Below are 48,300 nucleotides of genomic sequence, written 5' to 3'. Positions count from 1 at the left end.
AGTTATGTCCCAGCCTCCTTTCATTTTAACTTGATTTCTTTTACCTTTTGCCTCAATTCCTCTAGCAGCCATCCTGCGCAGACACCTGACAAAATCGGAGAATTCATCCGCATTATATATCTCATCCCCATATTGTATAACTCTCGATTTTATGAACTCCCTTTTGCGTAAAAAAACAATCTACCTTTTTAACTCAGCAAAGCACTCATACGGAAAGTTCCCTCAAAATTGTATTCCTAAAATTTCTTTCAATACTTCCCTTTGAGTTCCCATCAGTTATTCGGTTTTGTTCTTCTCAATACAAAAGGGTTCCCTCTGTTTAGGCAGACATATATGTGGAATAGTCAAATAAGGTGCTTTTTTATCAAAAACTCAGGAGGTGTCAGGAATGAATGCAGCTCAGCTGCTGATTAAATGCCTTGAAAACGAAGGGGTTGAATATATCTTCGGGGTTCCCGGTGAGGAGAACCTGGACATTATGGATGCCCTTCTCGATTCAAGCATCGAGTTTATTGTGACAAGACATGAGACAAATGCCGCATTTATGGCGGGGACATACGGCAGGCTTACAGGAAAACCAGGAGTCTGCCTGGCCACTCTCGGACCGGGTGCAACAAACCTGCTGACAGGTGTTGCCAATGCTAATATGGACCACTGCCCACTTATTGCGATTACAGGCCAGGCAGGATTGGATAGGCAGCACAAAATTTCCCATCAATATTATGATTTGGTTTCTGTTTTTGAACCGGTAACAAAATGGAATACCCAGGTGAAGACAGCAGATATCATCCCGGAGGTTGTCAGAAAAGCATTTCGGGTAGCGACAACGGAAAAGCCTGGCGCCACACATATTGATTTGCCAGAAGATATTGCCGCCATGGAGGTGGAGGCATCCCCGCTCAAGGTTATGAATCACTCTTTATCAGAAGCGAGTGAACGGGTGATCCAGGAAGCCGCAAAGCTAATGGAAGACGCTAAACATCCTCTCATCCTGGCTGGCATGGGCGTTGAAAGAGGACAAGCCTCGGACAGCCTGCGTGCATTAGTGGAAAAAACCCAGATTCCTGTTGTCCATACCTTCATGGGAAAGGGTGCCCTATCGTGGAGAAATGAATTAAGCCTGCTGACCGCCGGTTTAAGCAGCCATGATTATATTACCTGCGGATTCCGGGAAGCAGACCTCATTATTACCATTGGCTTTGATATGGCTGAATATCCTCCAAAAAATTGGAATCCCGGCGGGCAAACACCGATTTTGCATATTGATACCATTGAGGCTGAAACGGATGCAAACTATCCGGTGAAACACCATGTGATCGGCGATATCAAAGAAAACTTACAAGAGTTGAACCATGCACTCTCCCCTGCCGAACGTGATAACAAATGGGTTGCCAATGTAAGAAGCAAAGCACTCAGCGAATTAGAGTCATTTGAAAATGACGCAGGCTTCCCTGTTAAGCCGCAAAAAATGATATCTGACCTGAGAGAAGTCCTAAATGATGACGACATCGTCATATCGGATGTTGGGGCACACAAAATGTGGATGGCCCGAATGTATCATACCTATGAACCCCATACATGCCTCATTTCAAACGGACTTGCTTCCATGGGTATAGCTGTTCCTGGAGCCATTGCCGCCAAAATGGCCCATCCTGATAAAAACGTCGTGGCCGTTTGCGGAGACGGTGCCTTCCAAATGTCGAGCGCAGAACTTGAAACGGCCAAAAGACTCGACCTTCCCATTGTGATTCTTTTATGGAGAGATGAAGGCTACGGTTTGATTGAATGGAAACAGTTAAATGAGTTTAACCGGTCATCCCATGTTAAGTTCGGAAATCCTGATTTTATCCAGCTTGCAAAATCATATGGATTTGAGGCAATCGAGATTCAAGACACAAACGAATTGAAATCCTCTCTGGAAAAAGCAGTTGGCATGAATAAGCCAGTCCTGATTGATTGTCCGGTAGACTATAGCGAAAATATGAAACTCACAGAGAAACTAGGTAAAATTCTCTGTTAGCAAAGGAGGAGCAGATGATGATCATAGGCTCAATTATCAATGGAAAAGAGAGAAATGAAACCCACCGTGACACACTTGAGGTCCGGAACCCCTACAATCAGGAGCTTGTAGCCGAAATAGCTCTAGCAGTTAAAGATGACATGGAAGAAGCCATAAATAATAGTGTGAAAACCTTTGAAACCACTATGAAGAAAATGCCCGCTTTTGAAAAGGCTGATCTATTGCGGAACGCCGCTGATATTCTGGAGGAGAAAACGGAGGAATTTGCGGCCATCATTGTCCAGGAGGCCGGAAAACCGATCAAGCATAGCCGGGCTGAAGTTAAACGGTCTATTCAGATTCTCCGTTTTGCATCAGAGCTTTCTAAAAATATCACTGGTGAAGTCCTTCCTATGGATGCTGCCCTTCGCGGAGAAAACAGAATGGGAATGGTTAAGCACACGCCAATCGGCCCAGTAGGTGCGATCACCCCCTTTAACTTTCCTTTAAATTTATCTCTTCATAAAATAGCACCTGCTATAGCAGCCGGCAATACGGTTATTTTTAAACCGGCTGAAAAAACACCGGTCTCCGCTTATATGCTTGTAAAACTCTTTGAAGAAGCCGGGCTGCCAGATGGCGTGTTGAATCTTGTCCTTGGTACAGGAGAAACAGTGGGAGCCCACCTTACCACCCATAAACTGGTCCCCAAGATTACCTTTACAGGAAGCCTTGCAGTTGGAAAAATGATTCGGGATACGGCCGGCCTAAAAAAGGTAACGATGGAGCTAGGTTCAAATTCACCCAATATTATTTTCGAAGATGCCGATCTTGATAACGCTGTTGATAAGCTTTTGATGGCGGCCTTTGGCTTTTCAGGCCAGGTCTGTGTTTCTGCACAGAGAATCTATGTCCATCAAAGCCTTTACGAGCCCTTTCTTGAAAAATTCATTAAAGCTACAAACAGGCTTAAGATTGGCGACCCGCGTGAGGAAAGCACCGATATTGGGCCGATGATTGATGAAGGTGCCGCTTCCAAGACAAAAGCCTGGATCGACGAAGCCCGGGATCATGGTGCAAAAATTGAGACAGGCGGGGAACAAGATGGAACCGTTGTGTCACCGACGATCCTCACAAATGTGAATCGTGATATGAAGGTTGTTTCAGATGAGGCATTTGCTCCCCTGGTTTCGGTTATGCCTTTTGAAACCGAAGAGGAAGCAATCCAGCGTACCAATAATTCCGTATACGGATTACAAGCCGGTGTGTTCACGAAGGATATTGACCGTGCTATCCGTGTAGCGGACAGCCTGGAAATGGGCGGCGTCTGGATCAATGAAGCTTCAAGCTACAGGCAGGACAACTACCCTTACGGCGGTGTAAAAGAAAGCGGCATCGGCCGCGAAGGCGTAAAATATGCAATCAGAGAAATGACAGAAATGAAATTCATTGGAATTAATTTGAAAGGTTAATGCTGATAAAATGGACAAATCCTCAAGGGTTTGTTCATTTTTCTTTCAAATAGGGTTCTCCTAAATTCAAAGCTATGTTTTCATCAGAGTTTGATCCTCTTTGAAAACTCTCATAAAGGTTTATTCGCAAAATCCAGGATTTGTTCGCAAGTTTGCCCATTTTATTCGCATAATTTTACGGTTTGTTCGCTAATTTTCATCATTTCTTCGTTAAAATTCATGTTTTATTCGCTGAGTTCACAATGGCGCAAAATAAGGGATGACCCGCAAAATTTGCGGACATCCCTTCTCTTATCTCACTATATTCTGCAGCCACGGCAAAACCACTTCGTACGCTTTAAAGCCAAGATAAATGCCAACAATGCCCATGATTCCAGGAAGAGCTGGCGGCGCAGGAATCGGCAGCTTCATAAAAGCAAATATAAATCCAACCAGAAATCCTGTAAGTATTGATAATAGAACGATTTTCATGATATCCTCCTTATTTTTGCTTACTATGCTTTACCCCTCTGACCCGCAGACTAACGGGCAGTAAGTCCCTTTAAATTTAAGGTTGCCTGCATGGTTCAACTAACACTCAGAATATCACTGAGTGAAGTTTCACTCTACTATAAACCTACACATATGCTCTTAGCTTCCCCTTTTTCGGCAAAAACATGAAAAAAGCCGGCACTTGAAGGTGCCAGCCTACTTTTAGCTATTACATTTTCTCCGGAGCAGATACTCCGATCAATGCCAGTGCATTTTTCAATGTTGTTTGTACCGCTTTAATTAATGCCAAACGGGCTTTTGTTCTTTCCGGATTTTCAGCATCCAATACTTTTTCAGCATTGTAGAAGCTATGGAAAGTGGAAGCCAGCTCAAAAATATAGTTCGTAATTCTGTGCGGCATACGCTTTTGCGCTGCTTCAGCCACAGCCTGCGGGAATTCGCCGATCTTCTTAAGAACGTCCATTTCCTTTTCCGCTTGGATAAGAGAGAAATCTGCGTTATTGTCTGCAGTCATGCCCTGCTCTTCACCCTGGCGCAGGATACTGGAGATACGGGCGTGTGCGTACTGCGCATAATAAACAGGATTTTCATTTGACTGGGATACAGCCAAATCAAGGTCGAAATCCAGGTGCGTATCTGCACTTCTCATTGCGAAGAAGTAGCGTGTCGCGTCCAGTCCTACCTCTTCCACTAGATCGCGCATGGTTACGGCTTTACCTGTACGTTTGCTCATCTTCATCTTTTCACCGTTTTTATACAAATGAACAAGCTGGATGATTTCCACTTCTAGCGCTTCACGGTCATAGCCCAGTGCCTGGATCGCTGCTTTCATACGCGGAATATAGCCGTGATGGTCAGCACCCCAAATGTTGATCAGCTTTTCAAAGCCTCTTTCAAGCTTGTCCTTATGGTAAGCAATATCCGGAGTCAGATACGTATAAGAACCGTCATTTTTAATGAGTACGCGGTCTTTATCATCGCCGAAAGTAGTCGAGCGGAACCATGTAGCGCCGTCCTCTTCATAAATATGACCGTTATCCTTTAACGCCTTTAAAGCAGTGTCGATTTTCCCGTTGTTATAAAGAGATGTTTCGGAATACCAGACATCAAATGGCACTCGGAAATCCTCCAAGTCCTGCTTAAGCTTGGCCATCTCATATTTCAAACCATATTCACGGAAAAAGTCAAAGCGCTCTTTTTCATCTGCATTTACATATTTATCGCCGTATTCTTCCGCAAGCTTTTTGCCGATGCCGATAATATCTTCACCATGGTAGCCGTCAGCAGGCATTTCTTTTTCCATGCCAAGAGCCTGGAAGTAACGCGCTTCAACAGACAGAGCCAGATTGTTTATCTGATTTCCTGCATCGTTAATATAGTATTCACGGGAAACATCATAGCCGGCTTTATCTAAAATATTGCATAGGGAGTCCCCGACTGCCGCACCGCGGGCATGTCCCAAATGCAAATCGCCAGTCGGGTTCGCTGAAACAAACTCCACCTGGATTTTTTGGCTGTTGCCGACTGTCGTTTCGCCGTACTTAGCCCCTGCTTCAAGTACAGCCGGTATCAGGTCAGTCAAATAAGAATTATACATGTAGAAATTGATAAAGCCAGGGCCTGCAATTTCAATTTTTTCAATCGAAGCCTTTGAGCTGTCAAAATTAGCGATAAGATCCTCCGCAATCATTCTCGGCGCCTTTTTGGCCACACGAGCCAATTGCATCGCCATATTGGTAGAATAATCGCCATGAGCCTTTTCCTTCGGGATTTCAAGAATAACATCCGGAATTTGCTCTTCCGCCGCCAAACCCGCCTTCACGACGGCATCCTTAATTTCCTGCTTAAGTTTGCTTTGTACCTGCTCAACTATGTTCATTGTTCTCCTCCTCAAACGTTATCGCCAAATGGTATGTACCTGCCTGGGATCCTTGCATTTTTAAATCGTATAAAATATCGATTGAGCCTTCACCTGATTTCTCATCATATTGATGAACCATCCTTTTGGTCATTGTGCCCATCTCAAACACTCCATAAGGCGTCTGGTAGCTGCCCCGGAGCTTTTTATTCATCTTGAACGGCAGCCTCATCTTCACGGCGCCGCTTCGTAAAATCAGCCCATCTGTGTCGGACAATTTTATAATCGTTTTTACCGTTCCCTCTTCCATCTCTTCATCATACTGAAGAAAACGGGAAGCATCTTTTATATAGTATCGGCCAAAAGCAGTCAATTCAAAAGTATCTTTACTGCCTCCGCTGCGAATATCCGTCTTCACTTTAATCTTCACAGGCATTTGTTCCGCTGAGCGACTGGACAACGGCAACACATCCTTTTCATCTTGTCTATAACTATATAAGTATAAATACTCCACAGGGAAAGTGCAAGGGTACCAGGTACCACCCGAATTTTGTCGAAAAAAAAGGATGAAACGTCAGGTTTCGTCCTTTTTACTTTGCTCAAGCTGGCGGGAAATTTCCCTTAGTATTTGATTTTTTTCCTTCAGTGTTTTAATCAGGCTCACCGCAAACCAAATGCCGAAGACCAGGACAGCGATATAAAATAAAAAAGGGATAATAGCAAAGAGCGGAAAAAGTGATCCTGCATCCATCATTTATATTCAACCTCCTTCTTCGTCCATTTTCCGTTTAAAAATAAGCTCATAAAAAGCAGGAGTGCCGTAACCTCTTGCCTGGAGCAAATATCTGAACGAGCTCCCATCCCTCTTTTCATGCTCCCGGACAATCTTGTGATAATCCCTTGCTGGCGCCAGCTTAAAACTGGATAATTCTACTTTAACAAATGTATGTTCATACATCGTTATCACCCCTTTTCCTTTCATACGGCGACAAAAAGGAAAAAGTTTCAACAACACAAAAAACGGAGACAGAGTCCCCGTTCTCAAATTATTTTTTAACCCATCCAAGTATCATTTCACGCATCATCTTGCTCGCTGTATTGGCTGTTTGTTCAGATGGATCATAGATTGGCGCAACCTCTACAAGATCAGCACCGACAACTTTTACATCTGAATGCGCAATTTCATGGATGGAAAGAAGCAATTCTCTTGATGTGATGCCGCCTGCGTCCACTGTACCTGTTCCAGGCGCGTGTGCAGGGTCTAAAACATCAATATCGATTGTCACGTAAACCGGACGGCCTGCAAGCTTAGGAAGGATATCTTTCAGCGGCTTATGCACTTCAAATTTGGAAATGTGCATGCCGACTTCCTTTGCCCATTGGAATTCCTCTTTCATTCCCGAACGGATTCCAAAAGAATAGACATTGCCTGGTCCGATCAGATCAGCGGCTTTTCGGATTGGCGTAGAGTGGGATAATGGCTCCCCTTCATAATGCTCCCGCAGATCCGTATGGGCATCCATATGGATAATCGCTAAATCCGGGTACTTTTTGTACATCGCCTTAATGACAGGCCAGGAAACCAAATGCTCTCCGCCCATGCCAAGAGGAAATTTATCTTCAGCCAGCAGCTGATCGATAAACTCTTCAATCATATCAATGCTTTTTTGCGGATTTCCGAAAGGCAGCGGAATGTCTCCAGCATCATAGTATTTTACCTCTTCCAGCTCGCGGTCAAGATAAGGGCTGTACTCTTCCAGTCCAATAGACACTTCACGAATGCGGGCAGGGCCGAAACGTGAACCCGGACGGTAGCTTACTGTCCAGTCCATCGGCATTCCATAAATGACCGCTTCACTCTCTTCATAACTCGGATGGCTTTTAATGAACACATTGCCTGAATAGGCTTCATCGAAACGAACCAAGGTCATCCCTCGCTTTAAAAATATTGGGGGACTAGCCCCCGTTTCAGCTTACTTCACTAAATCCTGTACGAACTTAGGCAATACAAACGCAGCTTTGTGCAATTCTTTTGTATAGTATTTTGTTTCAATGTCATGGAAACGCTCTTCGCTAACTTCCAGCGGATCATATTTTTTAGAACCAATTGTAAATGCCCACATGCCGCTTGGGTACGTTGGGATATTAGCAGTGTACAAACGAGTAATTGGGAAAATCTCTTTTACATCGCGCTGTACGTTGCGGATCAAGTCTGCTTTGAACCAAGGGTTGTCAGACTGTGCTACAAAGATACCGTCTTCTTTAAGAGCTTTGGAGATTCCAGCATAAAACCCTTTTGTGAATAGGTTTACTGCCGGGCCAACCGGCTCCGTAGAATCAACCATGATGACGTCGTATTCATTTTCACTTTCAGCTATGTGCATAAAACCGTCGCCTACCTGTACATCAACGCGAGGATCATCCAGTTTGCCTGCAATCTCAGGAAGGTACTTTTTAGAGTACTCGATTACCTTTCCATCAATATCAACAAGAGTCGCTTTCTTTACACTTGGATGCTTAAGCACTTCACGGATAACACCGCCATCACCGCCGCCAACAACAAGTACGTTCTCAGGGTTTGGATGCGTGAACAGAGGAATATGTGCAACCATCTCATGGTAAACAAACTCATCCTTGATTGAAGTCATAACCATATCATCAAGAAGAAGCATATTGCCCCACTCTTCTGTTTCAACCATATCAAGCTTTTGAAAATCTGTCTGCTCTGTATGTAAAGTACGCTTCACCTTCATCGTAATTCCAAAATTCTCAGTTTGTTTCTCTGTGAACCAAAGTCCCATTTTTTAATCATTCCTTCCATAAAAAAATGAATTATCAGTTATATGAGCAGCAAAAAGCATTATCATCTTTTATACTTCCCTAACATGCAAATTACAAACACAGAAAAAGTATAGTTGAATCTAGCAAAATTGCAAGAAAAATTTCGCTAATTAGTAGAGAAAGATGTTTAAAACTTCCCTGTTTTTTCAATACTGAGGATATGTACTTATAATTGCTTTGTTTTTAATTAAGAAAGAACTTGGGGGGTGACTTCATTGGAGATTATAACGGATCAGCGTTTTCGAAAAACGATTAAATATTTGCGCGCTATACTCATTATTAGCTTAATAGGCATGGCTCTAACAGTCGTTATGATTGGGGGGATCCTGGTCTATGCAAAAATATTGGGCCCGCCGCCGCTCGCCGTTCCGCAATCCACTTTATTTTTTGCAGAGGATGGAACGGTAATTGGGGAAAGCCATAACGGTCAAAAGCGCTATTGGGCACCTCTTGAAGATATAAGCCCCCATCTAATTGATGCGACTGTTTCGATTGAGGATAAGAATTTTTTCGACCACAATGGGTTCGATTATAAAAGAATCGCCGGCGCAGCTCTGGCTGATATCAAAGCGATGGCAAAGGTACAGGGTGCGAGCACCATCAGCCAGCAATATGCCCGCAATCTTTTTCTTGAACACGAAAAAACCTGGAAGCGGAAAATACTTGAGGCATTCTATACCATCAGGCTTGAGATGAACTACACCAAGAAGGAGATCCTCGAAGGCTATTTAAATACGATATATTACGGAAATGGCGCTTATGGGGCTCAGGCAGCCAGCCACTTTTATTTTGGAAAGGACGCAATTGATCTTACCCTGGCTGAGGCTGCGATTTTATCCGGAATTCCTAAGGGTCCTGGCATTTACTCGCCATTTGCATCAGCTGAAAAAGCAAACATGCGGCAAAAGGTTATTCTGCAAACGATGGTTAAAAACGGAATAATCAGCCAGAAAGAAGCTGATAAAGCTGTTGCTGAAGAACTGAAACTTGTCGGTGAGCACCTTCACCCTAAATCAAAAACGGCGCCCTATTTCCAGGACGCTGTCCGCAACGCGCTAAAAACACAGCTGAAGCTGGATGACCGGACGATTGAATTGGGAGGATTAAAGGTATACACCACTCTGGATCTGAAGGAACAAGAAATTGCGGAGGAAACAGTTGGTAAGCTTATGTCAAAAGACTCGGAGATTCAAGTTGGTTTTGTGGCCATGAATCCAAAAAACGGCTATGTTAAAGCAATGGTCGGAGGAAGGAATTATGAGGAAAGCCCCTTTAACAGGGCAGTCCAGGCTGTCCGGCAGCCAGGATCAACGATAAAGCCGCTGTTGTATTATGCGGCCCTGGAGCAGGGTTTTACCCCTTCAACTCCGATTCGAAGCGAACAGACAACCTTCCGCTTTGAAGATGGCACACCCGATTATACACCGCATAATTTTAACAGCAAATATGCGGATGATAATATAACAATGGCGCAGGCACTTGCCTTATCAGACAACGTCTATGCAGTAAAAACTCACTTGTTTTTAGGAGAGGAGACTCTCGTCAATACAGCCAAGAAATTTGGTATTACGTCGAAAATGGCAAAGGTTCCTTCCCTTGCACTTGGAACTTCCGGGGTAAGGGTCATTGAGCTGGCAAACGCATACAGCATGTTTGCCAATGGCGGAAAAAAGGTATCCCCAGTCATGATTAAGCGCGTTGAAAACCATAAGGGCGAAGTCATCTATCAGCAGGAGCCCTTCCAAATGAAGGTTCTGCGGCCGGATCTTGCTTTTGTGATGACCCATATGATGACCGGAATCTTTGATCCGAAGCTAAATGGATATGCCCGCGTAACAGGGAGCACGGTGATTAACGACATGACACGCCCATACGCCGGAAAGTCGGGATCAACCGAAACAGACAGCTGGATGGCCGGCTTCACCCCCCAGCTAGTGACGGCTGTATGGACTGGCTACGACAAAGGCCAAATGATTACGAACACAGTTGAAAAAACATATGCCAAGAACATATGGATCCGGTTTATGGAGGAAGCCCATAAAGGAAAGCCTTCAAAAGCCTTTAAAGCGCCAAAGGGCACAGTTGGCGTCTATGTTGACCCTGCCAATGGAAAAATTGCTGCAGATAACTGCCCGGTCAAGCGCCTGACCTATTTCGCCGAAGGCACAGAACCGACGGAATACTGTACAGACCATTTAAACCACAAACAAGAGAAAGCACCTGAACAATCTGATAAGAAGCCGAAGACACCTTGGTATAAGAAATTATTCCAATGGGCTTCGTGATTATGATTACTGCTTTGATGCCCGATCTTAGAATGAGATCGGGCATTTTTGATTTTTAATCAATCTTCCTGTTGAGCTTGAGAAAATTAGACCTTTCGTTTATTCCCTGGCCTTCCCGCTGAGCTCGCGCGCAAGATTTACTGCTTTGCGTTCATTCTCGACTGTATACGCTTTGGCCGGCCACTATCGTCTCGTTTAGTTCCTTTCAGCTGGCTTCCCCTCCGAGTTCCGGCACTAATCACCACATTAGTTCCACTCATCAGGCTTTTCCTTCGACTACTGGCAGTACTCATTAGTTCCACTCAGCCCGACTTTTCCCTAAAATTAGTCACTAACCTCTTCAAAATTGAAAAACCCCGGGGTCCGAATCCCGGGGTTTTTCGTGTCCTAGTGCTATATTGTGCCTTCACACTGTTAAATAGTTTACTTTTTTTATGGGAATTGTACAAGTAGTTAGAAAACCACGTCAACAAACTGTCACAAATTCGTCACAAATTTAAGCTTTTTCTCTAATTCGCTTGTAAATCTGATTTTAGTTGCTCCGCCGATCTTTCCCACATGCCAGCGTCATGGTTCTTTAAAAATTCTACCAGCACTCCCTTGGACTTCTCATCCATGTGGTTAACGATAATCTGTCTTTTAATAGATTTATCCATTCGGTTAACATGCTCTGGAAGCGATTTGTAACCTCTGCGGATTTCTCTGTCAACCGTCATTTCGCATGCTGTCACACCTGCATAATAGGGGCCGCCCTCTTTTCGGTCAATGGTTACCCAAATCAGCCAGTAGGGCTTTCCGTTAGGGACCTCCTCCTTATTTGGAAGGAACTTGATTCCCTTTTCAACCGGGCTTCTGGCATGCATCGCGCCAACTTCAATTGAAGCCTCGCCTTCATCTACATTAATGATCACCGGCGTCACATTATCAAGACTGAGGGTACCGACACCGAAGCCTCCATGCCCATCAGTAGGGTCGTTTTTTATAATATTAAAATCAACTTTCTTCTTCTTTTTTTCTTCCATGTTTAAATCCTCCTAAGCAAGTTTAATCTCAAAGTTTTAACTCATTATGTCATAAATAGTTCGTAGAAAAAATCATTTAATCCGCTCGCCAGCACCGGCAAAACGGTGTTGAAAATTGGCTGTATCGTGTATTGGTCCAGCGGCGTAATCACTAGAATGAGGAAAATAACAGAGCCGTACGCTTCAAATTGGGTAATCTTCGGGCGAATATGGGCGGGAGCCAGATCCTTGATAATCCTATAGCCATCAAGCGGCGGGAACGGCAAAAGATTAAATACAAACAGCACTAAATTTAACTGGATAAAAATATTTAAAAAGTCCGCAACAAATGATGGAAACGATGCCGCTAACCCTGTTCCAGCCAGCATATACCAGATAAAAAAGCCGAGAACAGCCATCACCAGATTGGACAGCGGTCCTGCAATTGAGACTGATATGCCCGCCAGCTTTGGTTTCTTAAAAAAGAATCGATTAACCGGAACGGGCCTGGCCCAGCCAAAACCAGCAATAAAAATCAGGATAGTCCCGATTGGATCCAAATGCTGCATGGGATTCAATGTTAATCTGCCCTGTTTCTGTGCGGTCGGATCTCCGAATTTGTAGGCAACATAAGCATGGGCAAACTCATGGACCGTAAAGGCAATCATCAACGTTACAGCAACATAGGGAATCTCCCTGAGAGAAAACGCCAGAAATTGTTCCAAAAGCCAAAACTCCCTCTCCTGCCGGCAAAATGATGGCACTCATCAGCCAAGCAGCTTTTATATATTTTTATTTTTTGCCAAGATCTACTACATACTATGTACGAAAAGCCCCTGCTATTTCTTATTACCTAAAAGTATACATGAACACCGCACCAAAGGGAAAGAACGTGCAGTCAGGCTTGCACATTGCGAAAAAATATGGAAAACTACAATCAGTAAAATAAGAGGAGGTAATACAAAATGCCATACGTAACAGTAAAAATGCTGGAAGGCCGTTCCGAGGAACAAAAAAAGGCGCTTGTAGAAAAAGTAACAGATGCAGTGAACGAAACAACTGGTGCTTCCAAGGATAAAATTGTCGTATTTATCGAGGAAATGTCCAAAAACCACTATGCAATTGGCGGCAAGCGTTTCAGCGACGAATAAATTCTGGATTATTTTATTAAAAAGGCAGTTTCCCATTGAAAAATATTCTTTTTCAGTGGGAACTGCCCTTTTTTATGAAAATTATTAAGTTTAAATAGATTTCTCTGCGTATAGCTACCATTTATCTGCACATAGAAATTTTTCTCTGCGTATAGATCTGATTTCTCTGCACATAAGATTTTTTCTCTGCGTATAGGTCTCTTAACCACAAAAAAGCCAGGCATTTAATGCTGCCCAGCTTTTTCTCTTAAGCTTTCAATATATTGATAGGCCTGCTCCACTTCTTCGTCTGTGTAGCGCTGTTTGCTTTTTAGTGTAAAAACCTTTTCTTTAACTTCTTCTTTTGGAAGGTCATTAAAATAAAGGACAGTTGAGACAAGCTCAAGGAATCTTGCATTTTGGCCGTTCATATCCATTAGGCAGTTCTGCAGGCTAGGCATTTCCACTTCATTAACAGTCAAGAATTCCTTGCCTGTTTCTGTGAGTGTATACCGATACTGGTAGTAGCCGCCTTTTTTCTCTTTCACTTCGTTTAAAAACCCCATATTGCAAAGCTCTTCGACCCTTAAAGTGAGCTCTTCGGAATAAGGGCCATAAAAGTGAAATTGGAATCTTTCCTGAAAAGGAAATGCGATGTTCTTGGCGATATAAATCATTTTCTGCAGCTTTTTCCGTCCCACAATTTCTTCAGAGACTGCAATGGCATGCATTAATTTGGCGTGATCCTTTAACAAAGCTCTTCATCTCCTACTCCGTTTTTTCCCGTATCTATAGAAAATCAAATGGACTTTATGCAGTCTTAATCGATTTCCAGCAGCATTCTGATTTGTTTTTTTATATTCGGCTTTTTGCTGTCGTCTGAAATAAAGTCAGCCGGAAAATACAGCTTATGGTCTGTTCTGCGTTTACCCGAAATGGCATCAACGATCTCCGATTCACGGGAAAGCTCGCGGATATCCCCATTTTTCAGCAGCAAATGAATGGGCAATCTTTCTTCTTCCTCACCTGGCCGGTAAAAGTCATAAGGCAAGTCTGATGACGAATCAACAACCAGATAATATTCCGGGTCAATGCCTGCTTTTTTAAATAAAGCGGACAACTCAGCCAGCTTCTTATACTCTTTTGCAGGATCAAATTCCACATATTTATATAGATTCCGGTCCATAAAGCGGCAGCAGAGATCTCTCAGGACGGGATCCTCTTCCTCCTGCCACATCTGGAAATAATAAAGAATAATAGCTTCATCAAGCTTTATATAATCTTCAAGTGTGATCTCACCGCTGAATAATGAATAAAAATGGATGGGATCGTATTTAAACGTATAATTTTGTCCGTGCAAATCTTTGGCACGATGCAGAATTTTGGTCAGGATAACCTCTGCACTGCGGGTAACCGGGTGGAAATACACCTGCCAATACATCTGGTACCGGCTCATAATATAATCTTCCACTGCATGCATTCCGCTCTGCTTAATCACTACCTGGTCCTCACGCGGCCTCATGACACGCAAGATCCGCTCCATATCAAAATGGCCGTAGCTGACACCGGTAAAATAAGCATCTCTTTGCAGATAATCCATTCGGTCTGCGTCAATCTGGCTTGAAATCAGGCTGACGACCAGCTTATTTTTGGAGGTTTTGGCAATCACCTCTGCTACCTTTTCAGGAAAATCGGAACTCACCTTTGTAAGCACCTGATTAACCTCGGTATCACCAAGAATAATTGCTCTTGTATAATGCTCATGGTCGAGGTCAAATACTTTTTCGAAGGAATGTGAAAACGGGCCATGCCCCAAATCGTGGAGAAGTGCCGCGCATAATGAGAGGAGGCGTTCTTCTTCATTCCATTCCGGCCTGCCGATAAACACATCATCAGCTATTCGCCGTACAATCTCGTAAACTCCGAGCGAGTGGTTAAAACGGCTATGCTCAGCACCATGGAAGGTTAAGTAGGTTGTTCCAAGCTGTTTAATTCTTCTAAGGCGCTGAAACTCCTTTGTTCCTATCAAATCCCAAATGACTCTGTCCCTGACGTGTATGTAACGGTGGACGGGATCTTTAAATACCTTTTCCTCGCTTAACTTTTCCGCCGAATATGCCATCTTTTCCCTCCGCTTATGTCTGTGTTCCGCTCCGAGCGCGATCGGCCCGATATCTTAAAGCCCGCTGGGATGCGGGTTAAGCAGACGCTGCCACAGGCGTGGCGTCGTTAGTCTGCATTCCTTTATGAGCGCTCTCCGCTTTTATAACCTGTTATTATTATATCCCGATTACTATCCCAATTCATCACAAAATTCCCCGTTATTCATAGCCATTCGACAGGAACCGCATGACAGCAATCATCTATGCCCAAAAATATTTTTCGACTTTTTCAAAAATAACAATAAGCTGTCCATTCTATCTCTTTACCAAATGGGAGCCCAAGATAAACTTGGGCAAAAATAAAAATCACCTAAGGACAAAAGTCAAAAGGCGATTTATTTTTTCAGCTTCTTATTAATTTTCTCCATCAATTCCTCTTCCGTTAATGCGGCAAGGGGACGGTTATTGACGAAAGCAAATGTCTTTTTTCGGCCTGGTCCGCAATAGGACTGGCAGCCGATATCAATTTTAGCGTCAGGATCTATTTCTTTCAAACGCGGTATAAGTGTTTTTAGGTTTACTGCCTGACAATCGTCGCAAACACGAAATTCGTTTGCCATTCTATTACAACCCTTTCTGCGGTCTAACTTTTATTTTAAATAATAGCTCTGTCAAACTTAATTGTTGATTTCCGCTGCAGGCACCTGCAGGCTAGCTTTTCCCGCTGGACACGTTGCTAAAGCACCCCCGAATTAACAAGCCGAAGGAAATGCAAATGCATTTTCGAGAATCTCGCGCTTTCCGCCCAATCTGCTCGATGCTAATTAAAAACAGCCTCTATAGCAGGAAATTTCCTTATTAAAGCATGTCCGATGCACGGTATTTCTATTCAAGTAAGGACTGAATAGCAAACACCCTGCCTAACTGCTACAGGCTATTTTAAATCTTATCCGGCAGCTTTGCAAGCTGTAATCATTAACTTGGGTGGTGTATCTTACTAATCTTCATAAAACCGCCATACGTATCTAGCGAAAACTAATTTTTCAAAAAATCTACTATCCTTTTAATCACCTTTGTATAAAATCTGACAAGTTTGTCCATCCTTTAACTAAGGCAAGAACAAAATGTTAAAGAAATAGGGAGTTGAGGATGAATGAAAGTACGTCAGGACGCATGGACAGACGAAAATGATTTATTGCTAGCTGAAACAGTATTAAGGCATGTCAGGGAAGGCAGTACACAATTAAATGCTTTTGAAGAGGTTGGAGATAAGCTGAACCGCACTTCTGCAGCTTGCGGATTCCGCTGGAACGCGGTTGTAAGGCATCAATACGAAAAAGCGCTTCAGCTTGCAAAGAAACAGCGCAAGCAAAGACAAAGAATGCTAGGCAAAGAACAGGGAGGCAAGAAGAAACTCTTATACTCTCCGCCAGTGCCTACTATGCAGGAAGTTGAAGCAGCACCCGTTGTGTCAAATACAATAGTGCCGCCATCCCCTGCAGACTTTTATGAAGAGCGGACAGAGAATGAAACAGCCGAAAGAACAGAAGCCGTATCATCCTATACATCCACTTACTCGGAACCAGCTTATACGGCTCCTGCCCAATTGGATTTGGATAGCGTCATTTCATATTTGCAAACATTAAATCACTCTGGCATTCAGCTTGATATACTAAAAAATGAGAATGAAAGATTGAAGCGCGAAAACGCAGATCTTAGAAGCCGTAACCAGGAGCTGGAAAGCAAGATCAGCGAGCTGGAGGAAAATACAGTAACCATTCAGGAAGATTACGAGACACTTATGAAAATCATGAACAGAGCGCGCAATTTTGTTCTATTTGACGAAGAAGACAGACCGGCCTCCAAGTTTAAAATGGACCGAAATGGCAATTTGGAGAGAGTAGCTGAATAGAAAAGCGGAAGCGCCTTGCCCACCCCCGACAAGCACAAGACGAGCCTTCCGGAAAGGCGTCCTTTGCCTTTTTGGGAGGATTGGATTGTGACCTCGAGGGGGTAGGCGCTGGAGCTAGACAAATATCAACGTTCACATTTTTCCTTATTTTATAGAAAAAGCTTCCGGTCTTCAGGAGAAGGAGAAAATGGCAGCAATGCCCCATTTAGAAAAGCCGTTAACCACTGTGGTTTACGGCTTTTCTTTATTCACCCAATACCTTCTCGTTCCGTTCTGTGACCCGATGATAATAAGCTTCAAATAAACTCGCTTCATCCTCTGTCAGCTGACCTGCATAAAGGCGGCCTGATTTACTTTTTAAAGCCTGCAAAAAGCGCAGCATCACATCCTGGACGGTTAGCTCTGTATCAAGCAATTCTGATAGAGAAGCCATAACAGCCGGCTGGATTTCAGGATATTGAAATTTTGTTTGTTCGCCCCTTCTGGAAAGAGCATAGAATTCCCCAATCAAATTCGCCCGCTCACTGCCGCTGCCATTCACCCCAAGGTAAATTTGCACCGCTACCCCATTGCGGAGACGCCTTTGTGATATGCCGGCAAACTTTTGCCCGCCTATACTTAAATCATAGCTTCCCGGGCAGTAGGACCCAACAATCTCTTTGGCTTCTATCTCTTTATTAAAATCGGAAAACATCTCTTTTATCAGCATCCACATCGCGTCATATCCCCGGTTAATATCTATGCCTTTTTCGTTTTCCGGAAAAATCAGCGATATATTCAGGACACCTTCGTCCAGGACTACAGCCAGCCCGCCAGAATTCCGGACGATAACCTGATAGCCCTGGCTTTTTAAAAAGTCAATTCCCTCAGGTAAACAAGGAAGCCTGGTATCCTGAATGCCGAGCACTATGGTATTATGGTGGACCCATGTCCTCGCAGTCGCGGGCGCCGCACCAGACCCGACAGAAGCACAAAGCGTATCATCCATCCCGAATGAGTGCAGGGCATTTAAATGGACAGCCAATGCAGACTGGTCAATGACTCTCCACTCCTCCTGCTTCAGTAAATCTTGTGCCAAATTCATCTACTTTGATCCCCTTTTCCCGATATTCCTAGTCAAAAACACGCTTATCGGCTCTGAATTATCTATTTTAGGGCCGTCTTTACAAGCTTGACAGCCAGAATTCCACCTTTAACGGCCAATTCAGCCAATGTATCGGCCAAATCTATCACTTTATCGGCCAAAAATACGATTTTAACGGCCAAAACCTGCAGTTAATCGGCCAATGTCTCATAACAGACTTATTATAGCAAAAAAGCCAGTCGCAAGGGACCGGCTTCAAGTATGGCGTTATTGATTTAGAGCCTGGGCTGCAGTGATTAGTGCGAGCTTATATACGTCTTCCTCGTTGCATCCGCGGGATAGGTCATTGACCGGACGGTTTAAGCCTTGCAGAATGGGTCCAACAGCTTCAAAGTTTCCAAGACGCTGGGCAATTTTATAACCGATATTGCCCGCTTCAAGGCTTGGGAAGATAAATACATTTGCATCCCCCTGGATCGGTGAATCCGGAGCCTTTTTCTCTGCAACAGATGGAACGAATGCCGCATCGAATTGGAATTCTCCGTCAATGATCAATAATGGGTCGCGCACTTTCGCTGCCTCAAGTGCGCCTGCAACCTTTTCTGTTTCCGGAGACTTGGCTGATCCTTTAGTGGAAAAGCTCAGCATGGCTACACGTGGTTCAATATCGAACATTCTTGCAGTCTTTGCACTTTCAATCGCAATTTCAGCCAAGTCCTGGCTGTCAGGTGAAATATTGATCGCACAATCTGCGAAAACATATTTTTCATCCTCGCGTACCATGATAAATACACCGGAAGTTTTGCGGACGCCTTCTTTTGTTTTAATAATTTGAAGGGCCGGGCGCACCGTGTCTGCCGTAGAATGTGCCGCACCGCTCACAAGGCCGTCTGCTTTATTGGCATACACAAGCATTGTGCCGAAGTAATTTTCATCAAGAAGAATTCTCCGTGCATCTTCTTCTGTTGCTTTGCCTTTACGTCTCTCAACAAATGCCGCTACAAGCTCATCCATCATCAAAAAGCTGTTTGGATCGTAAATTTCTGCGGATTCAAGGGAAATGTCCATATCCTTTGCTTTTGCTTCGATCTCTGCAATATTTCCAACCAGGATAGGGGTGATAATTTTTTCAGCAGCCAATCTACCTGCTGCCGCTAAAATACGCTCATCCTGCCCCTCCGGAAAAACGATTTTTAAATTTTGTCCTGAAACTTTTTCTTTTAAAACCGAGAATAAATCACTCATGTAAATTCCTCCTAAGGCATCTGATTTCCGTTCATTTAATAGAACTTACCCTATATACTCCCTTAGAATACTCTTCATGCCCAGAATTTCAAGGAGTTCAGTCACTGTTAGCGTTTTCAGTTGAAATGTTTTTGTTTTCGGTAAATTTCCAATAATAAGTAACCTTCAGATGCAGCCTGTTTTATATTCATACCTTGTTTTAAGATAACCATATTAGCCTTTTTGTAAACGGCATTTTTGAGTACCAGGTACCTATACCAATTGATCGAAGTGGTATAGGTACCTGGTACTCGATTAATTCCAACATTTCAAGTTTTATACACATGTTAAATGGAGAAACTATGTTATAGTAGTGATGAGAATTTTTAGTACATATTAGGAGTGATCGTAATGAGTGAAGCAGCAGTAACGCTTGACGGCTGGTATTGTTTACATGACTTCCGTACAGTTGACTGGACTACTTGGAAAATGCTTTCAAGCGATGAGCGCCAAGCAGCCATCCATGAATTCATGGCCCTAGTGGACAAATGGAATACTACACAGAGCGAGAAAAATGGCAGCCATGCCCTTTATACAATTGTTGGGCAAAAAGCAGATTTTATGATGATGATTTTAAGGCCTACAATGGAAGAACTGAATAAAATTGAAAACGAATTCAACAAAACAAAATTAGCTGAATTTACAATTCCAGCTCATTCTTATGTTTCTGTTGTTGAATTGAGCAATTACCTGCCTGCAGGTGAAGACCCTTATCAAAATCCGCAAATTTTGGCACGCCTTTATCCTGAACTGCCAAAAGCTAAACATGTTTGCTTCTATCCAATGGACAAGCGTCGTCAGGGTAATGACAACTGGTATATGCTTCCGATGGAGGAACGACGCAATATGATGCGCAGCCATGGTATGATCGGCCGCCAATATGCAGGAAAGGTAAAGCAGATCATCACCGGTTCTGTCGGCTTTGATGATTACGAATGGGGCGTAACCCTATTCTCTGATGATGTTCTTCAATTCAAAAAGCTCGTTTATGAAATGCGCTTTGATGAAGTAAGTGCCCGCTACGGAGAATTCGGCGCTTTCTTCGTAGGAAATATCCTTAAAGAAGATAAAGTAGGAAAGTTTCTGCATGTAAACTAATATGGGCTCTCAGAACTCTCAGCTTAGGCTGGGAGTTTTTTCTTTTCTCAAGTCATAAAAAAACATGCCCCTACATACTAATGAAATAGTGAGTTTCTAATATAACTTCATATGCAATTCTCTTTCCCGCAGCATCAAGGCTCCGCAAAAAGAGAGGTGAAGTGATGGGAGTTATCCCTTACACCGAGGAAGATGTTAAGCTTCTGGCCCGGCTCATGCGTCCTGAAGCTGAGGAAGATGTGGGGGTTAACCGTGTCCGGGTGATTGTATAGACTTCAAGGATATCCGGTCAATCAGAAGGATGGTCTTCCAGAGTCCAGGCGGGTTTTTAGCCACACAAAAAGGCTACTTCTATCAAGGTGCGCGGTAAAGTGAGCTTGATTTGGCCCGCAAAGTCATAAACGGACAGCGCCACCACCCTGCAAGCATCGCGTTATGGTTTTTCCGCCCTCAGGCAGATGCCCGGTCCAATGGTTTAACCAATGGAATCCGGCCGGTTTAAGCTTATTACTTTATAAACCAACCCCGGAGGACTGTCCGACTGTTTATTAGCAAAATGAAATCTCTTTTGCTTCATTACTTAGCTTAAGATGGCTGATTTTAATTTTTAGGAGGGAAAAAATTGAGTCAATCTAATTACGGTCAATACCCTTATTATGGTTACCAGCAGCCCTACACAGGGGGTGCCCCTAAGGCACAGCCCTATCAGCAGGCACAGCCGCAATTTCAGCAAATGCCGCCTGCCGGAACCGTTGCAGGCGTGAGTGCAGGCGCTGCACCAGGTCCTCAGATTCCCGGCATGCTTCCGCTTGAACAGTCCTACGTTGAAAACATTCTGCGTTTGAACAAAGGAAAGCTTGCTACTGTGTATACAACCTTTGAAAACAATACAGAGTGGAATGCAAAGATATTTAAAGGCATCATCGAAGCTGCAGGGAGGGACCATTTAATCCTCAGTGATCCGCAAACAGGCACACGTTACCTCATTCTAATGATTTATCTGGATTATGTAACTTTTGATGAAGAAATTGAATACGAATATCCTTTCGGCGGAGGGGCTGGAATGACCCAATACTCGCCAAGATAAAAGAAAAGGAGCTTTGACCCTATGTCAAAGCTCCTTTTCTTATTATAAGGCTCTCTTTTCGTATAGATTGTTGTTTTTGCTTAGAATTCTGCCCGTTGATTTCAGCACGAGGCACTTAGCGAACCACGGGGCTTCCGGAAGCCTCCTCGACGCTCTGCGTCTGCGGGGTCTCCCTTGGAACGCTAGTCCCGTAGGACGTTGAATAAGCTTCTTCGAAGGGACACCGCACGAAGAAAATGCGGCAGCATTTTCAAGGATCTCGCGCATTCCGCTCCAATCAACTCAGTGATTAAAATTTGATAGCAACAAACTTTGCGAAAAAACGTATTATAAATACTTAACTGCAGCAATGATCAGCAGTACCCACGCCGCTAAAAAGGCTACTCCGCCTAACGGGGTAATCGCTCCCAGCACGCTGATTTTTGTCAGTGTTAATACATATAAGCTTCCGGAAAAAAGGATAATGCCAATAAGCATCAGCCACCCTGACCATGATAGCAAGGCAGTCGCCGGCAGTTTTCCAAGCAGGACGCCGATAATCAGCAAGCCGGTTGCATGGAACATTTGATAGGTTACACCTGTCTTCCATGTTTCCAAATACTTTGGCTCCACTCTGCCCTCAAGCCCATGAGCTCCAAATGCTCCCAAAGCAACTGATAAAAAAGCATTAATGGCTCCAATAATAATAAATAACTTCATGTTCCCCTACACCTCTTATCCCATTTTAAAAGTCAAACAGTGAATCACCGTTTGCTTCATCATTCATTTTCATTTTCTTTGGCAGCAAATTCGCAGGCTGTGCAGCCGGTGCACTGTATGTATGGCTGACAGAAGCAGCAACAGAAGTGCTTCCTGTATCCGATTCTTCCAACACGATCTCGCACAAAGACTTGATCGCCTGTACCCTTTCCCTGATACGTGCTTCAGACGAGCTGTTTTTTGCTTCAAGCAATTCCTTTTCCATTTTACCCAAAAGTTTTTGAACAGAGATATTCAAACACTTCACCTCTTTCTGCGAAAAGCGATTATTCTGCTTTCCTATTGCCATTATAGCTATCTAGGCCATCTTCTATCTCCTGAGGCCAATTTAAAGTTTATCAGTTTTTCTTTTCGAAACGCAAACAGGGATGACCAGATGCCCTAAAAACTTCGATGGAGGGCATCAGTCTCGTTTTGAATTGGAAAGCCCTGCATCCCTTTGGATGGTTCCGATCCCAAGTGACATAAAAGTATTTGCATTTAAAACAATCTACTCGCTGTGAACTCATCTGTTTTTTTCATCCCTTTTTCATATCCAGCGGAAGGCAGGAGATATTTCGAGCACATTCTTTTATTCTCTCAAAATAAATGTATGTTTCACGTGAAACATGACGAATCAAATCACCGATCAGGAATCTTCCAATCGATTGGTTCCTCTCCCTGTTCCCTTAGAAGTTCATTCACTTTTGAGAATGGCCTGCTGCCAAAAAAGCCTTTACGGGCCGAAAACGGGCTAGGATGTGGAGAGGTCAAGATCAAATGCTTGGAATCATCAATGAGCTTTCCCTTTTCCTGTGCTGGTTTTCCCCATAATAGAAAGATAACAGGCTTTTCCCTCTCGTTCAGCTTTTGGATGACCCGATCGGTAAACAGCTCCCATCCTTTCCCCTTATGTGAATGAGCCTTTCCTTTTCGGACTGTCAGAACTGTATTTAATAGAAGCACACCTTCTTTAGCCCATTTTAATAGGTAGCCATTGTTGGGTATATCGCAGCCCAAATCAGCCTGCATCTCTTTAAAAATGTTTTTTAAGGACGGCGGAATCTTCACATCCGGTTTCACCGAAAAGCTTAATCCGTGCGCCTGGCCAGGCCCATGATAGGGATCCTGTCCAAGGATAACAGCCTTCACATCCTCGTAGGATGTATAATGGAGAGCATTAAATATATCCTCCTGCTTCGGGTAAACGATATGCTCCTCATATTCTTTCTTTAAAAACGCCCGCAGCTGCAAATAGTAAGGCTTCTGGAACTCTTCACCAAGAACTTTCTGCCAGTCATTATTTAAAATATCTTTCGTTATAAGGATCCCCTCCCCATTTCATCTGAAAGGCTCGTGCCTCTATTTTTATATACCCCGATAGCACCCACATAAATAGTAACCTGTCACATTACTTAATCTATCATTCTTTTACCCATGTTTAAAATATAGCAGAGCGGATAAATATAAAATATAACGGGCAGGATTAAGCCCTTCAAATATACAGTCTAAATCTTATGAGTCTAAATCTTATGAGGAGGATGTTAAATATGTATAAAATCGAAGTCGTAGAGAATGGTGTACAAGCAACAGACACAATCGGAATGCTGGAGAGTCAAGGATTTAATAAAGATAACATCTATATTTTCGCCCATGACAAGGATCGTTCCGAGCACCTTTCAGATGCTACTGATACAGGTGATGTTGGCATGAAGGAGCAAGGATTATTCGATTCTGTCGGCAACGTATTTAAAAAGCGCGGCGATGAGCTTCGTTCCAAGTTCGAATCTGTCGGCTTAACAGAAACAGAAGCTGAACAGTACGAAAAGGTACTGGATGAAGGCAAACTGGTAATTGTAGGTACAGACGAAGTTAAATAAAAAACAGGCCTTAAACCCTCAGCAAATATAAAAACGAGCCCGGACTATTCTCTAATAGTCCGGGCTCGTTTTTTGTTTTTATCCCATTAGTCGCTGATAAATCGATTTTGCCTGTGTTAAATCCTTTGTTCCATGAATAAGGGCACGTCCGTCCTTAAAAATGACGAGGCGCTGTTCTTCCATATCAGCTGACAGCAAATATGGATTGCCTTTTACCTGATAGCCAAGTGATTTCAATTGCTGAGCCAGTTCACTCAACTGGATTTCCTGCTCTTTTGGCGGGCGGATTTGTACCGTATCCCTTCCGCATAGAACAGTAGACTTCATCATGTTTTCTGTCTGCAAATAGGGATAGGTTCTCTCTTTACCGCATGATAAACAGCCTTCATCCTTCGCCTTTGATACCTTCATGCTCGTATACTGGTTCCGCCACAAATCAAAACTCACCATCGCGGTTCTGATCGCATCCCAATCCTCTGCCAAAATCTTCAGTGCCTCTGCAACTTGATGGGCAATGACCATTTGCACAGCTGGCGCAATGATTCCGCCCGTGTCACAGGTCATTCCCTGGATCGGTATCTTTTTTAAAAGGCAATTCAGGCAAGGAGTCCTGCCAGGAATAATGGTCAAACTCATACCAAAGCTGCCGACACAGGCTCCGTATATCCAGGGAATCTCATATTTTTGCGAGATATCATTAATTGCCATTCTGGTTTCAAAATTATCAGTGGAATCCAGGATAAGATCTACTCCCTCAACAAGCTCTTCCAGCTTTTCAGGAGTAGCATCCCCGATCACCGGGCGTATCTCCACATCCGAGTTAATAAGCCTTAAGCGCTTCTCCGCCGCAGCCGCTTTTGGAAGTTTTTCAGCTACATCCCTTTCTGTATAAAGCTGCTGACGCTGCAGATTGCTCGCTTCCACATAATCCCGGTCAATGATCGTCAATTTGCCGATTCCCGCCCGTGTCAACATTTCCGCATTGCCCGACCCCAGAGCACCAGCTCCGACTATCAGCACATGCTTGGAGCAGATTCTTTCCTGCCCCTCTTTTCCGATCGGCGGAAACAAGGTCTGCCGTGAATACCTTTCAGACATGGCTGCATCCCCTTCCTATCAAGCTTACCTCACCCTCCGCTTACAGGAGGTATAAATGCGACCGTATCTCCATCCTGGATCACTTCATCATCTGAAGCAAATTCTTCATTCACTGCTGCCATGACAGTGTCCAATTTCACCGTGTATTCTTCCGACAGCAATTGCTTCAGTTCCGCAATCGTTTTTCCGCTTGCATCCATGGTCACTGACTCTTCCCCAACACGATCCCGTAAATGGGCAAAAAACATAATTTTATTCATTTAAATCCTTCGCCTCCGGTTTCCCTTCTGGATATGCAACTGTTTCCAGCTGATTTCCGATCCATTCTTCTCCGTCTTCCCAATGTTCCTTTTTCCAAATCGGCACGATCTCTTTGATTCTTTCGATGGCATATCGGTTTGCTTCATAGGCATCCGCACGATGGGGAGTGGAGACCGCTATGACAACCGCAACATCTGTGATGTCCAGCTTGCCTGTACGGTGTGTGATAGCCACTTCTGCCCCATCCCAGCGCTCTTTGATTTCTTTTCCGATTTGCTCAAGCTTTTTAACTGCCATTGCTTCATACGCTTCATAAATTAAATAAAGCGTTTTTTTGCCATGTGTCAGCTCGCGGACGGTCCCAATAAAGGTTGTAATGGCCCCTGCTTCCCGCTGCACCACTTTATCTATCACACTTTGGATATCAATTGGCTCTTTTGAAATCTCAAAATTCATTGAATCACCTCATTATTCTATAGGAAAGCTCTTACAATCTAAAATCAGCATTTGCTCCATTTTGACATATATGCTGCCGGAAGTGAAATGACTGCCTTCCATTTATACTAATTAGAATCCATGCCCTCTCCAGCTGCCATTTTCAATGCCATTTGGTACTCATCCGGGCTGTTCATATTAAAGAAATGGGCTTCTTCACTTAAAAACCCCATCCTCTTAAGTTCTTTATCCTTCATAATCGAAGCATTTATCTTATGCAAAAACTCACGAATCCTCAGTCTGTTGTCCCTCAAAGCTTGTTCTGCCGCTTCCTTCGTTTCCTTTCGATAAGCTGCAAAAAGCGGATGAAGCCGGGATTCGATTTCAGGCACCGCTGCCTGTTGGCTTTCTAGTTCTTTGAGTAGAATCTTCCCAAGCTCTGCAGATATGAATGGCATATCACATGCAACAATGAGGTTCTTTTGCGTACCGGATGCGGTCAAGCCTGCATGGATACCTGCAAGCGGGCCCTTTTCATTCCATTGGTCACTAACCATCGGAAGCCCAAGAAACTGGTACTCTTCATGATTGTTGGCCACGACAATCATGTCTGATGATATAGAAGCCAATTGATTTGCTATGCGTTCAATCACCGTTTTGCCGCCTATTTTTAAAAGGGCTTTATTCTCGCCCATTCGGCTTGAATGCCCTCCTGCTAAAATAATACCCGTTATACTCATTATTCTCACCTGACTTTTGCGTTATGAAGCCCTATAGCCCCTTATAAATCCATTCTATCCTTATCATTTTATTTTACCATCTATTCCAGCTTGTTTCTTCGATCAAGGTCTGCCCGGTTACATGAGTATGGCAGAATTGTGTCGTCACAAATTGTTCAAACTGCCGGAGATGGATAATTAACCAAATCTTAATAATTCGCTCCTATACTAAAACCATACCAAAACGTTGATAAATAAAGGAATTATAGAGAGGAAGACGGCAAAATGAACAAATTTCTTACTTACTCTGTTATTGCCATTGTATCGTCCCTTGTACTTGGAATCGGCCTTACTTACCTAGTCATTTCCGGCAAGGATAAGAATGCCTCAATTGAGACAGCCAGCCAGCCGGAAGAATCCGAAGAAACAGCAGAGTACCCATACCCGCCGCCAAGCATGGATGACGTTCCCGAAGGCGAGGATGGAGACCTCATTAAACTCGGGTTTAAGTATGTAACAGAAACAGCAACCGCACTGGATGGCTATTCAGGCAATAACCTTAGCTGTGCCAGCTGCCATGCGGGCGGAGGCTATGAAGAACCGCTTGATCTTGTGGGAATATCAAAAACCTACCCGCAATACAATCCAAGAGCCGGCAGAGAAGTAACACTTGAGGAACGCATTAACGGCTGCTTCAGAAGAAGTATGAATGGCGAGCCCCTCCCTGAGGATTCTCAGGAAATGAAAGCAATGGTTGCTTTCTATGATTATATTTCACAAAATGTACCTGATGGAACGACTGAAAGACCTTGGGCAAAGCTTGATCGATCTAAAGCGGATATTGAGAATGTAGATATTGACGCAGGAAGAGAGATTTACAATAAAGCCTGCATCAGCTGCCATGGGGAGAATGGGGATGCAGGGAATCTGGCTCTTTGGGGAGAAAACTCCTACAATATTGGTGCTGGGATGGCAAGGCTGAGAACAGCTGCCGGCTTTATTCAAACGTATATGCCTAAGATGGAAATCGGCGGCTATTCCCAAGGGTCTTTGACTGATGAAGAAGCCATGAACCTGGCTGCTTACATCAATTCACATGACCGCCCGGATTTCCCTGATAAAATCTATGACTGGCCTAAGGGTGATGCTCCTGACGATGCAGCTTACGAAACACTGGCCGGCAAAAAAGGGCAGGATAAGGAAAAAGAATAGGAACATAAGGTCCGGCTGCTTACCGGGCCTTATTCCATGTTTCACCCTACTCTTTTCCTGTATAATATTCTTAGCATTTAATATAAGAACGGAATTGCAGAAAAGGATGGCGATATCATTGAGCGACCTTCCGCTAAGAGGGAAAACAATCCTCGTTGTTGACGATGAAGAACGGATCAGAAAGCTGATTAAGATGACCCTGGCAAGAGAAGGCTTTGAAGTTTTAGAAGCCTCTGACGGATACGAAGCAAAAGAACAATATTTAAAGCATGATCCCTGTTTCATTATTCTCGATATCATGCTGCCAGGCATAAGCGGCAAAGAGATTTGCTTCTGGCTTCGCAATGAGCTGGACAGCAATGTTCCCATTATCATGCTGACTGCCAGCCAATCTGAACAGGATCGGATTGAGGGATTGAAGCTCGGAGCTGACGATTATATGGGCAAGCCCTTCAGCCTGGAAGAACTGACCGTCAGAGTCGAAACCGTTTTAAGACGGACAGCCAACAGATGCAGCAAAATCAGCTATAAAGGCCTCACTCTAAAGCCCATAAAAGGGATTGCCAAATACCAGGATACCGTGTTGGATTTAACCCACTTTGAATATAAACTGCTTTACGTTTTCATGACACATCCCGACCAGGTTTTATCAAGAGAACAAATTATTGATACCATTTACAAAAAAGGCGAGAAGGTCATCAACGAAAGAACGGTTGATGTCCATATCAAACACCTGCGGGAAAAAATCGCCGAGCATTCGGATTACGCCTTTATCCAAACAGTCAGAGGAATAGGGTATAAATTTACCGTTTCCTGAAAAAATAAACATACGCCTTTGCAGATTGCCCTGCGGGGAAACCGGCTCCTGGTAAATTGGGGCCGGTTTTTCTGTTTTTAATACAGTTTAGAAAGGCATTTTGCAGACGGAAGAACATTTATGTGCGGATAGGCTGGATTTATGTGCGGATAAATTTTTTATGTTCAATGACTAGATTTATATGCGAAATACCTCTTCCTTATAAAACCTACAAGCTGACCCTCCCCATACTTTCTTCACAACCCATCCACCTCTTCCCCCGCTACCAATTACCTTTTTTTAGAAAAATCCGTGGATCGATTGACTCATTTCAATTAAAACTTGCAGGTAAAACCTTCCCTCTATTAGAAAACACCCCGATATACCATTTTTATACAGGAGGGAATATGTTTGAGACTTAAAAAGTTATCCTCGGCAATTTTAACGTTCTCCTTAACTGCCAGCCTTTTAGCAGTCCCTGCACGATTTAGTACAGCAAGCGTAACAACCCAAGCCACAGAAAGCAGCAATGAATCTTCATCACTGCAAAAGACCTTTGAAAGTGCCGCAAAGGAATTTGGAGTTCCTGAGAGCATCCTTTTGGCAGTTGCTTACAACCAGACGCGCTGGGAGCAGCATGAAGGCCAAAGCGAGGTTGGCGGCTATGGAATAATGAATCTAGTTGATTTACCGGCTGACCTTAGTGCCAGAGGAAAGCATGATGATGGAATCATTGAAGCATCTGAAGCTTCCAGCAGCCTTAAAACTGCTGCAAAACTTCTTGATGCCGACCCTGAAGCCTTAAAAAAGGACCCGGAGCAAAATATCCGGGGCGGCGCTGCCCTGCTTGCTGAATACGCACGCCAAACTACAGGAAAACTGCCTTCTGATGCAGCGGACTGGTATGGTGCTGTCGTTAAATTCAGCGGCACAGATCAAGAAGCAATTGCAAAGGACTTTGCAGACCAGGTTTATGCAACGATTGGGCAAGGTGCTGAAAGAAAGAACCTTGACGGACAAAGAGTGGCCTTAAACGCCAAAGAAATCACACCCAATAAGAACACAGCCAGCTCTATCCCCCTCCGTAATACAAAATACACAAATACCGACTGCCCTAATGGCCTGGATTGCACCTTCATCCCTGCAGCCTATAAGCAATTTTCGAGCAGCGCCGGTAACTACGGCAATTACGATATTGCCAACCGTCCGGAAGATGATTTAGATATTCGCTATATTATCATCCATGATATTGAAGGAAGCGCCGAATCTGCGATCAGCCATTTCCAGAACCAATCCTATGTAAGTGCACACTATGTCATTGATTCAGAAACCGGAAAAATTACACAAATGGTCCGCCCGGAGGATGTCCCGTGGCATGCAGGAAACTGGTATTTCAACATGCATTCCATCGGTTTGGAGCATGAAGGCTTCGCCGCTGAAGGTGCAGACTGGTATAGTGAGCAAATGTACCGCTCCACTGCAAAACTTGTAAAATATCTATCTGACCGATTTAACATTCCCGTGGACAGGCAGCATATTATCGGCCATGATGAAATCCCCGGCTTAACGGTAACCAAGCATAAAGCCATGCACTGGGATCCGGGTGCTTATTGGGATTGGGGACACTTTTTCGACCTGCTTGGAGCCTCTATTAATCCAAGCGACGGAGACAAGGACAGCAATATCGTCACCATGCGCCCAAATTACAATACAAATCAGCCTGATTTTACGTACCGGGGGATAGAAAAGGAGCCTGAATCTTCAAGCCTGATTCACCTATATAGTGAACCTCGCTTTGATGCTCCACTGGTTCGTGATCCTCTTCTTCACGGTGAAAGCAATAGTACTAAAAATATTAACGACTGGGGCAACAAAGCAGCTATCGGTCAAAGCTTCTATAAGGCTGGGCAGGAAGGCGATTGGACAGCTATTTACTACGGCGGACAAAAAGCTTGGTTCTTTAACCCGAACAATGCTAATAGCGTCCCAGGCAGCGGGACTCTCATTACGCCAAAAGATGGGCTTGAGTCCATACCAGTCTATGGCGCCGCCTACCCGGATGACGCAGCTTATGATGAGGCAGGAATTGCAGAATGGGCAAGAGGAAAAGCCCAAGTGCTCTACCAGATGCCAGCTGGCCAAATCTATACAGCAACAGCACCGATTCAATCAGATTATTATCACGCGAAGTATTTTAATGACCCGGCAACCAATAAAGTGGTCAAGGGCAATGATCAATACTATCAAGTCTTCTATAATCACCGCTTAGGTTTCGTGAAGAAAAGCGATGTGGATGTTGTAAATTAAGAGCAATGTTAGGAGTTATTCTTTTTAGGAATAACTCCTTTTTATGCTAAAAGCTTATAAAAAGATATTTTTGACTGATAACATTTCTACAAATCTGTTTAATCTGTATTTTTGGAAACAGCACCGCACAAGTTAATGCTGTGATAAACTCTACAGCCGTTTTAGTTTTTACCTTTTGGAATTATTGTTATAATTAGAAAAACATATCCAGCAGAACTTCAAGGAGGAATTTTGCGCATGTCTATGAAAAAAGTTTTAACAATTGCAGGCTCGGATACAAGCGGCGGTGCTGGCATCCAGGCTGACCTTAAAACATTCCAGGAGCTTGGCGTTTATGGAATGACAGCATTAACAACGATTGTGACTATGGATCCCAAGAACAACTGGAGTCATAATGTGTTCCCAATAGCCAATGAAACACTGGAAACCCAGCTTGAAACGATTTTATCAGTCGGAATTGATGCCATGAAAACGGGCATGCTCGGTTCAGAAGAAGTGATTAAGATTGCAGCTAAAACAATCAAAGAGAATAACCTCGACCGCGTAGTAATTGACCCGGTAATGGTTTGCAAAGGCGAAGATGAGCCTATCCACCCTGAGTTAAATGAAGCCTTAAGAGATTTGCTTGTCCCGCTTGCAACTGTAGTAACCCCTAACCTATTTGAAGCATGGCAGCTTGCCAAAACAGGTCCAATCCGAACGGTTGAGGACATGAAGGAAGCAGCAGTTAAAATCCATGAACTTGGAGCCAAATATGTACTTATCAAAGGCGGCAGCAAGCTAAACCATGAAAAAGCCGTTGACCTTCTATATGATGGACAAGAATTCACTCTGTACGAAAGCGAGCGCGTTGAAACCACTTATACACATGGCGCAGGCTGCACCTATTCTTCAGCTATCACAGCAGAGCTTGCCAAAGGCAAATCTGTAAAAGAAGCTGTCCAAACAGCCAAGGATTTCATCACAGCAGCCATCAATCATGGTTTCCAATTAAACGAATATGTCGGCCCAACCATGCCTGGTGCATACCGCAAATATGGTGCAGGCCGAGTAGAATCAGAACAGGAATAATAACATGAAACAGAGTCCCCCCAGGCTCTGTTTTTTTGTATAAGATCGCGGTTATCCTGGTTTCGTGAATATATCGGGAATTTCCGCGAATAAAACCAAATTTTCGCGATTATCGTATCTTCCCAAAATGAAAACTCTTCCATTCCAATGCATTCGCTCCCGTTATCTCTTTTTTCACAATATCTCCATTCTCTTTAAGCTCACTTTTTCGCTTTTCGGTCTTTTTTTTAGTAAGATAAAAATACAATCTGCCATTTTCAGGCTGAACAGATAGTAAACAACATAACTTATAAATGAATAAGTAAGTTGGAAGGGGGATTATGGATAATGGAACCGGCAGTTAAAGAGACGGTGCAAAAAGAAATCGACCGTTTAGCCAATAAAGAGGTATATATTCATTTGGAGACAACGAACGGGGCGTACGCTTCCCATTTTGATGAAAGCTTTTTTTCTTCAGGAGCGTATATCCGCAATGCCAACTTGATCTATGCACATGGCAAAATCACTGGAAACGGCCCTTTCAGAGTTGGTTTAAAAATGAATTTCGGCTGGGTTTATGCTGAAGGCATCACCCATTTTGAAGTGGATGAAAAAGAAAGGCTCCTTTTAGCAGGCCACGATTTCAGCGGCAAACTTGCAGTTGCGCTGCAAATCAGTGAAACGCCATTCGAGTAATAAAGCGGAAGCGCCAGACTCAGGGACTGCAACGGCCCCAGGCGCTACAGCTGAACATAGATAACGCTTAAACAATTGAAAGGAGCAAACCGAAATGGAAAAGGAAAGACATGTACTCGTTATCTTCCCTCATCCGGATGATGAAGCATTTGGGGTTTCAGGAACGATCTCCTTACATATTGAAAACGGGACACCTGTTACCTATGCCTGCCTGACATTAGGCGAAATGGGACGCAATATGGGAAATCCTCCTTTCGCCAACAGGGAGACATTGCCAAAAATCCGCAAAAAAGAGCTGGAGGCTGCAGCGAATGTGCTTGGCATTCAGGATTTAAGAATGCTTGGCTATCGTGATAAAACCGTAGAATTTGAAGATGAGAAGCTGCTTGCTAACAGACTTGGAGCCATAATCGGCGAAGTCAGACCTTCCCTCATCATTACGTTTTATCCGGGATATGCTGTGCATCCCGACCATGATGCCACAGGTGCAGCTGTTATCAGAGCTGTAAAAGAGCTGCCTGCAAACGAACGTCCAAAAGTTCACTGTGTGGCCTTCTCCAATAACTGTGAAGAGAAAATCGGCCAGGCTGATGTTGTTAACGATGTAAGTGCAGTAGCAGACCGGAAAATTGCTGCCATCAAGGCACATACTTCCCAGACGCAGCTTATGGCGGCAAATATGGAAGAAAGCCTTAAGAATCAAGAACCTGAAGTAATGGCAAGAGTCTATAAAGAACGTTTCTGGACCTATAAATTCTAACCTTAAGGGGATACAGCATGAAAAAGCCAATGTTTTTAATGATGGTTCTTGTATTGATTGCTGGGCTTGCTGCAGGATGCAGTTCCGATTCCGGTCCCGACATCGAAAATGTAAATGCCGATAAAGCAAAAGAGCTATGGGAAACAGAGCAGGCAGAAGTTTTAGATGTTCGTTCTGAAGAGGAATACGCTGAAGGACATATTCCAGGAGCTGCCCTTATCCCACTTCCTGTCCTGGAGGAAAACCTCGATCAGCTTGATAAGGAAAAGCCATATCTGGTTGTGTGCCGAAGCGGAAACCGCTCAGCACAGGCAAGCCAAATTTTGGCCGAAAATGGTTTTGAGAAGATATATAATATGGAAAATGGCATGAATGAATGGACCTACGAGATTGAAAAATAATTCGTTCTTGCAAAACAAAGCCGCCTCTGCTTTCAGGGCGGCTTTTTTCTGCTTTTATTTCTAATCCAACACTACTTTTTGCCCATGAGCTTTTCACAAAATGGTGATAGAATCTTCCTAAGAGTGATGCAAGCGTTTTCATTTAATCATTTATGCAAACGATTGCACTATTTCACTTATTGATATCCCCTATTCCCAATCAGTCTATTAAGGAGGGAAATTCATGAAACAATCAAGAAAAGCCGGTATTTGGATTATGCTGCTAAGTTTAATTCTCAGTTTATTCACCGGTATGACTCCGCAGCTATCCTCTGCCAACACAGTGGAAAGTCCGGCTGTGGATGGAAATAATGTTATTTTTTCCTATCAGGGTGAAGCTCAGCGGGTGCGCGTGGCCGGAAGCTTTACCGACTGGCAAAGTGAAGCATTAGAGATGGCCAAAGACGAAAACAACATTTGGTCAAAAACAATCAATCTATCACCTGGAGTCTATGAGTATAAATTTATTCTGGATGATGGCAATTGGATTACCGATCCAGCAAACAGCCAGACTGCCAATGGCAATAGCCTATTGGTTGTAAGTGGACTAACAACTGCAATGCCTGGTGATATCAAAAAGGGCAGCACAGTTAATCTTTCTGCAAACCTATTAAATAGCGATGGCACCACAGAGGCTGTGCAGCCGTCTTGGACATTAAATGCTGAAACAGAAGGCATTGCACTGACAGACAACCAGTTGTCAATCACTGAAACAGCCGAAGAAGGAAGCATCACAATAATTGGCGAATACAATCAATATACGATTGAACATACTTTCCAAATTGCCGGTCAGATGAATACCTATACAATCAACTACTTACGTAATGATGGAGAGCAATTTAATTGGGATTTATGGGCTTGGGAAGATGGCAAGAACAACGGAAAAGTCTACCCTTTTACAAGCCAATCAGAAGGACTTGCCCAAGCAGAAATATCGTTTCCATCAGATAAAATCCATGTCATCCCCCGCCCCGGCAATTGGGATACACAGGATGTTACCAGAACGATTAACATGCCTGAAGGCCAGAACGAAGCAGAAGTATGGCTGGCACAGGGCGATGAAACGGTTTATTATTCCAAAGAGGAATTTGACAATAGCAACACAGATGCTAACCGCCGTTTTATTGAGTTTACGTATGTAAGAGACGATCACAACTATGATGGCTGGAACATATGGACCTGGCAGACTGGTGTAAATGACGGACAAGCAGACTTTACTGAAGTCACTGACAAAGGGGCTGTTGCTTTGATTGAAATTGGCCAGCAAACTGAACAAATGGGCTTTGTTCTTCGCAAAGGTACAGGGTGGGATCAAAAAGATCCTTACGGTGCCGACCGCTATATTAAAACGGGAAAAGATAACTATACCAAGGTCGTTGTTACAAGTGGCCAGGGTGAAATCTATCAAGTCCCTGCTATTACAGGACCTGTTTTGAATGATGGAAGCCTCACTCTCTACTATAGAGATCCAGAGCTATTTAAACAGGGAGAGATGGAATCGATTGAAAAGGTTCAGGCAAAATTAAATGGACAAATTTTTGAAATGAAGTACTCCCCTAAGGAGGAACGCTTCTTCACAACGATTGATCAATTAGAAGAAGGAACACATGAGTACTCCTTCCTTATTACGAAAAATGGAGATACATCCGAGGCTGCAGATCCTTATAATACAGTTGATGGAAAATCAACCATCACCTATAAAAACCCTTCAGCTGAAATTATAGCTGAAGTCAACCCGAAGAAAGCATCTTACAATGAAAATGCCGTTCTATCAATTGAAACGATTCTCTCTGATTCGGAAGTAGCCATAAAAGAGGTTTACGCAGACATGTCTGCAATCGGCGGCAGCAGCAAGGTCAGCATTGACCCGGCTTTAAATGCACAAACTATTTCCATTGATCAATCAGTTACGGCTGGCCAAAAGAAATTGCTGATCACTGTCGTAGATGAATATGGAAATGTGCACGAAGGAGAAGCATCCATTGAAATCGCAACCCGCACCTTCAGCGGCAAACAAGATGACTTTGACTGGGATGAAGCCCGCATTTATTTTATGCTGACAGACCGCTTCAACAATGGAGATACATCAAATGATGATCCAAATCGTGCAAATTACGATGCTTCCCACCCTGAGACCTACCATGGAGGAGATTTCCGTGGCCTTATCGAAAAACTCGATTACCTTGAAGATTTAGGCATCAATACCATTTGGATTACGCCAATCGTCGATAACATTGACTGGGATCTTCGCTATGACAAGGATGGAAACCAGTACGGCTACCACGGCTACTGGGCAAAGGATTTCTCAACATTAGATGAACATCTCGGAGATATCCAAACATTCCAGGAGCTGCTGGAGAAATCCCATGACCGCGGCATAAAAGTGATGGTGGACGTGGTTCTTAACCATACAGGATACGGATTGAAGGAAAACGATCCATCCATTGGACTGGGGATTCCTAACTTCCCTACTGACGCTGACCGTGAGCGTTATGCCGGCATGATCAGGGATGGAGGAACCGATACAATCCGAGGCGAGCTTGCTGGCTTGCCTGACCTGAAGACTGAGGATGAAGCTGTCCGCAGACAAATCATTGAATGGCAGACAGCCTGGCTTGAAAAAGCAAAAACAGACCGCGGTGATACAATCGATTACTTCCGCGTTGACACAGTTAAGCATGTGGAACACACAACCTGGAAGGCATTTAAAAATGCACTGACTGAAATCAAGCCTGACTTTAAAATGATCGGGGAATACTATGGCGGACATGCAGACGAACATGGTGGCTTTCTGGACAGTGGCGAAATGGATTCTATCCTGGATTTTGACTTTAAGCATACAGCGGCTGATTTCATTAATGGCCATATCAATGCAGCGGAGGATAAATTGCAGGCAAGAAATGCTAAGCTGACAAATACCGCTATGCTGGGACAATTTTTAAGCAGCCATGATGAAGATGGCTTCCTGATTACAAGCGCAGGCGAAGATTGGGGCAAAATGAAGATTGCCTCTGCCCTGCAAATTACGGCAAAGGGCCAGCCGGTTATTTATTACGGTGAAGAAATTGGATTATCCGGCAAGCATGCTGGCGATATGGATAAAGGGGAATTCAACGAAAACCGCTATGACTTTGACTGGAGCTTAATCGGAAACGACATGCACGAGCATTATCGGAAACTGCTTAACATCCGGAAAAATTACTCTGAAGTCTTTTCAAAAGGAACACGTAAAAAACTGGCAGGCAGCGATGCTGATGGATATCTATTCTTTAACCGCTCTTACAAGGGCACACATGCTGTGGTTGGGTTAAACACTGAGCCAGACCAGAAAAAAGTAACCATCCATGTCCCATTCACAGCCGGCAGCAAGGTCATTGACCAATACAGCGGCAAGAAATACAATGTGGACAAAAACAACCAAATTAAAGTCAAATTACCAGGCAGAGACGAAGGCGGGACCGTCATTCTCGTACTGGATGAAAAAAAAGAATAAGTAAAAAAACAGGGAGCCATTTCTCACTAAAGGCTCCCTGTTTTTTACTTATTTCCCCAACATTTCCTTCAAATACTGAAGCTGGCTTCCATCTTCCTGTTTGACAATGTTCACGATAAAACGTTTTGTTAATTTTGCTACAAGGCCGCTTGTTTTGACGTTTGCTTCCATCTCCACCTGCGTTCCTTCTTCTATTTCATGAAAATCATATTTATATTCTGTTATCAATCCATTTGCATTACTGCGTGTCGTATAGGTTTTATCCTTTTCAAAGTCAATGATTTCTACATCTGCTTTGATATTTTTCCCTCTGACCATGCGGGTTTCAATAAATTTTGTCCCTTTTCCAATCTCGCCCTCTGTCTGTTTCTCCACTTTCACGACATAAGGCATAAGTTCAGGGGCATTCTCCATCCTAACCATATAATTAAATACTTCATGTACAGGTTTATTGATGATCTCACTGGAACGAAAATCAGCCATGCTTTGCACCTCAGAATCATAGAGTGAAACTTCAATCAGCGGGGGGATGTTTTTATCCCCCGCTCATTGTTAGTTGAACCCATCGGGCCTTTACGGACAGTTTGAATCCCACTTATCCTCCTTAGATTCCTCTGAATCTATGAAGTGGGAGTCTTACTGCCCGTTAGACTGCGATAAAGTCTATGAATTCATTATATAACAAAAACTCTGGACTGACTAACGCTCCATTGGACATCGGCTATTAAAAAAGATCCTAAACAGCTTATACCTTCTGATGGAAATGAGAACAAAATCTGCACCAATCTACTATCACAATTTTTCTATTGGTGATTTCAATGATTCCTTCTTTCTTTAGCCTTGAAAAAACACGGCTTACACTTTCACGGGATGTTCCTACTAAAGTGGAAAACTCCTGGACTGTGATTGGGAGCTCAATATGCATCCGGTTGCAATGGTTGGCTCCAAATTTTTCTGCAAGCCTCTCCAATGTCTTAATGGTTTTCGTATAAACATCCAGCAGGGCAATATCCCTCAAAATGGATGTCATATCCCTTAGCGACTCACTCATATAACGGATGATCTGAACGGCCATCTCGGGAGAATACATTAACTCCTGTTCAAGGTCATCCGTGTTCAAAAAGTAGACTTCTCCATCCTGTACCATCGTACCCGTTGCCGGATAGGTTTGGCCTGTTTGGTTAAAAAGATTGGCTTCCGCAAAAATTTCGCCCTTTTTTTTAATGCAGACAATGATTTCGTTGCCCTGTTCATCCTGCTTGGTCAGCTTTACAATGCCTGAATGGACAAAATACACTCCTTTGGCTACCTCGTATTCAGACATAATCTTATCGCCTTTATTATAGGCCCTTTTAATAATCCGTTTATCTATCAGCTGTATGGACTCGCTTGGAAGATCCTTAAAGATTTCAATTTTGCCTAAAAACTCTTCGATCAGCGGCTGTTGGTACAACGCTCCAGTATTATCTCTCATTTCGTTTCCCATCCTCATCCCCCGCTCCCGCAATGTTATTCCTTAGAATCATTGTAGCGAAGGTCTCTTATATAGAAAGTGATATATCTCACAATTTACTGAAAGCGCTCAAATTTACTTCACAAAATGTTCTCATAAAATGTCGAATAAAATGAGTAATTACTCACTTCACAATGCTAGTTATTTATATTATTATTTTGATGAGTGATTACTCACTTTTATGAAAGAGGTGGAAATATGAATAATGAAAATCCGGTAGTTTTCATTCAAAATGTATCAAAAAGCTATGGAAAACAGCAGGTACTTAAAAATGTAAACTTAGAAATCATTCCAGGAGAAATATTCGGCCTCCTCGGTCCCTCTGGAGCAGGAAAGACGACCATAGTGAAGCAGCTGGCCGGATTGGAAACTCCCACACAAGGAGAAAACTATATTTTCAGTGAAAAGATGCCCCGTTTAGATTTGATGAACAGGATTGGCTATATGGCCCAATCCGATGCCCTTTACGGAGAATTAACAGCAAAAGAAAATCTTGATTTTTTTGCTTCTCTTTATGGACTAAAAGGAAAGGAAAAACAGCAGCGGATGAAGGATGTTATGGAAATTGTATCTTTAACCGAACACTTCGATAAGCTGGTTTTCAACTATTCTGGGGGAATGAAGCGACGCCTTTCCCTTGCTATCTCACTTTTGCATGAACCGGGATTGCTCATTCTTGATGAACCTACTGTTGGCATTGACCCTGTCCTCAGAAAAGGCATTTGGGCTGCTTTTAAAGACCTCAAGGATAATGGAACAACTATTATCGTTACCACTCATGTAATGGATGAAGCAGAAAAATGCGATAGGCTGGGAATGATCAGGGATGGACAGCTCATTGCAGTTGGATCTCCCGAGGAATTAAAGCAGCAAACAAGTGCGGCCAATATTGAAGATGCCTTCCTGGCATATGGAGGTGCTTAAAATGAGAATTACTGCGCTGGTTATTAGAATACTCCGTCAGATTGTAAGAGATAAACGGACCATGGCCCTTTTGATTTTCGCGCCTATGCTTGTCCTGACCATGCTTCACCTTGTATTTAATGGAGATGAATATAGGCCTAATATCGGGCTCGTTGATATACCTGAAGCAATTGAAACTCAATTAAACTTGGAAGATGCTATTATTAAACATTACGAATCTGCTAATCTGGCAGAAAGTGATTTAACGAGTAAGGAGCTGGATGGGTATCTGTTGTTTGAAAATATGGTTCCATCCATAGTCCTGGAAGGGAGCGACCCGAGTGTAAACGGCTCCGTCTTAAGATGGGTTCAAAACGCGTTAAAACCCTTGCAGCAAAATCTAACCAATAAGGAAATGGAAATCAATTATCTATTCGGCTCAAGCGACATGGGGCAGTTTGATTATTTCGGCCCAGTCCTTCTTGGATTTTTCGTCTTTTTCTTCGTTTTCCTTATTGCCGGTGTTTCCTTTTTGCGCGAGAGAACCACTGGGACACTTGAAAGGCTTTTAACAAGCCCGTTAAGAAAATGGGAAATCGTTGCAGGATATACCATCGGGTTTGGCGTTTTCACCATGATCCAGGCTACGATTATTGCCTGGTACGCCATATACGTGCTTGGAATGCTGATGGAGGGAGCTTTTGGCTATGTCCTGCTCATTACTTTGCTTCTTTCCTTATCAGCACTAACCCTGGGGATACTGCTATCCTCCTTTGCCAATAACGAGCTGCAAATGATTCAATTTATTCCGCTGGTTGTTGTGCCGCAGATCTTTTTTTCCGGTTTATTTAACCTCAAAACCATTTCGGAATGGCTCAGCTGGGTTGGACCTTTAACCCCTTTATATTATGCTGCCGAAGCATTGCGGAATGTGATGGTGAGGGGCTTTGGCTGGGATATGATTTATAAAGACCTGCTGGTATTGCTGGGCTTCTCTCTGCTATTTATGATTCTAAATATTGCTGCTCTAAGAAGGTACCGAAAAATATAAAGCCTGCAAATTTCTTTTTATATTTTTAATCCTTTATAATAAATGTATAGATTAGTACGGATAAAGGAGTTTACTATGTCAGAGCACGATTCGGTTATTGAAGAGTTATTCCAGGAAGAAGATGGACTCACGGATAAGCAGAAGAAAATTATTATAGCAGCGGTTGAATCGTTTTCCGAGAAAGGCTATGCAGCTACCTCAACTAGTGAAATTGCTAAGAAAGCAGGAGTAGCAGAGGGAACGATATTTCGTCACTATAAAACAAAAAAGGATTTGCTGATGGGCATTGTTTCACCCATGATGGCAAAATTAATCGCCCCATTTGTCATAAAGGATTTATATAAAGTAATCGATCATAAATATGAACGTTATGAAGACTTTCTAAGAGCTATGATGGAAAATCGGATTGCCTTCTTAAAAAACAATATGCCCCTTTTAAAGATCCTAATCCAGGAAATTCCGTTCCATCCGGAGCTTAAGGAACAATTTAAAGAGCATATTGCCTGCAAGGTGTTTGAACGCTTTGTTAATCTGGTGGAGTTCTACCAGAAAAAGGGCCAAATTATCGATATCCCCGCATATAGTGCCGTTCGAATGACCTTTACATCCATTTTCGGCTTTTTGATCACCAGGTATTTAATTTTGCCTGAAGCGGAGTGGAATGATGAGGAAGAGATTGAATTAACCATTCAATTCATTATGCATGGACTTTCTGCAAAATCATAACAAAAGCCTGGCTGCTGCCAGGCTTTTATATATCGGTTAAAGAAATTCTATAAAGCTTGTCATCCTTTTCAAGCGGATTTCCGCGGCCATCTGTGTTGTTGCTTATAAAATAAAGGTTGTTTCCTTCAATAAAGACATCCCTGATCCGGCCTAAATTCGAAACAAGCTTTCTTACTTTTTTAGCTTCCAAATCAAACTCCAAAACGGCACTGCCCCTTAAGGCAGCTGTGTAGAGCTTGCCATCATGGTAGTCCATTCCGGAAGGAGCCCAGGTTTCATTATCTCCTGAAGTAAATAAAGGCGACTCCATGCCTGCTTTCTTTTCAGTCCCTTTTATTTCAGGCCAGCCATAGTTCTTTCCGGCTATTATTTTATTAATTTCATCATTGGCTGAAGGACCGTGCTCACTTTCATACAAAACACCGTCAGATGCCCAGGCAAGCCCCTGAGGATTGCGGTGTCCATAGCTATAGACATATGAATCGGGAAAAGGATTATCTGCCGGTATGGTGCCGTCCAGATTCATTCTTAAGATTTTCCCTCCTAAAGAATTCAGATCCTGCGCAATTTCCGGATTAGCAGCCGCATCGCCTGCTGTTGCGTAAAGCTTGCCGTCAGGGCCGATTTCAAGGCGGCCGCCATGGTGGAACTGACCGCTTGGAATTTTATCCAGCAGGATCTTTTCCTCTTTCCATATTCCATCCTGAAGCATGAGGATGACAATGCGGTTAAACTGCCCCGTGCTGTTTTCGTAGGTGTAATAGGCAAAGGCTTTATTCGAATTAGAAAAGTCTGGTGTCAGCACAAAGCCAAGCAAACCGGCTTCCGCTGCTGTAGACAGCTTTTTTTCCAATTGTACCTTTTGGCGTTCTTTCTTGCTCCCTTCAACCTTTACAATGCTTCCCTGTCTTTCCGACATATAAAAGGTTTCATCCGTTTTGGCAATGGACCAGGGAATATCCAGCTCATCAGCGAGAATTTCCGGTTCTGCATTTGCAGGGAGGCTGACTTCCTGCTCTCCAGCCTGATCCTTAGCCTCATTCTCCCCGGCATTTGAGCACCCGGCAATAAATGCAAAAGCCAGAAGGCCTGTACCCAACACCCTTTTCATCCAGCTCTCGACCTCCTTGAAAATTTACTCCAGTACTTCCCAAATCGCTTTGGCTACTCCGCTGTCTTCGTTTGTTAATGTAACAGCATCACATTGCGCTTTGATGATCTCATCAGCATTTCCCATGGCGACTGATCTTCCAGCCCGCTTGAACATGGACAAATCATTATAATTATCGCCAATCGCCATTGTTTCTAGAAGCGAAATCCCTTTTTCCTTTACAAAAGCCTCAAGGGCTATCCCCTTTTGGGCATTTACACTTGTCAGCTCCAGGTTCTCATCCCCTGATGAACTCACTGCCAACCCGTCGAGCTGAAGCAAGTCCTCTTTTGCGGCAGCAAGAAAATCCGGTTCAAACGAGAAAGCAAGCAGCTTATAAATTTGGTGCTCCTCATGGTTGAAAAGTTCATCATAGCTGTTCACTTTATGCACCAGCCCCTTTTTAAACCGTTCCTCTGCAGCTTTAGTGACCTCGTCAATATCCGCTTCAGGGTTACCGCTTAAAAAGATATCAACAATGATTGAAACGCCTCGATCTTCATCGACTGTATATGTACCTTGATTTGTATACACCTCGAAATAAACATTGTTCTGTAAAAGGATATAAGCTGCTTTTTTAGCCAAGGTCTTATCGAGCGGATTGGAAGAAACCACTTTTCCATCCGCAGCCCTTACCTCTGCACCATTCGCGCAAATCATGGGGCAGGAGATACCGGCTTCCTCCAGAACAAAGCTTGCTTCAAAGTACGAGCGTCCGGTTGCGATAACAACCTCGACTCCTTTTTCCTGAGCTGCTTTTATTGCTTCAATATTCTTATCCGTTATTTTCTGTGTTGCTGTTAAAAGTGTTCCATCCATATCACTGGCAATGCATTTGATCATGTTTTATCTCACCTTCTGGCTGTAGTAGTATTTTAGCAGAAAAACTTATTTTGCCATTCTAACATGTTCTCCGTTTTATTTTAAATATTTGCTCCCTTCCCTGATGCTTAACTTGGCAAGGGGATTGGAATCAATAAACTCTTTTACAGAAGCAGGATGTGTTTTGGAATACTCCCTGAGAGCCCAGCCTATAGCCTTTTGGATGAAAAATTCCCTGCTTTCATTATTTAGAAGAATATAGCGGTATAATAACTCTTTATCTGTACGGTCTTTATACTTTAACTGAAATAAAATCGCTGTCCGGCGAAGCCACATATTATTGCTGGAAGCCCATCCGTCAATTCTTTCCTTTATCACTTCAGGATGCTTTTCCGCAATTGCCCCAACCGCATGCGAAGCAAGCATGTCGACTGTATCCCACCAGGACTTTGATACAATCAGCTTTTCAATTAAATCAAAATGGTGTTTGTCCAATTTCTTTGTGAATTTCCCAATATAATCAAGAGCGGCATATTGATACTCTCTTTCTTCCATCTCCCACAAGGCTTCTACGAAATCCGGCCTAAACTCCTGTTTTAACAGCCCGGTTTTATGAAAGAATTCTTTTAATAACATTCTTCTTTCAGGCGTTTTAATTCCCAGGAAAGGAAACCTGTTTTTCATATAGTTTTGCATGGGAACAGCTTTCTCTTCACATCGGTTTTCCTCAAAAAGCTTTATTAACAAAGTAATATCCATATAAGCACTCCTTTTTACATCAAAACAGGTTTATGTCATCATGTTAAGGGTAAGGTATTTTAGGGATTTGTCGCTTTCTCCGTTTTTGGACAGCATTTTCCTCTTCCGATTAAATTCCATTTTAAAGAGTCAAGCCCGAATAATCCATTTCCCATGAATGATTAGACAGAAAAGAAGGCCAAAATACAAATATGCGTTATTTTTTAGGATTGATTTGTTTAGGGGGGATTTTATTGAATGATAAATCCGGCAGTATAAACAGTGTATTTTGGATTTCAGCCGTGGTTATTTTGCTTTTAGTTCTATTGGGAGCTTTTACTCCCGACTTATTTGCCAGTGCAGCAACAAAAGCCTTTGATTTTACTACATATGCATTTGGCTGGTTTTACTTAATTTCGGTCTTGTTTTTTGTCTTATTCTGTATCTTTCTTGCCATAAGCAAATATGGCCGCATCAAGCTTGGCAATGATGAAGATAAAGCGGAGTATCCTTTTTTCACCTGGATTGGGATGCTTTTCAGCGCAGGGTTTGGAATTGGGTTAGTATTCTGGGGAATTGCGGAACCGATGAGCCACTATTTTACACCGCCCAGGCAGGGGATGGATCCACTAACAACAGAGGCTGCCCGGGAGGCAATGGGTTATTCCTTTTTCCACTGGGGGGTCAGCCAATGGTCTGTGTTCACCATTGTTGGCTTGGCTATTGGCTATTTTCAATTCAGGAAGAAAGAAAACGGACTTATTTCCACCACTTTAAATCCTTTATTCAGCAAAAAACGAGAGCCTGTTACCCTTAAAAAATTCATTGATATTTTGGCTGTTATCGCAACAGTCATGGGTGTAGCAACGTCTCTTGGGCTGGGTATACTCCAGATTAACGGAGGCCTGGATGCTGTATTTGGAATTGAGAAAAGCGCTTTAACGCAAATTCTGATTATTGTGGTAATGACCGTCCTATTCCTGTTATCATCGTCTACAGGTCTTAATAAAGGGATTAAATATTTGAGTAACCTGAACCTCGGTCTTGCTTTAGTCCTTATGCTGTTCGTTTTGGTTACCGGTCCAACCGTGTTTATTTTGAATTCCTTTACACTTGGAATAGGCGATTATATCTCAAATTTTATTAATTTGAGTCTTCGCATGACCCCTTATAAAGGCGGAACCTGGATAAGGGACTGGACCATCTTTTATTGGGCCTGGGCCATTGCCTGGTCGCCCTTTGTGGGAGCCTTTATCGCGAGGGTTTCCAGAGGAAGAACGATTCGCGAATTCGTGGTTGGCGTACTGATCGTTCCTCCGCTTATTGCACTAATTTGGATTGCAGTATTCGGCGGAACGGCTTTGCACTTCGACCTTTTCAGCGGCACAGCGATTGCAGAGGCTGTTAATAATGATGTAACTTCAGCCTTATTCCAAACTTATAATGAGCTGCCATTCAGCTTCTTGCTTTCTGTTTTGTCCATCCTGCTGATTCTGACATTCCTGATCACATCTGCAGACTCGGCAACCTATATTTTGGGGATCATGACGGCTAATGGCACTTTAACCCCGCCGCTCGCTACAAGGATTACCTGGGGAATTTTGATGGGTGCTATTGCAGCAGTCCTGCTTTTAAGCAGCGGACTTGAAGGCCTGCAAACGGCGTCACTCGTCGCGGCTCTTCCATTTACCATTATTCTGGTCCTTATGTGTGCATCGCTATTTAAAATGCTTCGCAAAGAAACGATACCGGTTAAACATAAGAAATAAGCTTAGCAGACCTCCAATCAAGGAGGTCTGTTTTTTATTCCACATTAAAGTACTGCCCTATGCACTCTTCTCCGTCTTCCAATCCAGTATATTATTTCAGAAAAGAAGGAATATAAAGAATTTTAAAGAAAATATAATAAGTTTAGGGATTAATTTTTAAGGGGGTTACATCATGAAAGTACTTGTATCATTTTTTAACCGCATTATGCAGCGGTATCTGCCTGATCCATTTTTATTTGTTATTATCTTAACTTTTGCTGTGTTCGGCTTAGGATTGATTTTCACTGACAGCGGGCCTTATCAGATGGTTCAGCATTGGGGCAATGGTTTCTGGGGTCTATTAGTCTTCTCCATGCAAATGGTGCTTGTCCTGGTAACAGGGCATGTTTTGGCCAGCAGCCAAATTTTTAAAAAGGGATTAGGCGCTCTTGCCTCAACCGCAAAATCACCGGGCCAGGCTATAATCATTGTTACGGTTGTTTCTATGATTGCCAGTCTAATCAACTGGGGATTCGGTCTTGTCATTGGCGCTTTATTCGCCAAGGAGCTTGCTAAAAAAGTTGAAAATGTCGATTACCGGCTATTAATTGCAAGCGCTTACGCAGGGTTTATCGTTTGGCATGGGGGAATTTCCGGATCCATTCCATTGACGATTGCCACTCCGGGACATTTCTCAGAAGATATGATCGGTGTGATTTCAACGGACCAAACGATCTTTGCCGGGTTTAACTTATTTATTGTTTTAGCTATCTTTTTAATTTTGCCTTTTGTTAATCGCTTCATGATGCCATCAAAAGAGGAGACAATTGTTGTCGATCCTGCGCTTCTTCAGGATGATGTTCAGGCTGCAACCCTCGAAAAAGGGGCCATGACACCGGCAGAACGGTTGGAAAACAGTCGCATTGTTTCATTGTTGATCGGAATCTTCGGGCTCATTTTCCTGTTTTACTACTTTGCAACGAACGGATTCAAGCTTAATTTGGATATTGTTAATTTCTTGTTCCTGTTCCTGGGCATCCTTTTCCACGGGACACCTAAATATTTCCTGGAAGCGGTGATGAATGCCGTTAAAGGAGCAAGCGGCATCATTGTCCAGTTCCCATTTTACGCTGGAATTATGGGCATGATGACAGCTTCAGGTCTAGCTGCCGTTATGTCAGAAGGATTTGTTTCCATATCCAATGAATTTACGTTTCATTTCTTTGCATTCCTAAGTGCCGGATTAGTAAACTTCTTCGTTCCTTCCGGTGGAGGACAGTGGGCAGTTCAGGCGCCTGTTATGCTGGAAGCAGCGAAGGCATTGGATGTATCCATTCCAAAAACGGCTATGGCTGTTGCATGGGGAGACGCCTGGACGAACTTAATCCAGCCTTTTTGGGCTCTGCCAGCACTGGCGATTGCCGGCTTAAAAGCTAAAGACATCATGGGATACTGCGTACTGACTCTGCTTGTAAGCGGTGCAGTCATTTCCCTGGGATTGCTGTTTTTATAAATTATAATTTGTGTTAAAGCTTGATTGCAGTCAAGCGGGAGAATCTCCAGACCTCCCGCTGACGCAGAGCCCTGGGGCTAAATCAACAGGCCAATTTAACAGAGCCAAACAAAAAAGCATGAAAGCCAGTCGGCCATCATGCCAATATATTCATTATTAAAGCATCCCATTATGATGATCATTCTTCAGATTATGCATATGTGACTCCATATAAGCCCTATCCGACTCCGAAACATGCTTCGCATTTTCCTCAGGGTCAAAATCGTCAATTCCATGCCTTTTATGCCACCAGTCAACAAACATGCCTGCTCCCAACAGTACAGCACAAAAGCCCAGAAGATAAAGAATCAATTTGATCACCTCTATATATTATATTATTTTTCAGAAAATAATGACATCTTTAGGGTGCCCATTTTCCATAGAGGCATTCTTTTAGACTTTCACGGTTTCGGGAAGGTCCTGATAGCCTTCCTGATAGATGCGGCTAATAATCGATTCGATTTCTGGCTCCTCTACTGTCAGGTCCTTGATATTATGAGTCTTTGTAATCTGGGCAATTAATTCGGATGCAGAAACCATATCCCGGTTAAACCGGATCCAGAATCG

The 48,300-nt window shown here is 43.3% G+C and carries 49 protein-coding genes and 1 pseudogene (1 of these 50 cut by a window edge); 22 read left to right on the top strand and 28 right to left on the bottom strand.

The annotated features are described in order from the left end of the window. Positions 1–388: 388 nt before the first annotated feature. Entirely contained in the window at positions 389–2,020 is a 1,632-nt protein-coding gene (locus J7I93_RS04185) for an acetolactate synthase large subunit (protein WP_214723583.1), read from the top strand. Between the two features lie 14 nt (positions 2,021–2,034). Further along, positions 2,035–3,471 (top strand): aldehyde dehydrogenase family protein, encoded by a 1,437-nt coding sequence (locus tag J7I93_RS04180; protein WP_214723581.1) that lies wholly within the window; start codon positions 2,035–2,037, stop codon positions 3,469–3,471. Between the two features lie 291 nt (positions 3,472–3,762). On the opposite strand, the gene J7I93_RS04175 is transcribed toward J7I93_RS04180, so the two are convergent. The 7 genes from J7I93_RS04175 to speE all read right to left on the bottom strand — a co-directional run bounded on the left by J7I93_RS04175 (position 3,763) and on the right by speE (position 8,622). Then, positions 3,763–3,942, bottom strand: a complete 180-nt coding sequence (locus J7I93_RS04175) for a XapX domain-containing protein (RefSeq protein ID WP_214723579.1) — start codon at positions 3,940–3,942, stop codon at positions 3,763–3,765. Positions 3,943–4,171: 229 nt separating this feature from the next. Further along, the gene (argS, locus tag J7I93_RS04170; RefSeq protein ID WP_214723577.1) at positions 4,172–5,842 is read right to left on the bottom strand and encodes an arginine--tRNA ligase; all 1,671 of its coding nucleotides are present in this window, start codon (positions 5,840–5,842) and stop codon (positions 4,172–4,174) included. Then, positions 5,829–6,281: a YwiB family protein gene (locus J7I93_RS04165; protein ID WP_214723575.1), complete on the bottom strand. Its 453-nt coding sequence runs from the start codon at positions 6,279–6,281 to the stop codon at positions 5,829–5,831. The genes argS and J7I93_RS04165 overlap by 14 nt, the downstream gene beginning before the upstream one ends. Before the next feature lie 114 nt (positions 6,282–6,395). After that, on the bottom strand, positions 6,396–6,575 hold the full coding sequence (locus J7I93_RS04160; protein WP_214723573.1) for a hypothetical protein: 180 nt from the start codon (positions 6,573–6,575) through the stop codon (positions 6,396–6,398). Positions 6,576–6,581: 6 nt separating this feature from the next. Next, complete coding sequence (locus tag J7I93_RS04155; RefSeq protein WP_214987679.1) at positions 6,582–6,779, bottom strand: hypothetical protein; 198 nt, start codon at positions 6,777–6,779, stop codon at positions 6,582–6,584. Between the two features lie 88 nt (positions 6,780–6,867). Next, complete coding sequence (speB, locus tag J7I93_RS04150; protein ID WP_251025720.1) at positions 6,868–7,746, bottom strand: agmatinase; 879 nt, start codon at positions 7,744–7,746, stop codon at positions 6,868–6,870. A gap of 48 nt (positions 7,747–7,794) precedes the next feature. Next, a complete protein-coding gene (gene speE, locus J7I93_RS04145; RefSeq protein WP_110063681.1) occupies positions 7,795–8,622 on the bottom strand; it encodes a spermidine synthase in 828 nt (275 codons plus the stop codon). A 255-nt stretch (positions 8,623–8,877) separates the two neighbouring features. On the opposite strand from speE, the gene J7I93_RS04140 reads away from it, so the two are divergent. Next, positions 8,878–10,947, top strand: a complete 2,070-nt coding sequence (locus tag J7I93_RS04140) for a transglycosylase domain-containing protein (RefSeq protein ID WP_214723569.1) — start codon at positions 8,878–8,880, stop codon at positions 10,945–10,947. Positions 10,948–11,456: 509 nt separating this feature from the next. On the opposite strand, the gene J7I93_RS04135 is transcribed toward J7I93_RS04140, so the two are convergent. After that, positions 11,457–11,969: a YwhD family protein gene (locus J7I93_RS04135; protein WP_214723567.1), complete on the bottom strand. Its 513-nt coding sequence runs from the start codon at positions 11,967–11,969 to the stop codon at positions 11,457–11,459. 44 nt (positions 11,970–12,013) lie between these two features. After that, the gene (locus tag J7I93_RS04130; RefSeq protein WP_214723565.1) at positions 12,014–12,673 is read right to left on the bottom strand and encodes a site-2 protease family protein; all 660 of its coding nucleotides are present in this window, start codon (positions 12,671–12,673) and stop codon (positions 12,014–12,016) included. A gap of 240 nt (positions 12,674–12,913) precedes the next feature. On the opposite strand from J7I93_RS04130, the gene J7I93_RS04125 reads away from it, so the two are divergent. Beyond that, positions 12,914–13,099 (top strand): 2-hydroxymuconate tautomerase, encoded by a 186-nt coding sequence (locus J7I93_RS04125; protein WP_214723563.1) that lies wholly within the window; start codon positions 12,914–12,916, stop codon positions 13,097–13,099. A gap of 224 nt (positions 13,100–13,323) precedes the next feature. Here J7I93_RS04125 and J7I93_RS04120 read toward each other — a convergent pair whose 3' ends face one another. The 3 genes from J7I93_RS04120 to J7I93_RS04110 all read right to left on the bottom strand — a co-directional run bounded on the left by J7I93_RS04120 (position 13,324) and on the right by J7I93_RS04110 (position 15,800). Then, on the bottom strand, positions 13,324–13,833 hold the full coding sequence (locus J7I93_RS04120; RefSeq protein WP_214723561.1) for a YwgA family protein: 510 nt from the start codon (positions 13,831–13,833) through the stop codon (positions 13,324–13,326). A gap of 65 nt (positions 13,834–13,898) precedes the next feature. Further along, entirely contained in the window at positions 13,899–15,200 is a 1,302-nt protein-coding gene (locus tag J7I93_RS04115; protein ID WP_214723559.1) for an HD domain-containing protein, read from the bottom strand. Positions 15,201–15,575: 375 nt separating this feature from the next. Continuing rightward, complete coding sequence (locus J7I93_RS04110) at positions 15,576–15,800, bottom strand: YuzB family protein (RefSeq protein WP_026581947.1); 225 nt, start codon at positions 15,798–15,800, stop codon at positions 15,576–15,578. A gap of 533 nt (positions 15,801–16,333) precedes the next feature. On the opposite strand from J7I93_RS04110, the gene J7I93_RS04105 reads away from it, so the two are divergent. Beyond that, positions 16,334–17,092 (top strand): RsfA family transcriptional regulator, encoded by a 759-nt coding sequence (locus J7I93_RS04105; RefSeq protein ID WP_214723557.1) that lies wholly within the window; start codon positions 16,334–16,336, stop codon positions 17,090–17,092. Between the two features lie 244 nt (positions 17,093–17,336). On the opposite strand, the gene lipL is transcribed toward J7I93_RS04105, so the two are convergent. Both lipL and pta read right to left on the bottom strand, forming a co-directional pair. After that, positions 17,337–18,176: an octanoyl-[GcvH]:protein N-octanoyltransferase gene (gene lipL / locus J7I93_RS04100; protein WP_214723555.1), complete on the bottom strand. Its 840-nt coding sequence runs from the start codon at positions 18,174–18,176 to the stop codon at positions 17,337–17,339. A 267-nt stretch (positions 18,177–18,443) separates the two neighbouring features. Beyond that, positions 18,444–19,421: a phosphate acetyltransferase gene (pta, locus tag J7I93_RS04095; protein WP_214723553.1), complete on the bottom strand. Its 978-nt coding sequence runs from the start codon at positions 19,419–19,421 to the stop codon at positions 18,444–18,446. Positions 19,422–19,811: 390 nt separating this feature from the next. Here pta and hemQ point away from each other — a divergent pair, with 390 nt between their 5' ends. From hemQ to gerQ, 3 genes and pseudogenes are all read left to right on the top strand, one after another. Continuing rightward, positions 19,812–20,558: a hydrogen peroxide-dependent heme synthase gene (hemQ, locus tag J7I93_RS04090; protein WP_214723551.1), complete on the top strand. Its 747-nt coding sequence runs from the start codon at positions 19,812–19,814 to the stop codon at positions 20,556–20,558. Positions 20,559–20,722: 164 nt separating this feature from the next. After that, a pseudogene (locus J7I93_RS04085) lies at positions 20,723–21,110 on the top strand (cell wall hydrolase). 70 nt (positions 21,111–21,180) lie between these two features. Beyond that, positions 21,181–21,645: a spore coat protein GerQ gene (gene gerQ / locus J7I93_RS04080; RefSeq protein WP_214723549.1), complete on the top strand. Its 465-nt coding sequence runs from the start codon at positions 21,181–21,183 to the stop codon at positions 21,643–21,645. Positions 21,646–21,972: 327 nt separating this feature from the next. On the opposite strand, the gene J7I93_RS04075 is transcribed toward gerQ, so the two are convergent. The 3 genes from J7I93_RS04075 to J7I93_RS04065 all read right to left on the bottom strand — a co-directional run bounded on the left by J7I93_RS04075 (position 21,973) and on the right by J7I93_RS04065 (position 23,706). Beyond that, the gene (locus tag J7I93_RS04075) at positions 21,973–22,344 is read right to left on the bottom strand and encodes a DUF423 domain-containing protein (RefSeq protein ID WP_110063667.1); all 372 of its coding nucleotides are present in this window, start codon (positions 22,342–22,344) and stop codon (positions 21,973–21,975) included. Positions 22,345–22,369: 25 nt separating this feature from the next. Beyond that, positions 22,370–22,651, bottom strand: a complete 282-nt coding sequence (locus J7I93_RS04070; protein ID WP_353050253.1) for a YwdI family protein — start codon at positions 22,649–22,651, stop codon at positions 22,370–22,372. A 374-nt stretch (positions 22,652–23,025) separates the two neighbouring features. Further along, a complete protein-coding gene (locus tag J7I93_RS04065; RefSeq protein WP_214723606.1) occupies positions 23,026–23,706 on the bottom strand; it encodes a uracil-DNA glycosylase in 681 nt (226 codons plus the stop codon). 227 nt (positions 23,707–23,933) lie between these two features. Between J7I93_RS04065 and J7I93_RS04060 the strand changes: the two genes are divergently transcribed. Next, positions 23,934–24,263: a YflT domain-containing protein gene (locus J7I93_RS04060; protein WP_214723545.1), complete on the top strand. Its 330-nt coding sequence runs from the start codon at positions 23,934–23,936 to the stop codon at positions 24,261–24,263. Positions 24,264–24,341: 78 nt separating this feature from the next. Here the strand turns inward: J7I93_RS04060 and J7I93_RS04055 are convergent, their stop codons facing one another. The 4 genes from J7I93_RS04055 to mobA form a co-directional block, all read right to left on the bottom strand. After that, entirely contained in the window at positions 24,342–25,361 is a 1,020-nt protein-coding gene (locus J7I93_RS04055) for a thiazole biosynthesis adenylyltransferase ThiF (RefSeq protein ID WP_214723543.1), read from the bottom strand. 29 nt (positions 25,362–25,390) lie between these two features. After that, complete coding sequence (gene moaD / locus J7I93_RS04050) at positions 25,391–25,621, bottom strand: molybdopterin converting factor subunit 1 (RefSeq protein WP_214723541.1); 231 nt, start codon at positions 25,619–25,621, stop codon at positions 25,391–25,393. After that, a complete protein-coding gene (locus J7I93_RS04045) occupies positions 25,614–26,078 on the bottom strand; it encodes a molybdenum cofactor biosynthesis protein MoaE (RefSeq protein ID WP_110063660.1) in 465 nt (154 codons plus the stop codon). The genes moaD and J7I93_RS04045 overlap by 8 nt, the downstream gene beginning before the upstream one ends. A gap of 107 nt (positions 26,079–26,185) precedes the next feature. Further along, positions 26,186–26,797, bottom strand: coding sequence for a molybdenum cofactor guanylyltransferase (gene mobA, locus J7I93_RS04040; protein WP_214723539.1), 612 nt, complete (start codon positions 26,795–26,797; stop codon positions 26,186–26,188). Positions 26,798–27,061: 264 nt separating this feature from the next. On the opposite strand from mobA, the gene J7I93_RS04035 reads away from it, so the two are divergent. The 8 genes from J7I93_RS04035 (at position 27,062) to J7I93_RS04000 (ending at position 37,530) form a co-directional block, all read left to right on the top strand. Continuing rightward, the gene (locus J7I93_RS04035; RefSeq protein ID WP_214723537.1) at positions 27,062–27,988 is read left to right on the top strand and encodes a c-type cytochrome; all 927 of its coding nucleotides are present in this window, start codon (positions 27,062–27,064) and stop codon (positions 27,986–27,988) included. Between the two features lie 118 nt (positions 27,989–28,106). Beyond that, complete coding sequence (locus J7I93_RS04030) at positions 28,107–28,805, top strand: response regulator transcription factor (protein ID WP_214987681.1); 699 nt, start codon at positions 28,107–28,109, stop codon at positions 28,803–28,805. Positions 28,806–29,195: 390 nt separating this feature from the next. Next, positions 29,196–31,091, top strand: a complete 1,896-nt coding sequence (locus tag J7I93_RS04025) for an N-acetylmuramoyl-L-alanine amidase (protein ID WP_214723533.1) — start codon at positions 29,196–29,198, stop codon at positions 31,089–31,091. Between the two features lie 237 nt (positions 31,092–31,328). Next, complete coding sequence (gene pdxK, locus J7I93_RS04020) at positions 31,329–32,162, top strand: pyridoxine/pyridoxal/pyridoxamine kinase (RefSeq protein WP_214723531.1); 834 nt, start codon at positions 31,329–31,331, stop codon at positions 32,160–32,162. Positions 32,163–32,489: 327 nt separating this feature from the next. After that, on the top strand, positions 32,490–32,837 hold the full coding sequence (locus J7I93_RS04015; RefSeq protein ID WP_214723529.1) for a YojF family protein: 348 nt from the start codon (positions 32,490–32,492) through the stop codon (positions 32,835–32,837). A 94-nt stretch (positions 32,838–32,931) separates the two neighbouring features. Then, on the top strand, positions 32,932–33,597 hold the full coding sequence (bshB2, locus tag J7I93_RS04010; protein WP_214723527.1) for a bacillithiol biosynthesis deacetylase BshB2: 666 nt from the start codon (positions 32,932–32,934) through the stop codon (positions 33,595–33,597). 17 nt (positions 33,598–33,614) lie between these two features. Further along, the gene (locus J7I93_RS04005; RefSeq protein WP_214723525.1) at positions 33,615–33,998 is read left to right on the top strand and encodes a rhodanese-like domain-containing protein; all 384 of its coding nucleotides are present in this window, start codon (positions 33,615–33,617) and stop codon (positions 33,996–33,998) included. A gap of 223 nt (positions 33,999–34,221) precedes the next feature. Further along, a complete protein-coding gene (locus J7I93_RS04000) occupies positions 34,222–37,530 on the top strand; it encodes an alpha-amylase family glycosyl hydrolase (protein ID WP_214723523.1) in 3,309 nt (1,102 codons plus the stop codon). A gap of 48 nt (positions 37,531–37,578) precedes the next feature. Here J7I93_RS04000 and J7I93_RS03995 read toward each other — a convergent pair whose 3' ends face one another. Then, positions 37,579–38,013: an SRPBCC family protein gene (locus tag J7I93_RS03995; protein ID WP_214723521.1), complete on the bottom strand. Its 435-nt coding sequence runs from the start codon at positions 38,011–38,013 to the stop codon at positions 37,579–37,581. A gap of 262 nt (positions 38,014–38,275) precedes the next feature. After that, entirely contained in the window at positions 38,276–39,016 is a 741-nt protein-coding gene (locus J7I93_RS03990) for a Crp/Fnr family transcriptional regulator (protein ID WP_214723519.1), read from the bottom strand. Between the two features lie 225 nt (positions 39,017–39,241). Here J7I93_RS03990 and J7I93_RS03985 point away from each other — a divergent pair, with 225 nt between their 5' ends. The 3 genes from J7I93_RS03985 to J7I93_RS03975 all read left to right on the top strand — a co-directional run bounded on the left by J7I93_RS03985 (position 39,242) and on the right by J7I93_RS03975 (position 41,723). After that, a complete protein-coding gene (locus J7I93_RS03985) occupies positions 39,242–39,967 on the top strand; it encodes an ABC transporter ATP-binding protein (RefSeq protein WP_214723517.1) in 726 nt (241 codons plus the stop codon). A gap of 1 nt (position 39,968) precedes the next feature. Further along, complete coding sequence (locus J7I93_RS03980; RefSeq protein WP_214723515.1) at positions 39,969–40,997, top strand: ABC transporter permease; 1,029 nt, start codon at positions 39,969–39,971, stop codon at positions 40,995–40,997. A 75-nt stretch (positions 40,998–41,072) separates the two neighbouring features. Next, positions 41,073–41,723, top strand: a complete 651-nt coding sequence (locus J7I93_RS03975) for a TetR/AcrR family transcriptional regulator (RefSeq protein WP_214723513.1) — start codon at positions 41,073–41,075, stop codon at positions 41,721–41,723. Between the two features lie 25 nt (positions 41,724–41,748). On the opposite strand, the gene J7I93_RS03970 is transcribed toward J7I93_RS03975, so the two are convergent. From J7I93_RS03970 to J7I93_RS03960, 3 genes are all read right to left on the bottom strand, one after another. Further along, positions 41,749–42,834 carry a PQQ-dependent sugar dehydrogenase gene (locus J7I93_RS03970; RefSeq protein ID WP_214723512.1) on the bottom strand — a complete coding sequence of 362 codons (1,086 nt, stop codon included), beginning with the start codon at positions 42,832–42,834 and terminating at the stop codon, positions 41,749–41,751. A 24-nt stretch (positions 42,835–42,858) separates the two neighbouring features. Continuing rightward, a complete protein-coding gene (locus tag J7I93_RS03965; protein ID WP_214723510.1) occupies positions 42,859–43,716 on the bottom strand; it encodes an HAD family hydrolase in 858 nt (285 codons plus the stop codon). Positions 43,717–43,791: 75 nt separating this feature from the next. Beyond that, positions 43,792–44,454: a DNA alkylation repair protein gene (locus J7I93_RS03960; RefSeq protein ID WP_214723508.1), complete on the bottom strand. Its 663-nt coding sequence runs from the start codon at positions 44,452–44,454 to the stop codon at positions 43,792–43,794. A 233-nt stretch (positions 44,455–44,687) separates the two neighbouring features. Here J7I93_RS03960 and J7I93_RS03955 point away from each other — a divergent pair, with 233 nt between their 5' ends. Then, positions 44,688–46,202 (top strand): glycine betaine uptake BCCT transporter, encoded by a 1,515-nt coding sequence (locus J7I93_RS03955; protein ID WP_214987683.1) that lies wholly within the window; start codon positions 44,688–44,690, stop codon positions 46,200–46,202. 172 nt (positions 46,203–46,374) lie between these two features. Further along, a complete protein-coding gene (locus J7I93_RS03950; RefSeq protein WP_214723504.1) occupies positions 46,375–47,694 on the top strand; it encodes a short-chain fatty acid transporter in 1,320 nt (439 codons plus the stop codon). A 156-nt stretch (positions 47,695–47,850) separates the two neighbouring features. Here J7I93_RS03950 and J7I93_RS03945 read toward each other — a convergent pair whose 3' ends face one another. Next, positions 47,851–48,045: a hypothetical protein gene (locus tag J7I93_RS03945; protein ID WP_214723608.1), complete on the bottom strand. Its 195-nt coding sequence runs from the start codon at positions 48,043–48,045 to the stop codon at positions 47,851–47,853. Between the two features lie 81 nt (positions 48,046–48,126). Further along, on the bottom strand, positions 48,127–48,300 hold the end of the coding sequence (locus J7I93_RS03940; RefSeq protein ID WP_214723502.1) for an ABC transporter ATP-binding protein. It continues 834 nt past the right edge of the window; only the last 174 of its 1,008 coding nucleotides appear in the window; its start codon lies off the right edge, out of view; it ends in the stop codon at positions 48,127–48,129.

Source organism: Bacillus sp. ISL-47, from assembly GCF_018613175.1.
Classification (GTDB): Bacteria; Bacillota; Bacilli; order Bacillales; family Cytobacillaceae; genus Cytobacillus.
This window is presented reverse-complemented; position numbering and strand designations above follow the sequence as displayed.

Bases quoted from the DNA above. Each gene is read 5' to 3' on its own strand.
- J7I93_RS04185 (WP_214723583.1), top strand. From the start codon at position 389: ATGAATGCAGCTCAGCTGCTGATTAAATGCCTTGAAAACGAAGGGGTT.
- J7I93_RS04180 (WP_214723581.1), top strand. From the start codon at position 2,035: ATGATGATCATAGGCTCAATTATCAATGGAAAAGAGAGAAATGAAACC.
- J7I93_RS04175 (WP_214723579.1), bottom strand. From the start codon at position 3,942: ATGAAAATCGTTCTATTATCAATACTTACAGGATTTCTGGTTGGATTT.
- argS (WP_214723577.1), bottom strand. From the start codon at position 5,842: ATGAACATAGTTGAGCAGGTACAAAGCAAACTTAAGCAGGAAATTAAG.
- J7I93_RS04160 (WP_214723573.1), bottom strand. From the start codon at position 6,575: ATGATGGATGCAGGATCACTTTTTCCGCTCTTTGCTATTATCCCTTTT.
- J7I93_RS04155 (WP_214987679.1), bottom strand. From the start codon at position 6,779: ATGTATGAACATACATTTGTTAAAGTAGAATTATCCAGTTTTAAGCTG.
- speE (WP_110063681.1), bottom strand. From the start codon at position 8,622: ATGGGACTTTGGTTCACAGAGAAACAAACTGAGAATTTTGGAATTACG.
- J7I93_RS04135 (WP_214723567.1), bottom strand. From the start codon at position 11,969: ATGGAAGAAAAAAAGAAGAAGAAAGTTGATTTTAATATTATAAAAAAC.
- J7I93_RS04125 (WP_214723563.1), top strand. From the start codon at position 12,914: ATGCCATACGTAACAGTAAAAATGCTGGAAGGCCGTTCCGAGGAACAA.
- J7I93_RS04115 (WP_214723559.1), bottom strand. From the start codon at position 15,200: ATGGCATATTCGGCGGAAAAGTTAAGCGAGGAAAAGGTATTTAAAGAT.
- J7I93_RS04110 (WP_026581947.1), bottom strand. From the start codon at position 15,800: ATGGCAAACGAATTTCGTGTTTGCGACGATTGTCAGGCAGTAAACCTA.
- J7I93_RS04105 (WP_214723557.1), top strand. From the start codon at position 16,334: ATGAAAGTACGTCAGGACGCATGGACAGACGAAAATGATTTATTGCTA.
- lipL (WP_214723555.1), bottom strand. From the start codon at position 18,176: ATGAATTTGGCACAAGATTTACTGAAGCAGGAGGAGTGGAGAGTCATT.
- pta (WP_214723553.1), bottom strand. From the start codon at position 19,421: ATGAGTGATTTATTCTCGGTTTTAAAAGAAAAAGTTTCAGGACAAAAT.
- hemQ (WP_214723551.1), top strand. From the start codon at position 19,812: ATGAGTGAAGCAGCAGTAACGCTTGACGGCTGGTATTGTTTACATGAC.
- J7I93_RS04075 (WP_110063667.1), bottom strand. From the start codon at position 22,344: ATGAAGTTATTTATTATTATTGGAGCCATTAATGCTTTTTTATCAGTT.
- J7I93_RS04060 (WP_214723545.1), top strand. From the start codon at position 23,934: ATGTATAAAATCGAAGTCGTAGAGAATGGTGTACAAGCAACAGACACA.
- J7I93_RS04055 (WP_214723543.1), bottom strand. From the start codon at position 25,361: ATGTCTGAAAGGTATTCACGGCAGACCTTGTTTCCGCCGATCGGAAAA.
- moaD (WP_214723541.1), bottom strand. From the start codon at position 25,621: ATGAATAAAATTATGTTTTTTGCCCATTTACGGGATCGTGTTGGGGAA.
- J7I93_RS04045 (WP_110063660.1), bottom strand. From the start codon at position 26,078: ATGAATTTTGAGATTTCAAAAGAGCCAATTGATATCCAAAGTGTGATA.
- mobA (WP_214723539.1), bottom strand. From the start codon at position 26,797: ATGAGTATAACGGGTATTATTTTAGCAGGAGGGCATTCAAGCCGAATG.
- J7I93_RS04035 (WP_214723537.1), top strand. From the start codon at position 27,062: ATGAACAAATTTCTTACTTACTCTGTTATTGCCATTGTATCGTCCCTT.
- pdxK (WP_214723531.1), top strand. From the start codon at position 31,329: ATGTCTATGAAAAAAGTTTTAACAATTGCAGGCTCGGATACAAGCGGC.
- J7I93_RS04015 (WP_214723529.1), top strand. From the start codon at position 32,490: ATGGAACCGGCAGTTAAAGAGACGGTGCAAAAAGAAATCGACCGTTTA.
- bshB2 (WP_214723527.1), top strand. From the start codon at position 32,932: ATGGAAAAGGAAAGACATGTACTCGTTATCTTCCCTCATCCGGATGAT.
- J7I93_RS04005 (WP_214723525.1), top strand. From the start codon at position 33,615: ATGAAAAAGCCAATGTTTTTAATGATGGTTCTTGTATTGATTGCTGGG.
- J7I93_RS04000 (WP_214723523.1), top strand. From the start codon at position 34,222: ATGAAACAATCAAGAAAAGCCGGTATTTGGATTATGCTGCTAAGTTTA.
- J7I93_RS03995 (WP_214723521.1), bottom strand. From the start codon at position 38,013: ATGGCTGATTTTCGTTCCAGTGAGATCATCAATAAACCTGTACATGAA.
- J7I93_RS03990 (WP_214723519.1), bottom strand. From the start codon at position 39,016: ATGGGAAACGAAATGAGAGATAATACTGGAGCGTTGTACCAACAGCCG.
- J7I93_RS03985 (WP_214723517.1), top strand. From the start codon at position 39,242: ATGAATAATGAAAATCCGGTAGTTTTCATTCAAAATGTATCAAAAAGC.
- J7I93_RS03980 (WP_214723515.1), top strand. From the start codon at position 39,969: ATGAGAATTACTGCGCTGGTTATTAGAATACTCCGTCAGATTGTAAGA.
- J7I93_RS03975 (WP_214723513.1), top strand. From the start codon at position 41,073: ATGTCAGAGCACGATTCGGTTATTGAAGAGTTATTCCAGGAAGAAGAT.
- J7I93_RS03970 (WP_214723512.1), bottom strand. From the start codon at position 42,834: ATGAAAAGGGTGTTGGGTACAGGCCTTCTGGCTTTTGCATTTATTGCC.
- J7I93_RS03965 (WP_214723510.1), bottom strand. From the start codon at position 43,716: ATGATCAAATGCATTGCCAGTGATATGGATGGAACACTTTTAACAGCA.
- J7I93_RS03960 (WP_214723508.1), bottom strand. From the start codon at position 44,454: ATGGATATTACTTTGTTAATAAAGCTTTTTGAGGAAAACCGATGTGAA.
- J7I93_RS03950 (WP_214723504.1), top strand. From the start codon at position 46,375: ATGAAAGTACTTGTATCATTTTTTAACCGCATTATGCAGCGGTATCTG.